Source organism: Lacticaseibacillus boliensis (genome assembly GCF_054784775.1).
In genome coordinates this window covers 1-57,671 of sequence record NZ_BAAIHN010000008.1, presented here as the reverse complement: position 1 = coordinate 57,671, position 57,671 = coordinate 1, and the positions used below count along the sequence as shown (strand labels likewise).

The 57,671-nt window shown below is 53.9% G+C and carries 54 protein-coding genes (1 of these 54 running past the window's edge); 14 read left to right on the top strand and 40 right to left on the bottom strand.

Features of this window, described 5'->3' with window-relative positions:
* The 3 genes from ACYVRB_RS05285 to ACYVRB_RS05275 all read left to right on the top strand — a co-directional run.
* Positions 1 to 227: the 3' portion of a DUF2264 domain-containing protein gene (locus tag ACYVRB_RS05285; RefSeq protein WP_461214018.1), read on the top strand. It extends 1,648 nt beyond the left edge of the window; only the last 227 of its 1,875 coding nucleotides appear in the window; the start codon falls outside the window, past its left edge; its stop codon occupies positions 225 to 227.
* A 79-nt stretch (positions 228 to 306) separates the two neighbouring features.
* Positions 307 to 1,197, top strand: coding sequence for an ROK family protein (locus ACYVRB_RS05280; RefSeq protein ID WP_461214016.1), 891 nt, complete (start codon positions 307 to 309; stop codon positions 1,195 to 1,197).
* 14 nt (positions 1,198 to 1,211) lie between these two features.
* Positions 1,212 to 2,003: a hypothetical protein gene (locus tag ACYVRB_RS05275; RefSeq protein WP_461214015.1), complete on the top strand. Its 792-nt coding sequence runs from the start codon at positions 1,212 to 1,214 to the stop codon at positions 2,001 to 2,003.
* Between the two features lie 53 nt (positions 2,004 to 2,056).
* On the opposite strand, the gene guaB is transcribed toward ACYVRB_RS05275, so the two are convergent.
* The 8 genes from guaB to rsmG form a co-directional block, all read right to left on the bottom strand.
* Positions 2,057 to 3,544, bottom strand: coding sequence for an IMP dehydrogenase (gene guaB / locus ACYVRB_RS05270; RefSeq protein ID WP_461214013.1), 1,488 nt, complete (start codon positions 3,542 to 3,544; stop codon positions 2,057 to 2,059).
* Between the two features lie 236 nt (positions 3,545 to 3,780).
* Positions 3,781 to 4,461 carry a DUF1129 domain-containing protein gene (locus tag ACYVRB_RS05265; protein ID WP_461214012.1) on the bottom strand — a complete coding sequence of 227 codons (681 nt, stop codon included), beginning with the start codon at positions 4,459 to 4,461 and terminating at the stop codon, positions 3,781 to 3,783.
* A 57-nt stretch (positions 4,462 to 4,518) separates the two neighbouring features.
* The gene (ychF, locus tag ACYVRB_RS05260) at positions 4,519 to 5,619 is read right to left on the bottom strand and encodes a redox-regulated ATPase YchF (protein WP_461214011.1); all 1,101 of its coding nucleotides are present in this window, start codon (positions 5,617 to 5,619) and stop codon (positions 4,519 to 4,521) included.
* Between the two features lie 39 nt (positions 5,620 to 5,658).
* Positions 5,659 to 5,838 (bottom strand): DUF951 domain-containing protein, encoded by a 180-nt coding sequence (locus tag ACYVRB_RS05255; RefSeq protein WP_461214010.1) that lies wholly within the window; start codon positions 5,836 to 5,838, stop codon positions 5,659 to 5,661.
* 12 nt (positions 5,839 to 5,850) lie between these two features.
* The gene (locus ACYVRB_RS05250) at positions 5,851 to 6,720 is read right to left on the bottom strand and encodes a ParB/RepB/Spo0J family partition protein (protein WP_461214009.1); all 870 of its coding nucleotides are present in this window, start codon (positions 6,718 to 6,720) and stop codon (positions 5,851 to 5,853) included.
* Positions 6,710 to 7,477 carry a ParA family protein gene (locus tag ACYVRB_RS05245; RefSeq protein WP_461214008.1) on the bottom strand — a complete coding sequence of 256 codons (768 nt, stop codon included), beginning with the start codon at positions 7,475 to 7,477 and terminating at the stop codon, positions 6,710 to 6,712. The genes ACYVRB_RS05250 and ACYVRB_RS05245 overlap by 11 nt, the downstream gene beginning before the upstream one ends.
* Before the next feature lie 38 nt (positions 7,478 to 7,515).
* Positions 7,516 to 8,373 carry a nucleoid occlusion protein gene (gene noc, locus ACYVRB_RS05240; protein WP_461214007.1) on the bottom strand — a complete coding sequence of 286 codons (858 nt, stop codon included), beginning with the start codon at positions 8,371 to 8,373 and terminating at the stop codon, positions 7,516 to 7,518.
* Position 8,374: 1 nt separating this feature from the next.
* The gene (gene rsmG / locus ACYVRB_RS05235; RefSeq protein ID WP_461214005.1) at positions 8,375 to 9,106 is read right to left on the bottom strand and encodes a 16S rRNA (guanine(527)-N(7))-methyltransferase RsmG; all 732 of its coding nucleotides are present in this window, start codon (positions 9,104 to 9,106) and stop codon (positions 8,375 to 8,377) included.
* Positions 9,107 to 9,341: 235 nt separating this feature from the next.
* On the opposite strand from rsmG, the gene ACYVRB_RS05230 reads away from it, so the two are divergent.
* The gene (locus tag ACYVRB_RS05230; protein WP_461214003.1) at positions 9,342 to 10,013 is read left to right on the top strand and encodes a type 1 glutamine amidotransferase; all 672 of its coding nucleotides are present in this window, start codon (positions 9,342 to 9,344) and stop codon (positions 10,011 to 10,013) included.
* A 149-nt stretch (positions 10,014 to 10,162) separates the two neighbouring features.
* Here the strand turns inward: ACYVRB_RS05230 and ACYVRB_RS05225 are convergent, their stop codons facing one another.
* From ACYVRB_RS05225 to ACYVRB_RS05200, 6 genes are all read right to left on the bottom strand, one after another.
* Entirely contained in the window at positions 10,163 to 10,573 is a 411-nt protein-coding gene (locus ACYVRB_RS05225; RefSeq protein ID WP_461214002.1) for a pyridoxamine 5'-phosphate oxidase family protein, read from the bottom strand.
* A gap of 21 nt (positions 10,574 to 10,594) precedes the next feature.
* Positions 10,595 to 10,765 (bottom strand): hypothetical protein, encoded by a 171-nt coding sequence (locus ACYVRB_RS05220; RefSeq protein ID WP_461214001.1) that lies wholly within the window; start codon positions 10,763 to 10,765, stop codon positions 10,595 to 10,597.
* Positions 10,766 to 11,056: 291 nt separating this feature from the next.
* The gene (locus tag ACYVRB_RS05215; RefSeq protein ID WP_461214000.1) at positions 11,057 to 11,275 is read right to left on the bottom strand and encodes a hypothetical protein; all 219 of its coding nucleotides are present in this window, start codon (positions 11,273 to 11,275) and stop codon (positions 11,057 to 11,059) included.
* A gap of 36 nt (positions 11,276 to 11,311) precedes the next feature.
* Positions 11,312 to 11,776 (bottom strand): flavodoxin domain-containing protein, encoded by a 465-nt coding sequence (locus ACYVRB_RS05210; RefSeq protein ID WP_461213999.1) that lies wholly within the window; start codon positions 11,774 to 11,776, stop codon positions 11,312 to 11,314.
* A gap of 79 nt (positions 11,777 to 11,855) precedes the next feature.
* Positions 11,856 to 12,971: a lactate oxidase gene (locus tag ACYVRB_RS05205; protein WP_461213997.1), complete on the bottom strand. Its 1,116-nt coding sequence runs from the start codon at positions 12,969 to 12,971 to the stop codon at positions 11,856 to 11,858.
* 141 nt (positions 12,972 to 13,112) lie between these two features.
* The gene (locus ACYVRB_RS05200) at positions 13,113 to 13,418 is read right to left on the bottom strand and encodes a hypothetical protein (protein WP_461213995.1); all 306 of its coding nucleotides are present in this window, start codon (positions 13,416 to 13,418) and stop codon (positions 13,113 to 13,115) included.
* 142 nt (positions 13,419 to 13,560) lie between these two features.
* On the opposite strand from ACYVRB_RS05200, the gene ACYVRB_RS05195 reads away from it, so the two are divergent.
* On the top strand, positions 13,561 to 13,767 hold the full coding sequence (locus ACYVRB_RS05195) for an LBP_cg2779 family protein (protein WP_461213993.1): 207 nt from the start codon (positions 13,561 to 13,563) through the stop codon (positions 13,765 to 13,767).
* A 69-nt stretch (positions 13,768 to 13,836) separates the two neighbouring features.
* On the opposite strand, the gene ACYVRB_RS05190 is transcribed toward ACYVRB_RS05195, so the two are convergent.
* Both ACYVRB_RS05190 and ACYVRB_RS05185 read right to left on the bottom strand, forming a co-directional pair.
* Positions 13,837 to 14,463: an LVIS_2131 family protein gene (locus ACYVRB_RS05190; protein WP_461213992.1), complete on the bottom strand. Its 627-nt coding sequence runs from the start codon at positions 14,461 to 14,463 to the stop codon at positions 13,837 to 13,839.
* Between the two features lie 12 nt (positions 14,464 to 14,475).
* On the bottom strand, positions 14,476 to 15,834 hold the full coding sequence (locus tag ACYVRB_RS05185; RefSeq protein ID WP_461213990.1) for an FAD-dependent oxidoreductase: 1,359 nt from the start codon (positions 15,832 to 15,834) through the stop codon (positions 14,476 to 14,478).
* 148 nt (positions 15,835 to 15,982) lie between these two features.
* On the opposite strand from ACYVRB_RS05185, the gene ACYVRB_RS05180 reads away from it, so the two are divergent.
* Complete coding sequence (locus ACYVRB_RS05180; RefSeq protein ID WP_461213989.1) at positions 15,983 to 17,794, top strand: FAD/NAD(P)-binding protein; 1,812 nt, start codon at positions 15,983 to 15,985, stop codon at positions 17,792 to 17,794.
* 48 nt (positions 17,795 to 17,842) lie between these two features.
* On the opposite strand, the gene ACYVRB_RS05175 is transcribed toward ACYVRB_RS05180, so the two are convergent.
* From ACYVRB_RS05175 to ACYVRB_RS05160, 4 genes are all read right to left on the bottom strand, one after another.
* Entirely contained in the window at positions 17,843 to 18,970 is a 1,128-nt protein-coding gene (locus ACYVRB_RS05175) for a baeRF6 domain-containing protein (RefSeq protein ID WP_461213987.1), read from the bottom strand.
* A 118-nt stretch (positions 18,971 to 19,088) separates the two neighbouring features.
* A complete protein-coding gene (gene leuD / locus ACYVRB_RS05170) occupies positions 19,089 to 19,661 on the bottom strand; it encodes a 3-isopropylmalate dehydratase small subunit (protein WP_461213986.1) in 573 nt (190 codons plus the stop codon).
* Positions 19,661 to 21,034 (bottom strand): 3-isopropylmalate dehydratase large subunit, encoded by a 1,374-nt coding sequence (gene leuC / locus ACYVRB_RS05165; protein ID WP_461213984.1) that lies wholly within the window; start codon positions 21,032 to 21,034, stop codon positions 19,661 to 19,663. The genes leuD and leuC overlap by 1 nt, the downstream gene beginning before the upstream one ends.
* Before the next feature lie 236 nt (positions 21,035 to 21,270).
* A complete protein-coding gene (locus tag ACYVRB_RS05160; RefSeq protein WP_461213983.1) occupies positions 21,271 to 23,640 on the bottom strand; it encodes a phosphoketolase family protein in 2,370 nt (789 codons plus the stop codon).
* Between the two features lie 235 nt (positions 23,641 to 23,875).
* Here ACYVRB_RS05160 and ACYVRB_RS05155 point away from each other — a divergent pair, with 235 nt between their 5' ends.
* Positions 23,876 to 24,043, top strand: a complete 168-nt coding sequence (locus ACYVRB_RS05155; protein WP_461213982.1) for a hypothetical protein — start codon at positions 23,876 to 23,878, stop codon at positions 24,041 to 24,043.
* 638 nt (positions 24,044 to 24,681) lie between these two features.
* Here ACYVRB_RS05155 and ACYVRB_RS05150 read toward each other — a convergent pair.
* Positions 24,682 to 25,875, bottom strand: coding sequence for an acetate kinase (locus ACYVRB_RS05150; protein WP_461213981.1), 1,194 nt, complete (start codon positions 25,873 to 25,875; stop codon positions 24,682 to 24,684).
* Between the two features lie 73 nt (positions 25,876 to 25,948).
* Positions 25,949 to 27,271, bottom strand: a complete 1,323-nt coding sequence (locus ACYVRB_RS05145; protein WP_461213979.1) for a replication-associated recombination protein A — start codon at positions 27,269 to 27,271, stop codon at positions 25,949 to 25,951.
* Positions 27,272 to 27,472: 201 nt separating this feature from the next.
* Between ACYVRB_RS05145 and ACYVRB_RS05140 the strand changes: the two genes are divergently transcribed.
* Entirely contained in the window at positions 27,473 to 27,778 is a 306-nt protein-coding gene (locus tag ACYVRB_RS05140) for a hypothetical protein (protein WP_461213977.1), read from the top strand.
* Entirely contained in the window at positions 27,738 to 28,337 is a 600-nt protein-coding gene (locus ACYVRB_RS05135; protein WP_461213976.1) for a GNAT family N-acetyltransferase, read from the top strand. The genes ACYVRB_RS05140 and ACYVRB_RS05135 overlap by 41 nt, the downstream gene beginning before the upstream one ends.
* Before the next feature lie 635 nt (positions 28,338 to 28,972).
* Here the strand turns inward: ACYVRB_RS05135 and ACYVRB_RS05130 are convergent.
* Positions 28,973 to 30,424, bottom strand: a complete 1,452-nt coding sequence (locus tag ACYVRB_RS05130) for an NCS2 family permease (protein WP_461213975.1) — start codon at positions 30,422 to 30,424, stop codon at positions 28,973 to 28,975.
* A gap of 205 nt (positions 30,425 to 30,629) precedes the next feature.
* Here ACYVRB_RS05130 and ACYVRB_RS05125 point away from each other — a divergent pair, with 205 nt between their 5' ends.
* Together ACYVRB_RS05125 and ACYVRB_RS05120 are read left to right on the top strand one after the other, a co-directional pair.
* Positions 30,630 to 31,094 carry a NanQ anomerase/TabA/YiaL family protein gene (locus ACYVRB_RS05125; RefSeq protein ID WP_461213974.1) on the top strand — a complete coding sequence of 155 codons (465 nt, stop codon included), beginning with the start codon at positions 30,630 to 30,632 and terminating at the stop codon, positions 31,092 to 31,094.
* Between the two features lie 549 nt (positions 31,095 to 31,643).
* Complete coding sequence (locus ACYVRB_RS05120) at positions 31,644 to 32,450, top strand: AraC family transcriptional regulator (RefSeq protein WP_461213973.1); 807 nt, start codon at positions 31,644 to 31,646, stop codon at positions 32,448 to 32,450.
* Positions 32,451 to 32,502: 52 nt separating this feature from the next.
* Here ACYVRB_RS05120 and ACYVRB_RS05115 read toward each other — a convergent pair whose 3' ends face one another.
* Entirely contained in the window at positions 32,503 to 33,960 is a 1,458-nt protein-coding gene (locus tag ACYVRB_RS05115) for an NCS2 family permease (protein WP_461213972.1), read from the bottom strand.
* Between the two features lie 108 nt (positions 33,961 to 34,068).
* Positions 34,069 to 35,055 (bottom strand): D-2-hydroxyacid dehydrogenase, encoded by a 987-nt coding sequence (locus ACYVRB_RS05110; RefSeq protein ID WP_461213971.1) that lies wholly within the window; start codon positions 35,053 to 35,055, stop codon positions 34,069 to 34,071.
* Positions 35,056 to 35,252: 197 nt separating this feature from the next.
* Between ACYVRB_RS05110 and ACYVRB_RS05105 the strand changes: the two genes are divergently transcribed.
* Positions 35,253 to 36,311, top strand: coding sequence for a D-alanine--D-alanine ligase family protein (locus ACYVRB_RS05105; protein ID WP_461213970.1), 1,059 nt, complete (start codon positions 35,253 to 35,255; stop codon positions 36,309 to 36,311).
* Positions 36,312 to 36,668: 357 nt separating this feature from the next.
* Here the strand turns inward: ACYVRB_RS05105 and ACYVRB_RS05100 are convergent, their stop codons facing one another.
* The 6 genes from ACYVRB_RS05100 to ACYVRB_RS05075 form a co-directional block, all read right to left on the bottom strand.
* The gene (locus ACYVRB_RS05100) at positions 36,669 to 38,834 is read right to left on the bottom strand and encodes a hypothetical protein (protein ID WP_461213969.1); all 2,166 of its coding nucleotides are present in this window, start codon (positions 38,832 to 38,834) and stop codon (positions 36,669 to 36,671) included.
* Entirely contained in the window at positions 38,821 to 39,111 is a 291-nt protein-coding gene (locus ACYVRB_RS05095; protein WP_461213968.1) for a hypothetical protein, read from the bottom strand. The genes ACYVRB_RS05100 and ACYVRB_RS05095 overlap by 14 nt, the downstream gene beginning before the upstream one ends.
* Position 39,112: 1 nt before the next feature.
* A complete protein-coding gene (locus ACYVRB_RS05090; RefSeq protein ID WP_461213967.1) occupies positions 39,113 to 40,096 on the bottom strand; it encodes a DUF916 and DUF3324 domain-containing protein in 984 nt (327 codons plus the stop codon).
* 67 nt (positions 40,097 to 40,163) lie between these two features.
* The gene (locus ACYVRB_RS05085; protein ID WP_461213965.1) at positions 40,164 to 40,781 is read right to left on the bottom strand and encodes a WxL domain-containing protein; all 618 of its coding nucleotides are present in this window, start codon (positions 40,779 to 40,781) and stop codon (positions 40,164 to 40,166) included.
* Positions 40,782 to 40,809: 28 nt separating this feature from the next.
* Positions 40,810 to 41,532 (bottom strand): WxL domain-containing protein, encoded by a 723-nt coding sequence (locus ACYVRB_RS05080; protein WP_461213964.1) that lies wholly within the window; start codon positions 41,530 to 41,532, stop codon positions 40,810 to 40,812.
* Positions 41,533 to 41,541: 9 nt separating this feature from the next.
* On the bottom strand, positions 41,542 to 43,188 hold the full coding sequence (locus tag ACYVRB_RS05075) for a hypothetical protein (RefSeq protein WP_461213962.1): 1,647 nt from the start codon (positions 43,186 to 43,188) through the stop codon (positions 41,542 to 41,544).
* A 173-nt stretch (positions 43,189 to 43,361) separates the two neighbouring features.
* Here ACYVRB_RS05075 and ACYVRB_RS05070 point away from each other — a divergent pair, with 173 nt between their 5' ends.
* A complete protein-coding gene (locus ACYVRB_RS05070) occupies positions 43,362 to 43,913 on the top strand; it encodes a MarR family winged helix-turn-helix transcriptional regulator (protein WP_461213960.1) in 552 nt (183 codons plus the stop codon).
* Between the two features lie 18 nt (positions 43,914 to 43,931).
* Positions 43,932 to 45,659: an ABC transporter ATP-binding protein gene (locus ACYVRB_RS05065; protein ID WP_461213958.1), complete on the top strand. Its 1,728-nt coding sequence runs from the start codon at positions 43,932 to 43,934 to the stop codon at positions 45,657 to 45,659.
* A 482-nt stretch (positions 45,660 to 46,141) separates the two neighbouring features.
* Here the strand turns inward: ACYVRB_RS05065 and ACYVRB_RS05060 are convergent, their stop codons facing one another.
* The 9 genes from ACYVRB_RS05060 to ACYVRB_RS05020 all read right to left on the bottom strand — a co-directional run bounded on the left by ACYVRB_RS05060 (position 46,142) and on the right by ACYVRB_RS05020 (position 57,415).
* Positions 46,142 to 46,897, bottom strand: a complete 756-nt coding sequence (locus ACYVRB_RS05060; protein WP_461213957.1) for an epoxyqueuosine reductase QueH — start codon at positions 46,895 to 46,897, stop codon at positions 46,142 to 46,144.
* A gap of 118 nt (positions 46,898 to 47,015) precedes the next feature.
* Entirely contained in the window at positions 47,016 to 48,305 is a 1,290-nt protein-coding gene (locus ACYVRB_RS05055) for an adenylosuccinate synthase (RefSeq protein ID WP_461213956.1), read from the bottom strand.
* Positions 48,306 to 48,474: 169 nt separating this feature from the next.
* Positions 48,475 to 49,635, bottom strand: coding sequence for a hypothetical protein (locus tag ACYVRB_RS05050; RefSeq protein WP_461213955.1), 1,161 nt, complete (start codon positions 49,633 to 49,635; stop codon positions 48,475 to 48,477).
* 37 nt (positions 49,636 to 49,672) lie between these two features.
* Entirely contained in the window at positions 49,673 to 51,049 is a 1,377-nt protein-coding gene (gene dnaB, locus ACYVRB_RS05045; RefSeq protein ID WP_461213954.1) for a replicative DNA helicase, read from the bottom strand.
* Positions 51,050 to 51,171: 122 nt separating this feature from the next.
* Positions 51,172 to 51,627: a 50S ribosomal protein L9 gene (gene rplI / locus ACYVRB_RS05040; protein ID WP_461213953.1), complete on the bottom strand. Its 456-nt coding sequence runs from the start codon at positions 51,625 to 51,627 to the stop codon at positions 51,172 to 51,174.
* A gap of 31 nt (positions 51,628 to 51,658) precedes the next feature.
* The gene (locus ACYVRB_RS05035; protein WP_461213952.1) at positions 51,659 to 53,665 is read right to left on the bottom strand and encodes a DHH family phosphoesterase; all 2,007 of its coding nucleotides are present in this window, start codon (positions 53,663 to 53,665) and stop codon (positions 51,659 to 51,661) included.
* Positions 53,666 to 53,848: 183 nt separating this feature from the next.
* Entirely contained in the window at positions 53,849 to 54,913 is a 1,065-nt protein-coding gene (locus ACYVRB_RS05030; protein WP_461213951.1) for an aspartate-semialdehyde dehydrogenase, read from the bottom strand.
* Between the two features lie 125 nt (positions 54,914 to 55,038).
* The gene (gene dapF / locus ACYVRB_RS05025; RefSeq protein ID WP_461213950.1) at positions 55,039 to 56,037 is read right to left on the bottom strand and encodes a diaminopimelate epimerase; all 999 of its coding nucleotides are present in this window, start codon (positions 56,035 to 56,037) and stop codon (positions 55,039 to 55,041) included.
* Position 56,038: 1 nt separating this feature from the next.
* Entirely contained in the window at positions 56,039 to 57,415 is a 1,377-nt protein-coding gene (locus ACYVRB_RS05020) for an aspartate kinase (RefSeq protein ID WP_461213949.1), read from the bottom strand.
* Positions 57,416 to 57,671: the final 256 nt, after the last annotated feature.

The following is a 57,671-nucleotide window of genomic DNA, read 5'->3' as shown; positions in this document are numbered from 1 at the left end:
TCCCCAAGAGCGTGATCCCAACGCTCACCGGTTCCTTACCAGTTGGCGATCGTGTCATCATCGACGCCTTCATCGGTGCGGTGAATGCCGACGCACTCAAAGCACAACCAACTGTCACCTTGAAAGGCAACGTCTTGACGATTACCGCTGGCAGTGACGTGAAGACGATCGATCTCGGCCAAGCGCACAACGGTAAACTTCAAATTACCTCTGGCGATAACGCTTAGTTTTGCTTGCAAAGGAGTGTGACAAACGTCACGCTCCTTTGTTTGTTCTCAAGTCGCTAGTTCAAAGGAGGCACTTTTCATGGCAACATATGTTAGCTTCGACATCGGAGGGACAAGCATCAAATATGGTTTAGTCGCTGATAGCGGCCAGTTGCTTGCCCACGGTGCATTTGCAACTGTCAACGACCGTCAGGCCCTCACCGCGCATCTCAATCAGATCGTCGCCACCTACCAATACGATCACAAACTGACCGGGATCGGCGTGTCCGTGCCTGGCATTGTCGTCGCCACCACTGCTAAAACTGGTGGGGCGATCACCAGCCTTGCCGGTTACGACTTCAAGCAATGCTTTGATCGTTGGCATTTACCCATCCACGTCACCAACGACGCCAACGCCGCCGCATTGGCAGAATCATGGTGCGGCAACGCTCAAGGCTGCCGCAACTATGTGTGCTTCGTCCTCGGAACCGGCATTGGTGCCGGCATCATCGTCAACGGCCAGCTCGTCAACGGCGCTCATGGTTATGCTGGTGAGTTTGGCTGGCAGCTTTTGGCAGGTATCAGCCAGCCAGACGACCTAGAAGCAGACTCATTGACTTTTTCCGCTTCAGTCGTTAACGGCTTCGTCCGCCAATACAATGAAGCCCACCAGCCAGCAGCGCCTGAACAAGACGCTACTGCAATCATCACCGCGAAAGCTGTTGACCCAGTAGCTCGCCAGGCATGGCACGACTTCGTGCAAGCAGTGGCCTTAATGCTCATCAACACCATCGCGACCCTAGACCCAGAGCGCATCTTGATCGGCGGCGGGATCAGCGCCAATCCCGTCTTCATGCAGGCGCTCACTGCCAAAGTCACCACCTTGCTAACGCATCATCATAGCTTAGCCCACCAAGAGCCCCCGCGCATTATGCCTGCACTGTTAGGCAATGACGCCGGGTTACTCGGTGCGATCCAACCATTCATCTAAAAGGAGTCCATCACATGACTAAAATTAGTTTAACCCTTGCTGCCAAAGACCGCGTGCTTAAAGAAGCAAGCGCCGACAACAGCACCTACCTCGCATTCACGGAACGCTATGCTTCCGGCGATACCTATGTTGTCGCCGTCGACCATACCCCTTGTTACATCGTCGCACAACTTGATGCCGCGCTGGCACCAGCATTGATCTACCTCACCGAGTCGCCTTGGCGGTTCACGATCCCGGTCAATACCCAACGCGAATGGCCTTATCCTGATGCGGCGTTTGCCGGCGACCGCCACTACGCAACGGTGCGCTACGCCACCACTGCTGATTATTCTGGCCGTTTTAATTTAGCGGTCAACTCGCACGATCTTCGCGGACAAACCGGCGCTTTTCCTCATGCCAGTGCCAACGCCGAAACTCGCGGCGAGCTCGTTTTCTTCGCCCGCAACGCGATCGACGGCCTAGTCGCCAACGAGAAGCATGGCAACTATCCCTTCCAGTCTTGGGGAATCGATCAACGCGACGATGCTACCTTCTCGCTAGATTTTGGCCGTCCTGTTGTCATGGACACGCTGGCTTTGGTCTTGCGCGCTGATTATCCGCACGACAGCTACTGGACGCAACTGACCGTATCCTTTTCAGATGGTACCACCGAGGTACTCAAACCGCACAAGACAGCAGCTAAGCAACGCTTTACCATCAAACCGCGCACCGTCACATCTCTTCAGTTGACCCAGCTGGTCAAAGATCAAGACGCCTCCACCTTCCCAGCATTGACCGAGATCGAAGCATACGGCCACAACGCCTAAATACGCGCACGAAAAAAGTCCTGCGAAAAATTTTCGCAGGACTTTTTTGATTGTTATTCGACAGAATAGTTAGGGGCTTCTTTGGTGATCTGCACGTCATGCGGATGGCTTTCTTTCAAACCAGCGCCGGAGATCTGAATGAATTGGGCCTTGTCAGCCAGTTCTGGAATGGTGCCGGCACCGACATAACCCATGCCGGAACGCAGGCCACCGTCCATTTGGTAGATGACATCGGCTAAGCTGCCCTTGTAGGCGACACGGCCTTCGATGCCTTCTGGAACCAGCTTCTTGGATTCGTTGACGCCGGACTGGAAGTAGCGGTCGCTGGAGCCATGACCTTGGGCCATCGCCCCGATCGAACCCATGCCGCGATAAGTCTTGAAGCGGCGACCTTGATAGATTTCAAAACTACCTGGCGCTTCATCGGTACCGGCGAGCATGGAGCCCAGCATTACAGCGGACCCGCCGGCTGCCAAGGCCTTAACGATGTCACCGGAGTACTTGATCCCGCCATCAGCGATGATCGTCTTGCCACGCTTGCGGGCTTCGGTTGCGGCGTCGTAAACGGCGGTGAGTTGTGGCACCCCGACGCCGGCGACGATCCGCGTCGTGCAGATCGAGCCAGGACCGATGCCGACTTTGACAACATCGACGCCGGCATCATACAAGGCTGCAGCGCCTTCAGCCGTCGCCACGTTACCGGCGATCAAGGTGACGTTCGGGAAGTGGTCGCGGATCTCTTCGATCTTCCGCAACACGCCTGCAGAATGGCCGTGGGCGGTGTCGATGACCAAGGCGTCTGCACCGGCGTCTAACAGCGCCTGGGCACGTTCGAAGGTGTCACTGGTAACACCAACAGCAGCGGCGACCAGCAGGCGACCATGGTCGTCTTTGGCGGCGTTCGGAAATTCGACGACTTTTTCGATGTCCTTGATCGTGATCAAGCCGCTGAGACGGCCTTCTTTATCGACCAACGGCAGCTTTTCGATCTTGTGTTGTTGCAAGATCGCTTCGGCCTCTTCGAGGCTGGTGCCGCTTGGGGCGGTAACGAGATGATCTTTGGTCATCACCGTACCGATGGCAACTGTGTGATCAGAGACATAGCGCAGATCACGGTTGGTGATGATGCCTGTCAGCTTACGCGAATCCTTAGAATCAACGATCGGTACCCCGGAGATACGATATTTGTGCATCAAGGCATTGGCTTCGGAAACCGGATCGTTGGCAGTCAAGAAGAACGGGTTAATGATGACCCCGTTTTCGGAACGCTTAACCGTCAGCACTTCGTCTGCCTGTGCGGCGATACTCATATTCTTATGGATGACACCTAATCCGCCTTGGCGTGCCATGGCGATCGCCATGTTGCTTTCGGTGACGGTGTCCATCCCAGCGGAGAGAATTGGAATGTTCAGCTTTAAGTTGTCGGCGAGTTGGATAGAAAGATCAACATCCTGTGGTAGAACATGACTTTCTGCAGGTATCAACAATACATCATCAAACGTAAATCCGCGGCGCGCAAACTTTGTCTCCCAATTACTCAAGTGGACAGCCCTCTTTCGTTTTTTGTTGTTGACCAGAATAGCATTGCTGGCGACAATCGTCAATTACAACTTGTTGAACAATCAAAAAAGCCCGTCATAGCGGGCTTTTTAAATGAGAATTGGCTCATTTTTCAACGAAATTAGGCCGAACATTCACCAAGTTTTGACGAATTTAACCAGCAAAACCTCTATTCGCCTCGAATAAGGAGGTGAAATATCGACCGATCATTCGGAAATTAGGCGCCCATCAAACCAGGCAACTTGAAGTAGCGCTTCATCAGCCAGTGGGCAGCGTAGCAAACCACAGCCATGATGCCGTAAACCGGCCAGATGGTGGGGCTAGTCAGTGGTGACTTGATGACTGACAGCGTGCTGGAGGCAAAGGAACCGATCAAAATCGCCGCGATGAATCCGATCATCATCAGCCAGGTCTTGCCCCGCTCTTTCTTGTCGCGACGGGTCCAGACATTGTAATAGGAGAAGATGAAGCCCGCCATCAGCGACATGATCAACAGCGATGCGACCCCGGATCCTGCCGCCATCGTCTTAGGCTTGATGTAAGCCAAGACCGCATACATCAGCCCGAAGATGCTGGCAAAAAACAGACTTAAGTCGATCCCGCTCAGCCAAAACGGCACCACTTTTTTCGGCTTAGGTGCGTTGATCAAACTGTCAGCCTTCACCGTCACCGGTCCGTAAAGTTGTGTTGCCGGCTTGCCTTGGCGCTGGGCTTCGATCATCTCTGGCAACAAGCTCGCCAATACGTTGCGCTCTTGGGCGTCGGTGTATTGGTGTTCCTTCAAGATCCGCCGAAGCTTGAAGACATACTCATCGTTTTTCTTGGTTAATTCTCCCAGTAAGGCGTCGACATCGACGACTGGCTGGACTTCTTCTGGTGTGTTTTTTGTTTTTGCCACTCCATTATCCCCCTTGATGGCTGATCCGCTAAAATTGCGCGAATCTCGCTCGGTTACTTAGACGTTGAACCGGAATTCGATAATGTCCCCGTCTTGAACCAGGTATTCCTTCCCTTCAGAACGTAATCGGCCGGCTTCACGCACAGCGGTAACACTCCCGTACTGGTCAAGATCAGCAAAGCTCATCGTTTCTGCACGAATGAAGCCACGCTCGAAATCAGAATGGATGATCCCGGCGACTTGCGGCGCCTTCATCCCTTGCTTGAAGGTCCAAGCGCGGGTTTCCTTGCCACCGGCGGTGAAGAATGTTGCCAACCCCAGCAAGTGATAACTGGCCTTGATCAGCTTGTCCAGACCAGACTCGCTGACCCCTTCTGCTTCGAGAAAGTCGGCTTTGTCTGCATCGTCGAGCTCAGCGATTTCTTCTTCAGTCCGTGCAGAAACCGCGACCACGCCTGCACCTTCTTTGGCGGCGTAGTCTTCGATCACCTTCACGTATTCGCAGCTGTCCGGATCGGCCATGTCGTCTTCGGCGATGTTAGCCACATACAGCACCGGTTTGGTCGTCAACAGGAACAAGCCCTTGACAATCTTTTGCTCATCCTCGGTGAAATCAAGCGAGCGCACCGGGGTGCCTTCTTCAAGCGCCGGTTTGATCTTCTTGAGCACGTCGAATTCAGCGACCGCTTCTTTGTCTCGGGTCCGCGCGATCTTTTCAACCTTGGCGTAGCGCTTGTTGACGCTATCCAGATCCGCAAGAGCAAGCTCCAAGTTGATGGTCTCAATATCATCAAGTGGATCGACCTTGCCGGTGACACTGGTGATCTCGTCGTCATCAAACGCCCGCACCACATGCACGATAGCATCGACTTGGCGGATGTTTTCGAGAAACTTATTGCCCAGCCCTTCACCTTTGGAGGCGCCTTTGACGATACCGGCGATGTCGGTAAATTCGAAGGTCGTGTGAATGATCTTCTTGGCTGGGATCAGTTCATCGATCCGGGCCAAGCGTGCGTCTGGCACTTCGACCATGCCAACGTTAGGGTCGATTGTTGCAAATGGGTAGTTCGCCATTTCGGCGCCTGCCTTGGTGATCGCGTTGAATAAGGTGGACTTGCCGACGTTTGGTAGCCCGACGATACCTGCTGTTAAAGCCATTGTTGTTCTTCTCTCTTTCTTATTATCACGGGGTGTCAACTAATGTTCAGTCAGCACTTTTTTCATCTTCCGGTCAAAATCGTGCCGGGACATCATCACGATGTGGCCGCAACCTGTGCAGCGGATCTTGATGTCCATCCCCATACGGATGATCTCCCAGTCGTTAACGCCGCAAGCATGCGGCTTTTTCATGAGCACATGATCGTGTAAATCGTACATGAACGTGCCTCCTTAGTCCAGATTAACATCGAGTAAGGCCAGGATCCGGTTCAAATCGTTGGGATTGGCAAAATCGATTTCAATCTTGCCTTTGCCTTTTTGACTCTGCGCGATGTTGACCTTGGTGCCAAAACGATCTCCGAGCTGATTTTCACTGGCCCGCAGATACGGCGACTTGGCCACCGGCTTGCGCTTGGGCTTGACCGGTCCGGCATTGATCTCGGCAATCAGATGTTCCAGCTGCCGCACCGTCAACCCTTCGGCGAGCACGCGCTTGGCCACCGTTGGAATCTTGTTTTTGTCTTTGAGGCTCAACAGCGTCCGCGCTTGACCCATCGACAGTTGCTGGGCGTTAAGCATCTGTTTGACGCTGGCCGGTAGTGTCAACAAGCGCAGGTAGTTGGCGATATACGGTCGACTCTTGCCCAGCCGCTTGGAAACCTCGGCCTGGGTGAGATTGAGCTTTTTAATCAATGTGTCGTAAGCCTGAGCCTCATCAAGCGGCGTCAGGTCTTCGCGTTGCAGATTCTCTAATACCGCGATCTCCATCATCGCCGGATCATCAAACGTTCGCACGATGGCTGGGATGCTGTCTTTGCCGGCGAGCTTCGACGCCCGGAAGCGCCGCTCACCGGTGATGATCTCGTAGCCCGAGACACTTTTGCGCACGATGATTGGCTGGAAGACGCCGGTGTTGCGGATCGACGCCGCCAGTTCTTCGAGCGCGGCCTCGTCAAACAACTTGCGCGGCTGATAAGGATTGGGCCGGATGTCAGCAAGCGGCAGTTCAACCACTTCACTCAGGTTGGTGTCTGGGCTTTCGAATTCTTGAAAAATGGCGTCAATTCCTCGCCCTAAGCCTTTGTTGTTCTTATTCACCATGAGCGTTTAAGACCTCCTGTGCTAATTGGGTGTAGACTTCAGTACCTTTAGACTTGGGATCGTAATCAACAATCGGCATGCCGTAGCTTGGGGCCTCAGCCAGCCGCGTAATCCGCGGAATGATCGTTTCGTAGACCTTATCGCCAAAATACTTGCGCACCTCTTCAATCACCTGGGCCCCGAGATTGGTGCGGCGATCATACATCGTCAACAACACCCCTTCGATGCTCAGCGTCGGGTTGAAGTGTTTCTGCACCAGCCGCACCGTGTTCAACAGCTGACTCAAGCCTTCCAAAGCATAATATTCACTTTGCACCGGGATCAGGATCGAATGTGCCGCGGTGAAGGCATTGATCGACAGCTGACCAAGTGAAGGCGGACAATCGATCAAGATATAATCATAGTCGTTTTCGACCGCCGCCAGCCCCAGCTTCAGCCGCATCTCGCGTGCCATCTGGCTGGTCAGTTCGATCTCGGCGCCGGCCAGCTGAATCGTCGCCGGCACGATCCATAAGTTATCATGTTTGGTTTTCAACAAGGCCTCTGAAATCGGATCCTCGTTGACCAAAACGTCATAGATATCCTTGCCAACGTCTGGCTTTTGAATCCCCACCCCACTGGTGGCATTGCCTTGAGCGTCGGCATCGATGATCAGCACCTTCTTGCCGGCGTTGGCGAGACACGCCCCTAAATTGATGGTCGTGGTGGTTTTACCCACGCCGCCTTTTTGATTCGCGACCGCAATGATGTGTGCCATTACTCTATCTCCTTTAGTCAAACTTCACGCGACCCCTGCTATTTAGCCTGCTTAGGAATCTCGATGACGATGCGGTAAACGCCATCGGCTTCTTCTTCGTGCATGGTGACCGGCATCCCGGCATCTTCGATCAGGTGCACTGATTTTTTTAGCGTGTTGACCGCCATGCGGGCGTCGTGACTTTGCGGGGTGCGCCGTCTCTTCTTGGCCTTTGCCGGTTGTGCCGACTTCGCTTTTGTTGGCGTATCCGCCAGCTCCGGATGCAACACCGCTTCGACTGCGGCTTGCGTCTCCTTGACGGTCAAGCCGTCATTGAGGATCTGGTGCACCAGCAGTTGTTGGTGATAGTCGTCGACCCGCAACAGCTCGCGGCCGTGGCGTTCGGTGATTTCACCGTTCATGATCGCTTGTTGCACGGGCTCCGACAGCTTCAACAGGCGCAGCTTGTTGGCCACAAACGACTGGCTTTTGCCCAGCTGGCTAGCCAGCTGCGCCTGGGTCAAGTCGTTGAGTTCCATCAAAGCGGTATAGGCTTGTGCCTCTTCGATCGCCGACAGGCCTTCGCGTTGCAGGTTTTCGATCAGCGCCATCGCCGCCGACTCTTCGTCGCTCATCTTCTGAACGATTGCTGGGGCCTTGGCCATATGTAGGTGTTGCATCGCCCGATAGCGCCGCTCGCCGGCAATGATCTCGTATTGATGGGAAGCGTATTCACGTAAAATAATCGGTTGCAATAACCCGTGTTCTTGAATCGTTTCCGCCAATTCGTTAATGGCCTGCTCGGTGAACACCTTCCGCGGCTGGAACCGGTTGGGAACGATCTGATCTAGCGGGATCTCTTGCACGCTCAATCCAGGCGTGAGGTCTTTCTTCTTTCCGAAAAATGGTAACGCCATGTTACTTGCCTCCCAACGGTAACTTGCTTGGGGTCCCCGGCTTGCGCGGATATTTCTTCGGGGTCGGCTGATGCTTCGTGATCACGACCAAGTTACGCTGGCCGCCTTCTTCCGGCAGTTCCAGCTCGACGACGTTGGTGATCGTACCGCCGAGGATCGCGACGGCACTTTTGGCCGCCTGCAACTCGGCTTCTGCAGAAGTCGCCTTCATCGCCACAAATACGCCGCCTACTTTGACCAGCGGCAAGCACAGCTCCGCCAGCACGTTCAACGGTGCTACGGCCCGCGCTGTCACCACGTCAAACGCCTCGCGCTGCGGTGAGTTTTTGCCGCCAAACGTCTCGGCCCGATCGTGATAGAGATGGACGTTGTCGAGGCCGAGCTTGGCGCTTAAGCGTTCAAGAAAGCCGATCCGCTTGTTCAGCGAATCGACGATCGAAATATCGAGCTGTGGCAAGGCAATTTTGACCGGCAGCGAAGGAAACCCTGCGCCGGCACCGACATCGCACAGGCTCAGCGCTTGGGTCTTCAGCTGCGGTAAGGCCTGCACCAGCGTCAGCGAATCATAAAAATGTTTCAGATACACCCCGGGTTCGTCGGTAATGCCGGTAAGGTTCATCTTCTGATTCTCAGCGACTAAATAGTCGTAATAGGCCGCGTACTGTGCCAGCTGACTGGCGGTATGGGGCAAGCCCAGATCGGCCAGCGCTGAAGCAAATGTTTCACGGTTCATGAATTACACCATCCCTTTGTGGCATCCGGTTTAAGCGCCTGTTCTCATTGAAATCAGGCGCGTTTCACGTCATGTTCTAGTTTAACGTAATTGGCCGACAACGACAACCGCCCGCCACCAACTCGAAGCCCAAACCCTTGCGTTTCACATGGAACACGCAACCCGCACTTTGCTTTTATTTACTGGCCAATTATGCTATCATTCCGGTAATTGATAGAAGAAAGGACGACCGCTTGTGGCTGAACCGATTACCATTGCATACCTGTACGAAGATCTGATGAACACTTATGGTGATTCTGGTGACGTAAAGATCTTACGCTACTGGTTGAACCAGGAAGGCTATGACGTCCGCGTCGACAACATCAGCCTCGATGCCCCGTTCAACGCCAACGATTATGATTTTGTCTTCTTCGGTGGCGGCCAAGATTACGAGCAAACCGTTGTTGCCCGTGACCTCAAACGCCACAAGGCAACGTTGACCGACTATATCGAAGCTGGCAAACCCATGCTTGCCATCTGCGGAGGCTACCAACTGCTCGGTGCCTATTATGAGACTAGTGAAGGCACGACGATCCCAGGGTTGGGCATCTTGCCATTGCACACGATCTTCAAGGCTGACGCTCGGATGATTGGCGACACCGAGTTCGAAACCGACTTCGGTACCGTGCGCGCCTTTGAAAATCACAGCGGTCGCACCTACTTCGATGATCCCAAAAAGCTGAAGCCGCTGGGCAAGATGGTCCAAGGCTATGGCAACAATCCCGAAGATGGCGTCGAAGGCATGCGGTACAAAAATACCTTTGGTAGCTATGCGCATGGCCCAATTCTCCGTAACGAAGGCATCGCCAAAGGCATTGCCAAGCTGATCGTCGAAAATCATCAACAACGCGTCGGCCAGCCAGCATAACTAAGAAGAAAAGCCCCACAATCATTAGACTTCTTGTCTAATGATTGTGGGGCACTTCACGTTTGCGGCTCGTCTTTTTTGATCGTCTAACAATGCAACTTAACAGCTCAACAAAGGCGTTAGGTCTGTGGCCTAACGCCTTTGTGTACTTATTCTGGATCGGCTTCGATCAAATCCCCTGCAACCTTGCCAACATCGAGCTTGTAGATGCGGTGAACGTTGATCACAACCGCAGAGATTGCCGGCGGCAGGTGCCGCGCTTCCGCAAATGCCTTGGCATCGGCATAAATCTGGTCATCGTTGTGGAACTCAGCGGTGCCCTCAAACCGGAAGCCCTTGAGCGCTGCACGGTCGACAACCGCCACGGCGGCTTTATGGTTGTCGTTGAGATTGTGCCATGCCTGCTTGCCGGTTTCTTCATTATAGATCAGACGATGATCGTCGAGGACCCGCATCGTCCCTTTAGGGCCCACCTGCGGATTGCCGTTTTCATCTGCAGTTGCCAAAAAGTTGAGCTGTGCTGCCACCATATCTTGCATTGCTTGCGTCAATGTTGCCATTTTGCCACGTCCTTTACTTTTTCACTTATGCCAAAAACTAGCAATGAATACTGCGATCACAATGCCTAACCCCAGCGCGGCAAAGCCGCCGATCACAGGATCAGGTAATGGTGCTTGCAATACCCACCATAACAAACCAATCAAACCCACTGCGAGCACGAAAAGCCCACAGCGATACCACCAAGTTTTCAAATCGTCCTCGAATATTCGCTGAATCCTGCGCACATCAATAAACCTGCATCGTCGAGCTGCGCAGGACAACGGCATTGCGTATAAGTCATCCCAGTCACGCACGGGCTTGCCCGCACGCGCCTAGGCTGACTTATACACATGCCTAAACCCGTCCTGCTCCGCTCTGGTTTCCTCGAGCTGCGCTGAGCAACGCAGGTGCGGCTAGCTACACACCAGCACTCGGGGCAAGACCCGCCCCAAGCACTAGTGCTGGGCTACCCGACCTGCTAAAGACGCTCAGTTCCGCTCTGGTTATAGATGTGCGAGGATCGTGTACTTGTCGCCGGCATCTTGGTCGACGCCAGAAGCTTCATAGAACACGGCAAACTTGCCATCTTGGTCTTGGGCGACGACCAGACCCTTGTCGGCGACATGTGCCGCCTTGTAGATCTGGGCAGAACGCCGCGCCGCCGCATAATCATAGTCGTTAGCGATCGCATCACCGGGGTTAAAGAATACGGCCTCATCCATCGCAATCCCCTCCTTAAAGCGTCGCGACCTAGCCGCTTACGCTTTGACTGACTGAACCTTCGCAACGATTGCCTTGGTGAACGCCGCAAATGCCGGCATGTCCGCTTGGGTCGCCCCTTGCTCGATCTTAATCGGGTCTGCACCTTGAATGGCGCCACTGCCGGTCAATGCTGCCGCAAAATGATCAGGCGCTGTATTGTAGCGATCTTGCCCATAAAAGCGATCCCCTGTCCCGGCGATACCAAACACCAAAGGCTTCTTGGAAAAATCGATCTGTTCCAGATCCGCATAGAAGTCTTGTGTCTCTTCCGGAATCACGCCGCCGGACCAGGTATAGGTCGACAAGATCACAGCGTCGTAATCCAGAAGCTTGGCCGCATCGGTTTGCTGCATCTCACCCAGTGTGACTTCGGCTTTCGCGTGTTCAAAAAACTGCACCAGAATCCGCGCCATACCTTTAGCGTTACCTGTGATCGATGCATATAGAATCAATACCTTCATGTGCGTTCACCTCTGGCTCCATTATACCATGATGGCGCTTTATAGACGAAAAAAGGCGGCGACACCGCCTTTTCGCTAATTAATCTTGGTAGTTAAAATGCGTTAACGGTGCGTTCTTCACATCTGCGATGGTCTTGGTGCCGGCCAGTTGCATGACGATCTCAAGCTCGTGGTCGATCTGCTCGAAGACGCTTTGTACGCCTGAAGCCCCGCCAAGTGCAAGCCCGTAAAGTACCGGACGGGCAAAGGCGACCAAATCAGCACCACTCGCCAGCGCCTTGAAGACATGGCTCCCGCGGCGAACACCGGAGTCGAAAATGATCGGCACTTGATGGTTGACTGCCTTAGCGACACTGGCCAGCATGTCAAACGCGGCAGGCCCGCCGTTGAGTTCACGGCCACCGTGGTTGGACACGTAGATCCCGGAAGCACCGGCACCAATCGCCCGCAGTGCGTCTTCAGGAGATTCGATTCCCTTAACGATTACCGGCAGCTTAGTGTATTCAGCGATCCGCCGCAGATCGGCTTCGCTGATCTTTTGCGCCGCGGCCGCATAGATCTCGCCGATGCCCTTGCCTTTGCCGTCGCCTTCAGAGAACTTCTCCAGGTTTGCCATCGGGATCGGAAATTGGAAGTTATTGATGATGTCTTGTTCCCGATAGCCATCGACCGTCGCATCAACCGTCAAGATGATCCCTTTGACGCCGGCCTTCATCGCCTCATCCAGCAGGCTGTAGTTGAAAGCCCAGTCTTTGGACATGTACAGCTGGAAGAATTGGGGCGCACCAGGAGCCGCAGCCGCGGTGTCAGCGATCGATGTTGATGAATAAGTACTCTGGCTCATCAACCCACCGACTGCCGCGACGCCCTTGGCCGTCGCCTTTTCCCCTTGGCTATGCGCAAGGCCTTGGGCGGCGGCAGGAGACATCATGACTGGGGTCTTCAGGTCGATGCCAAACACGCGCGTTGACAAGTCAGGATTTTCGATGTTGGATAACGCCTTAGGCACGATCTGGGCGTGCTCGAACGCCTTGGTGTTCTGCCGCAACGTCCAATCGTCTTCCGAACCGCCGACGATGTAACCAAAGCCACCGGTCGGGATGATCTTTTTAGCCTCGGCTTCCAACGATGGTAAATTCAAAATATCAAGCTTCTGTTCTCTGTCGCTTTGTTCGTACCCATTCATTACTGTCATAATAAACCCTCCCGTTAATTGATTACGAGATTAACTATATCACTTACTTTTTGTAAATAAAAGGGAAACTGCTAATTTTTTGTTAGTAAAATTTCTCGCAAAAAAAGAAGCAAGTCCAAGTTAAGATTTGCTTCAGACGTATCATGATATGGTTGGCATCAATTGTTGATCAACATGCAGCAGATAATGGACGGCGGCCGCCAACTGATTCTCGGCAAAAAAACGAATATCCGGTTGCGGACCGAAGACATCGATTTCGATCAGCGGTTCAAAGCCACCAAACGGGCGCAAAACCTTGCGCAACCACGCATCCCAGACCTGTGTCACGAGACCGTTGTTATTATCAAGGTTGCGGCGGATGATGATGTTCTTGTTTTCCCAGATCCGCACCCGAATTGGGGTCGTTTGCTTGGCGGCAAGTTCCTGGAGGTAAGCATAAGGTTCCATGATTGACCCACTCCCTTCAACACGAAGGCAACTTCCACTTACTTTTATTATACAAACAAAAGTTCGCTTTTGCAACTTATTAACGCATTTGTCGCAAAATTAGGTATACTAGGGTTAAGCGCATTCGAGGAGGATCTATGCAATGAACGAAAAAGATCAAGTTAACGCATTTTCCCGAGAGATCATCGAGTTTCAACGTAAGAATAATCTTACTGACACTGAGATGGCTCTCAACAGCCACGTTTCTGTAGAACACATTCACAACATCAAAGCGATGCGTGAAGCCCCAGAACCATCCGTGGTGGCTAGCCTCCGCGACTACATGGAACACAAACCCAAAGGCAAATAATCATCCTGCGTTTAAAAATAGCGGTGCGACATACCCAAGCTATGGGTACGCGGCACCGCTATTTTAATTTTATCTGGCGGCAACCTTCTGGAAGGTGTCGTTTGGAATACGAATCAAAGAAAAGCGTTGCGCGGTGTGGCCGACATGCATGCCCAAACCGTTGATAAGCGTCGGCTTGTACGTCCCAATATATGTGGCCACATAAGCTTTTTCATCTTGCTTTTCGAGTGCTTCAAGCTTCTTGTTCTGCCATGGGTAAGCAGAGGCGCGCACGGTCAGCGCATCAGTGGCAGACGACACGTCAGCGTTGCGGCTGGAGATCTCGTATTTGGTGCCTTCCGTCCAATAGGTGTAGTAGTGTACCGGATGGGTACCGTTTCCCGAGGTGACGCTGACGAAATATGACCGATCAGCATCAGTCCGCAACATCAACTTGTCATAGGTGTATTTCACACTAATGCTGTGGGTATCCGCGTAATCGATCGGACGCAGCCAAGTCACCCAAGACATGCCACACACTGCCACCACGAAAACCACCACTTCGAGCAAATCGATCAGCCATGTCCGACCGGCGTGTTGATTGCGAAACACGACCACCATTTTCAAATGGCGATTGCGAATGTTCCAAATGATGAAGACGAGGTAAGCCACAATGACTAACCAAGCGACCAGTCCTATCAGATTCCAAACGTTCATATAATCTCCTTATTACTCCGCTCTCAACTTGTCCGCCTGCGTGACGGCAGCTTGACCGAGGATGTTGAGGTAGTTCCAAGGCTTATCATACCAAGGGTTGAACAACATGTCGACATAAGCCAAGTCGTCGATGGTGTTGTGGTTTTGGATCATGACCGACACCAAGTTTGCAGACTGAGTGATCTCATGCTTGCTTAAAAACTGCGCCCCAAGGATCTCCCGGTTATCTTCATTATAAACTAAGACCATGTGCAACGGGTAGGCATCCGGCATGAACTCTGGCCGGTAGCTGTCGGAGACGGTCACCGATCGCGCGTGAAAGCCTTCCGTAAGCGCCCGATGCAGGGTCATCCCCGTGCACGCCAGCGTCTTGTCATACAGCCGCATCGCGCTGGTCGATTGGGTCCCCATGTAACGGATCGTGTTGCCAAAAACGTTGCGGCCCGCCAGCTTGCCTTGGCGCACAGCGTTAGTCGCCAACGGCGCGTAGGCATCATGACCAGTCGGATTGAAGTGCACCGCTGCAGCATCTCCGGCGGCGTAGATGTCCGAATCGCTGGTTTGCATGTAATCATTCACACGGATCGCACCGTCAGGCATCGTGTCGATCTGCCCTTCCAGCAACTCGGTCATCGCCCGAAAGCCCACGCAGACAACCGCCAAGTCAGCGGTATGTTCGCCTTTATCCGTGCGCACATACGCCTTTTTGCCGTCACTGTCGAATTGCAACGCCGTTTCGCTGAAGAAGGTCGTCACGCCATGCGCGCGGAGTTCATCGGCCACCATCTGGCGCAGTTCTTCGTCGACATAGTGGCTAAGCAACCCATGCACGCCGTTGATGAAGATCACCTTGCGGCCGATCCGGCTGTAAGCTTCCGCCAACTCGACACCGATATAGCCACCGCCGATGATGGCAATCGATTCTGCAGTTTCCGCGCTACGCTTGATTTTTTCAGCGTCGTCGGCGTTTTTGCACATCAAGACCCGTGGCAGACTGATACCTTGCAGTGGTGGGACGACCGGATAGCTACCAGTCGTCATGATCAGTTTGTCGTAAGTCTGGGTGAACTTGGCCGTGGTGACCATGTTCTGCACGTGAAGCTGATGGGCTTTGGCGTCGATCGCCACCACCTCATGGCGCAAGTGGACATGAATATTCGGACCCATCGCTTCGAGCCCTTCTGCGTCTGCATAAAACATATCTTGTAGGCGAGGGACTGTGCCTTCGAGATATAAGGCGATCCCACAAGACAGGAAAGAAATATCCGCCCGCCGTTCAAAAACATCAACGGTGGTGTCAGGATGTCGCGTTAAGATTTCTTGAACCGCTGCTGTCCCTGCGTGGGTACAACCGACGACTGCAATTCTCATTACTTGCGCCTCTCTTTTTGCGTCATTTAATCATGACTAACTGATGCTATTATCGCACGAATTCGAGTAAAGCAAAACGCTTTATTTCTGTATTCACAGCCAACCAGCTATAATTAAGTTATGTTCCCACAATAAGGAGGAGTCGCTGATGAAGATCGCTCTGATTGGAGCCGGACCTCGCGGATTACTGCTACTAAACCGCTTACTGGCCTGGCAACCCCACACTAACCGAGAACAGATGACCATCACCATTTATGACCCTTATCCCATCGGTGGCCGGGTTTGGCGCACCGACCAAGACCCTCATCTGCTGATGAACACCGCCGCTAACCAGATCACGTTATTTTATGACCAAACCGTTGTCGGTGCCGTCACCTTTACTCCAGGCCCCGACCTCGCCAGCTGGAGCCGCCAAGACGCCGCGGCTTTTCTCAAGCAACACCACGCCCCCACCAGCCTACAGCAAACTGCCGCCAGCCTCGAACCCAACGACTACGCGCCGCGTGCCTTATACGGTTACTATCAGCGCTGGTATTATCAACAACTCACTCATGCCCTTTCTGAAGAGGTGCGTGTCTTTTATCGCCAAACGACCGTCTCAGCCATCGAACACCGAGACGATGATTTTACCGTTGCGACCGCTTCTGAAAGTCAGCGCTACGACGGGATCGTGTTGGCCTTGGGCAACAGTGAAAACACCTTGACGCGCGAACAAGAGCGCCTCGCCGCCTTCGCTAAGCGCCATCGTTACCTCTATCTACCACCAAATTTTCCAGCAGAAGGCGACTTGTCTAGCCTCAGCCCCAAAGACGTCGTCATCATTCGCGGACTGGGGTTGAGCGCCCATGACTTTCTCAACCGGCTGACGACCGGCCGCGGCGGGCGTTTCACGATTTCTGACAACGGCTTAGTCTACCACCCCAGCGGACGCGAACCACATCTCGTAGCCGGATCTCGCCGAGGCTTTCCTTATCACGCCAAAGGCCGCAATCAAAAGGCTCCCGGCCAGCAAACCACCGCCCGTTTCACCACTACCGCCCAGCTCGACACATGGCAGGCGACTGGTAAAATCACCGGTTCGACGTTCATGACGGCAATGCGCCACGATGTTGAATTCACCTACTACAGTCGCCTGTTAGCCTCACGACACCAAGATCCCACCTGGTTTCAACTCGCCTTCACCACCGATCCGGACAAGGCGTTGGCGGCCTTGGAGCTGCCTGAAGCAGACCGCCTTAACTGGCAGGCCCTGATCGACCCGCCTGGCGATACTGATTGGCAGCAGACGATCCAAGCTTTTCTCGAACGCGACATCGCTGACGCCCAGCTCGGCACGCTTACCGGCCCGCTAACGTCAGCACTGGAGGTCTTGCGCGACCTACGCGACCAAGTCCGCCAGCTACTCGAGCGGGAGTTATTGAGCGACGATGAGTATCTCGATTGGTTCTTGCGCAAGTTCAATGGGCTCAACAACTTTTTATCGATCGGTCCGCCGCGCCAGCGTAACGCTGAGCTCCTTGCGCTGATCCAAGCTGGCATCGTTACGTTACTGCCACCAGGCATGCAGGTGCAAGGCGCCCACGGCCACTTCATCGCCACGAGCAGCACTGATGCCACCGTCGCTTATCGCGGCACCGCATTAATCGAAGCCCGCGTCCCTGCCGTCAACGCCCCAACCGCCAAAAATCCGTTGATCCAACAGTTGCTACACGCCGGTTACGCGACGCCATACGAGTTACAGCTCGATGGCGAACGGCGCTTCCAGTCTGGCGCCTTGCTCGTCGACCGCCAGACCCACCAGCTACTTGATGCCGCGCACAAACCGCAAGGCCAGCTTTACTGCTGGGGTGTCCCGACTGAAGGTGTGCATTGGCTGACCAACGCCAGCCCCCGGCCGCTGGTCAACGACATCAGTTTACGCAACGCCAACGAGATCGCCAAAGCCTTACTCAACTTATGAGGCCAGCAAAAGAGGTTAAGCCAGTGATTGGCTTAACCTCTTTTCGTGTTATTTCGTATAGCGCAAGATCGCGACCACTGGCGCCGAGAGCTGCGTCGGTGGCAACAGGCTAACGCGGCCGCCTTGAATCACGGCGAGCTCAGCCAGATCGTTGAGCAGATTATTGTGTTGCGCCTGTGGGCTCTTTTGATCCAAACTGCTGTCTTGAAGTTGGCCATTGACCCGTGCACCTTCTTGCAACAAGAGGTGGGCGACGGCGTGCGTGTTGATCGCATCAACGACACCATCGAGAGTCTCGACGATCCGCCCGCCGCTCCGCGCGGCATCCAGCTCTGCCAACAAGGCGTGCCGTGCCTGCGCATCGAAGTCCCCGATCAAGGTATTGGCCGCACGTGCCAGGTCTGTCGCCTTCGGGTTTGCCGGGCTAACTTCCAAGGCGATCGTCGTCAACAACGGATTCCGGCTGACTTCACGGAATACCGCCAGCGTCTGCGGCAGTCCCCACAAGACCAGCGGCCGCTGACTAGGCTTGGAGTAGTGATCGCCGATATACTCGTCGACCGCCTGGAAAAAGCGCTTGGTGTCGTTTGCCTCTTCCGTCGACTTGTCGGTGTGGCCGTGATAACTCACGGTACCAGGGCCTTGGCTAACCGAGTTCAAATTGCCGCCGCGCAACTCGCCGCCCAGCGTTCCCACCAGCGTCTGCGGGGCGTCTTCTGGCAACGCGACCGGCGCCAGCGTGTCATGATCGTTGCGATATAGCGCAATGCGGTCACGTTGCAAGACCAAGACATCAAAGTCGTGTTGTTTTTGCGCGTCGGCCAACAATGGTAAGATCTGCGGATACGTCGTCACCATCGCACTGCTAACCACCGGCGTGTCCAAGGCAAAAGCCTGCAGGCGGGTGCTGTCACACACTACGCCGAGCCCGCGGGTGGTGTTGCCGGTGATCCGTTGCGGCGTATCGAACAACTGTGTCAACTGGTCGTCGTAAGGTGCCCATGCTTGCTCGGGAAAAGTTTCTGTCATCACGTCTTTGGCGTGTGCGATCAGATGCCGCAGTTGCAAGTGGACTGCCGCCACATCTTGATGTGGTTCGCGAGGGAGGTAAATGGAAACGAAGGGTCCACTGGGCGTCTGCGCTAGGAAGTCTTGTAAGGTCGTCATATCGATCATGTCGCATTCCCCTTTCTATTCTTCTTCCAGCATATCAAGCCACGGGTCATCAATGCAAAGAATTGCGCCGCCGATTTCACTGCCCAAAAGCCGCCAGACAACGTCACCCAACTACCGGTTACCGTTGCGCCTCAAACCGCTTGATTTCGTCTTCGAAGCGCTGAGTCAACGCGATCCGGTCTTCACCTGCAAGCAACTGTCCTCGCCATACCGATTCGATGGCAAACGGCATCGTCGTTGCGCCACTGGTCACCGTTTGGGCCTCAAGATCTACCGTCACCAGTTGATCTGCCGCCAACGCCGCCAACTCAGCGCATTGCGCGCCGGTCAAGACGATCGGCACCAGCCCGTTGTGTAAGGCATTGGCATAGAAAGTTTCGTTGAAGCTCGACGCAATGATGACTTTGATGCCGTAATCACGCAACGCCCAGGCCGCATGTTCCCAAGCCGACCCGCAACCAAAATTGGCCCCTGTCACCAAGATCTGAGCGGCTTTGCGTGCCGGGTCATTCAGCACAAAATCTGGGTTGGGCGCGCCTGAAGCCAGGTACCGTTCACCATAAAACAATTGGTCAGCATAATTTTCCCGATCGGAATCTTTCAACGCCTCGCGCGAGATCAACTGGCCGGTATCGATGCTGTCTTGCATGACCGCAACAACGGGGCTGGTCACTGTTTGAAAACCACTCATCAGCGTTCCTCCTTACGAATATCGACAAAATGTCCGTTCAGCGCCGCGTAGGCCACCATCGCAGGGCTTGCTAGGTGTGTCCGCGCGCCGGCACCTTGGCGGCCTTCGAAATTCCGGTTGGTCGTCGAGGCACAATGCGCACCTGCCGGGATCTTATCGGGATTCATCGCCAAACACGCCGAGCAGCCGGGCTCCCGCCATGAACAGCCGGCGTCTTTGAAGATCTGGTCTAAGCCCAATGCCTCGGCCGCGTTTTTCACTTGGCGCGACCCAGGCACCACCCACACCGTTACGCGCGGATCGACGTGTTTTCCTTTCAAAATATGGGCGGCCACTTTCAGATCAGACAGCCGGCCGTTCGTGCACGAGCCGAAGAATGCGTAAGTAATGGGGATTTCAGCAGCGGTTTGGCCTGGATGCAGGCCGATATAGGCATAGGCTTTATGGGTGTTTTCGTCGGTGTCTGCCGGAAACGGCGCATCGACAGCGCCGGTCATCCCCGGGTTGGTTCCCCAAGAAACCTGTGGCGCTAAGTCGTTGACATCAAAATCGATGATTTTATCGTAATCGGCTTCACTATCGGTGTACAGTTGCGACCAGCGGGCAACCGCCGCGTCCATGTCTTTAGGTGCATATTGCCGCCCGCGCACATAATCGAAGGTCGTCTGGTCGGGGCGGATCATCCCGTACTTGGCGCCGCCTTCGATCGACATGTTGCAGATGCTCATCCGCTCTTCCATGCTTAAACCGTCGATGGTGTCCCCGTAATATTCGACGGCATAGCCATTACCAAAAGCCACGCCTTCGCGTCCGATCAGCCCTAAGATAATGTCTTTAGCATAGACGCCATGCGGTAATTGCCCATGAACGCGCACGCCCATGCTCTTAGGCTTGGTCTGCCAGATAGTTTGGGTCGCCATTACATGCTCGACTTCACTGGTCCCGATCCCAAACCCGATCGACCCAAACGCCCCGTGCGTCGCTGTGTGCGAATCGCCGCACACCACGACCATCCCCGGTTGCGACAGCCCTAATTCAGGCCCGATCACGTGGACGATGCCTTGTTCGCGCTGCCCGATATCGGCCAAGCGGATCCCAAATTCCTTACAATTGGCTTCCAGCGTCTCGATCTGTTTACGCGAGATCACGTCTTTGATATTAAAAATATCTTCCGTCGGCACGTTGTGGTCAACGGTGGCAAACGTCAGCTCCGGATGCCGCACCCGCCGGCCGTTTTGCCGCAATCCTTCGAAAGCTTGTGGCGAGGTGACTTCATGTAGCAATTGCAGGTCAACAAAAATCAACTGCGGCTGCCCAGGCTCACCGGCCACAACGTGCTGTTCCCACAACTTATCAAACAATGTTTTTCCCAAAGTTTCAAACCTCCTACCCTCTTCGCGACGGTCATCATCTAAAGTATAATATTCTTTATATTTTCATTTCAAGCAAAAAAATTATCTAGATGTTGACCAGTTCGATATGGTTGAAGCGTTTTCGGGATTTACCGGCCAACCACCGTTTTTTCCCGACTTATCATTCGAAACTTTCCAACCACAAAAAGGCGCCGCACACCAACCTACAGGTTGCCGTGCGGCGCCTTAACGCGTGTTTACTTAATGGCTTTCCAAGTCCAGTCGAGGACTTCCTGAATATCCTCGCCGGTTTGGCGAATATAGTCATGATGATACTGCAAGGTGTCGTCCATCTTCTGAATAAAGCCGGCCGCCTTTTGTTCGTAACCTGGCACATGGGCGATGATGTCCTTAGCCAAGTGGAAACGGTCGAGCTCGTTGACGACCCGCATGTCGAACGGCGTGGTGATTGCGCCTTCTTCACGGTAGCCGTGCACATGCAAGTTGTGGTTGTGGCGATCGAAGAAAATGTCGCGGATCAAGTCTTCAAAGCCGTGGAAGCCAAAGAATACTGGCTTGTCGGTAGTGAAGTAGCGATCGAATTCTTCGTCAGATAGGCCCCGCGGATCGCGGTCTGGACTCTTCAGCTTCAAGAGGTCGACTACATTGATGAAGCGGAACTTCAAGTCTGGGAAGTTATCGTGCAACAAGTTGATTGCAGCGAGACTTTCCATGTTTGGTTCCGTGCCGGCCGCTGCGATCACGACGTCTGGTTCAACGCCATCATCATTAGACGCCCAATCGATGCGCTTCAAGCCGTTGTTGGCGAGCACTTGCGCTTCTTCGATGGAGTAGAACTGCGGCCGTGGCTGCTTGGATGTGATCAGCAAGTTGATCGTGTTTTGACTTTGGAAGACCTTCGGGGAGATCGCCAGCAAGGAGTTGGCGTCAGCCGGCAGGTATTCGCGGATGAACTCGCCTTTCTTCTCGGCCAAGTGCGTCAAAATACCTGGATCTTGATGGGTGTAGCCGTTGTGGTCTTGCTGGAAGGAAGTCGATGTCGACACCACATTCAAGGAAGGATATGGCTTGTGCCATTGTTCCTTGGCCGCTTCGCGCATCCACTTGAAGTGCTGGGTGAGCATCGAATCCACGACGCGCAAGAAGGCTTCGTAGCTGGTGAACAAGCCGTGGCGGCCGGTTAACGTATAACCTTCCGCAAAGCCTTCTGCCTGGTGTTCTGACAGCTGCGAGTCGATGATCCGGCCAGACGGGGCCATTTTTTCATCGCAACCCTTGCCATCGATCGGTTCCAGCCACTGGCGGTTGGTTGCTTCAAACAACCCATAAAGCCGGTTGGACATGGTCTCGTCAGGCCCGAACACCCGGAAGTTTTCGGGATTGAGCTTAATGAGATCGCGCAGATAATCCGACCAGATGATCATATCTTGCTTGACGTTTTGGCCGTGCTTGCTGTTATCCAGCGCATAGTCTTTGAAGTCAGGCAAGATCAACGGCTTGGCATGGTAGCCGACGTTGGTGATTGGGTTGGCCGCCATGCGCTTGTCCCCTTTTGGCGTCAAGGCCTTGAGTTCAGGGATCAAGGTGCCATTGTCGTCAAACAACTCTTCTGGCTTATAAGAACGCAGCCAGTCTTCCAACGATTCCTTGTGCGTCATGTCGTCACGCTTGACTGGAATCGGGATCTGATGGGCACGGAAGGAGCCTTCGATCGGTTCGCCGTTCCAAGTCTTCGGGCCGGTCCAGCCTTTTGGTGTGCGCACGATCAGCACTGGCCAGTGCGGCATCGTGGTGTCGCCGGTTTCGCGGGCGTGCTTTTGAATCGCCTTGATGCTTTCGATGGCTTTGTCCATCGCCGCAGCCATGATCGGGTTGAGCTTGTTGACGTCGTCGCCTTCGACAAAAATTGGGGTCCAACCCATGCCTTCGAAGTATTTCGTCAAGTCTTCATCAGACTTGCGCGACAAGATCGTCGGGTTGGAGATCTTGAAGCCGTTCATGTGCACGATCGGCAACACGGCACCGTCTGTGATCGGGTTGATGAAGGTGTTGGAGAACCAAGAAGCCGCCAGCGGCCCGGTTTCGGTTTCGCCATCGCCGGTAACCGCCGCTGCGATCACGTCAGGATTGTCCAAAACCGCGCCGGTAGCATGGCTCAAAGTGTAACCGAGCTCGCCGCCTTCATGGATGGACCCTGGGATCTGCGCGTTGGCATGGCTTGCCGCGCCGCCTGGGAAGGAGAAGCGCTTGAACAAGATCTGCATGCCCTTCTCGTCTTGGGAAATATAAGGATACTTTTCGGTATAGGTACCGTCGAGGTAAGCGTTAGACAGCATCACCTGACCACCGTGACCGGGACCTTCCAGATAAAACATATTGAGATCGTATTTGTTGATGACCCGATTGAGATGCGTATAGATGAAGTTTTGCCCCGAGATCGTGCCCCAGTGGCCAATTGGATAGAACTTGACGTCGCCGGATTCCAGCGGCCGTTTGAGTAACGGATTGTCAGCGAGGTACAGCTGCCCTACAGAAATGTAATTGGCTGCCCGCCAATACGCGGTCATTTTGTCAAAGTAAGCTTGAGATGAATAATCTGTCGCCATGACGAATACCTACCTTTTTGGATTTGATAGCTTCAGTATAACACGTTTAATGCAGAAATCACTTACTATCGCTTAAAAATACTTAAAATCTTGTTTGTTTCGCGGACATTATCTCATGAATACAAGAAAAAAACCAAGAAAATGTTTGTCAGGCTGTGAAACGTGTTACAATGTTCACAAGAAGATGTGTCCAAATTTAATTGAACCTAGTCGTCCAACAGAGGGGCTGAGAAAAATGCGATTAACGTTATTTGACTGGTTGATATTGGGGTTTGCTGTTCTGGCTGGAATTGCATTGTTCGCGATCCACGCGGTTGTCGAAGCAATCATCGTAATCGTTTTGATGGTCGTCGCGGTATTCTTGCACCGCTCGATCAACAATCGCCCAGGCAGGTTATCATAGCTGATATTCGTGATTAATTTCACGGTAATTCTCCACATTACAACAAAACTGGCACGTTCTTGCAAGAACGTGCCAGTTTTTGTTTGTTCTGGACGACAACAAATTGCCGGGTGTGGCCAAAAGCGACTCCAGCAGGCTTCAATCTGTCGTAGTGGTGGTGCTTTCACCCACACCCTAGATTCGACGTATCAGGATAGTTCAGAGCGCTGGTAAATCAAATTCTTAGTTGATCAGAGTTCTGTTAAAGAATGGTTTACGTGCCAATGAGCAGTTAGCTTCGAGAATTTGCAGTATGGTTAGCACATTGGTCATCTATGTGCAGTTAACCGGAAGGAGGAGGTGGGCCAGCGGCGCGAAGGCGGAAATGGCAGTATGCAGTGACAACGCCAACGCCTGTGAGACAGCTTTGCTGGCTTACCGGTGATGGCGTCGGCAATTTTGGAGATACGAAGTAGCTTCAAAATTAGTCGGAAGACTGCGAAGCAGGCTGCAGACGGCCGCACAGCATACTGTCATTTCCGCAGCAGCAGAGCTGGCCTACTTCCTCCTGGAGGACGGCCAGACCACGATACTTCCAACCAAAAACCCCAGACCAGCGACACGTGATGTGTGGTTGATCTGGGGTTTTGGTAAAGCGATTAGTCTAGGCGTTCAAAGACATCGCGGACGATCATCAGCTCTTCGTTGGTTGGGATCAAGAGGGTCTTGATCTTGGCATCTGCGCTGGACAGATCGACTTCGACGCCGTGCGAGGCGACGTTGACCTTTGGATCGATGCCAGCACCCAAGAAGTGCAGGCGATCGATGATTTGGCCACGCATTTCATCGGAGTTTTCACCGACACCACCGGTGAAGACCAGCACGTCGATGCCATCCATCACAGAAGCGTAGCTAGCAACATATTTGGCCGCGCGGTTGGCGTAGATGTCCAACGCCAGCTTGGCTTGCGGGTTCGTGAATTCGACTTCCTTAAGGTCACGCTGGTCTTGTGACAGCTCGGAGATGCCAAGGACCCCGGATTCATGGTTCAAAATATGCAGGATCTCGTCGACATCGGTGATGTCGAGCTTCTTCATCAGATAAGCGACCAACGACACATCAATATCCCCGGAGCGGGTACTCATCGTCACACCAGCCAATGGCGTGAAGCCCATGGACGTGTCGACAGACTTGCCGCCTTGCACCGCGGTGATACTGGAGCCAGAACCCAAGTGCATGACCACGATCTTCAAGTCTTTGGGATCTTTGCCTAAGAACTCAGCAGTCCGCGCGGAAACGTAGCGCACACTGGTCCCGTGGGCACCATACTTGCGGGCCCCAAATTCCTTGTAGTATTTGTAAGGAATACTGTATAGGTAGTTTTCTGGACTCATGGTTTGGTGGAAAGAGGTATCAAACACAGCCACTTCGGTCGCCCAAGGCATCATCTTGGTGAATACTTCGATGTATTTCGCTTCGACTGGGTTATGCAAAGGCGCGTAGTCACGGAGGTTTTGAATCTTCAACAAGACCTCTGGGGTCACCACGGTGGATTCTTTGAACTCTTCACCACCGGCAACCACCCGGTGCCCAACGCCGACGATTTCGTGCAATTCATCGACCAGCCCGAGCGACTTGAGGTTGTCCATCACAGACGCGACCGCTTCCCCGAAGTTGGCCACCGGCTTGTCATCACGATAAACCTGATGATCGCCATATTTGACCTTGATGTTAGACTTCGGTTGTCCAAGACGATCGACTAGACCTTCCCCTAACTCTTTTTCAGAAGGCATTTCGAACAACTTCCACTTCAAAGTAGAACTACCTGCGTTGACTGCTAAAATTTTGACCATTTCTCTCACTCCTCAACTGCGATCGTCGACCAAGTGTCGCTCACGCTTTTTAACGCACCGACTGCGGGCGCGTTTACTTTTTAGATTGATGACGCTGGTGCCAGGCGGCGATTTGGGCCAATCTGGCTTTGACTCGCGCTTCTGAGCCCGAGTCGGTCGGGTGGTAATAGTGATGATCGACAAGATTGTCTGGCATGGTTTGCATGTCGGTGAGTTTATCTGCGCTGTCGTGGGCGTATTGATAATCATGCCCGTAGCCGAGGTCTTTCATTAAATCGGTGACGCCGTTGCGGATCACCAATGGCACCGGATCCGCACGCGTCGTTTCCGCATCGTGTTTGGCCGCTTCATACGCCGTGTAGACGGCGTTAGACTTCGGGGCGAGGCTGAGGTAGATCACGGCATGGGCGAGATGCACGGAACATTCCGGCATCCCAATGAACTGGCACGCCTGAAAAACGCTGGTGGTGATCTCTAACGCCCTAGAATCCGCCATTCCGACGTCTTCTGAGGCGAATCTGACCAGCCGCCGCGCGACATACAGTGGATCTTCACCACCGTCGAGCATCCGACTCAACCAATACAACGCCGCATCGACATCGGAATTGCGCATCGATTTATGCAACGCAGAAATCAGATTGTAGTGTTCTTCACCATTCTTGTCATAAAGTAGCTGCTTTTTGGATAACAGCTGGTGGACTGCATCTCCCTCGACAACGATCTTGCCGTCGCTTTGTTCCTGGGCGTTAGTAACCGCCATCTCCAACGTGTTCAACGCCACCCGCGCATCCCCATTGGCAAAATCAGCGATCTGCGTTAACAGCGCTGGCTTGATTGCCACTTGTGAGGACCCGTAGCCGCGCGGGTCGGTGATCGCACGTTGTAGTAACACGACCACATCATCTGTTGTCAAAGGCTTCAGTACAAACACCCGAGTACGTGATAAAAGCGCGGCATTCACCTCGAAGCTGGGGTTTTCTGTCGTCGCGCCGATCAACGTGATGCTCCCACGTTCGACGTAAGGCAAGAACGCATCTTGTTGCGCCTTGTTGAAGCGGTGAATTTCGTCGACAAAGACGATCGTCCGCTGGCCTAACTCACGATTGCGGGTTGCTTCTTGCATCACCTTTTTGATTTCATTGATTCCACTGGTCACCGCCGAGAACGTGACGAACTCGGCTTGCGTCTGCTTGGCGATAATCCGCGCCAGCGTGGTCTTACCAACACCTGGTGGCCCCCAAAAAATCATTGAAGGCACCTTGTCAGCTTCGATCAGCTGCCGTAGCACGCGGTTTTCTCCCAGCAAGTGTGGTTGACCTACCATCTCGTCAAGCGTCTGCGGACGCAAGCGGTTGGCGAGGGGCTGGAAACGTTGGGAATCAAAAAGACTACTCACTTTGCCACCTTCCTATTCAAACTTAGGATTTGAATATGTGTCTACTATAACATGAAACCGTTCTCTTGGAACCGCCGTAATTGATATTCTGTACATTGTTTCACATATACTGTACACGTGTTCCACTTGCCGATGACAGCGACCATCTGCTTGTGATAGCATGAGGATGTAATAACAACTGTATTGAAAGGTGGCTATCCCATGTCAGAACAGCTCTTGAACGACTTCCCTGAAGGCGCTTTTTCTGCCTTTTCTACTGCGAAAATGTCCCATTTTCTCCCCGTTCGCAAGACTCTCGATGAACACTCCCTCCAATCCTTCTTCGGTGCCGATGCCAGCAACGTTCGACGGACGGATGAGGGCTTGTCCCTGCGGCTTCCAGATGCACCACCAGTGCGTGCCAAATACGGGGAGATCATCGTGCACTCGGCCAACGGCAAGTACAAGGTGATCGATGAAGAATATTATGCCAACAACTTCAACGATCCCTTACCAGATCCGTATTGAGCGAGGTGCAAATGTGGTCGCTTTTGAAAAATATCATCCCTTGCTCTCGGCTCATTACACTTTCGATTGGCTGACGGCCAGCAAGCTCAAAGAGCTACATGCCTTACGAGCCGATGCCACCCAAGCAACACTATCTGATCGTACAACCGATGCAGCGTTCACGCAAACCGCGCGCTACGTCAACCACGCAATGCGGCTGGTGATGGCCAACCAGGCCTTGATCTACGGCGTCACCGACCGCCAAACTCAGGCGCTGGTGGCCAGCGTCGCGTTGCTCGCGATTGATCCACAGCTCACCCAGGCGCAACTCCAGGTTGAAAGCACGCTAGGCGACGATTCCGTGGCGTTATATGATGAAATCATCCCCCGCATCGTCGGCTTCGGCTTCTTCGAATTGGGCCTCGCCACCCTCACCGCCTCCCTGCCGCAAGTCGCCACACCATTAGGTACTTGGCTACTTGCCCACCATTTTGAACCGACTGCTTCGCCCCAACTCGGCCGCCAGTTCTTAACGTTGGCCAAATCAGCAGTTGCAGACAACCCTCAATATCATTTCTAAAAAAACACCCCAAGCCAGACGTTCGCGTCTAACTTGGGGTGTTTTTGTGCTGTCGTTGTCCGGCAGCGTAAGTCCTCTTGAGGATGTGTTGGGGATAGTGGTATAGGTCCGGACGAGGTGCACTCCAGACAGATATGGCTGGAACGGTGCGCGGCGCTCGGGAGCTAACTCTCCGCTACGCTACGAGTGGATCTTCCTCGACGCCTTTGTTGTAAGCGGCAAGCCGCTAACAACAATGCCGCGCCTGAGCCATCTCGGGCCTCCACACCCCAAACCCTGACGTTAGCGTCGCTCGTCACCAAAAGTGGCAATTTCCAAGAGAGTAGAAATGAATTAGTGGTGACCAACGAGTTGACCCGTTTGTCCATGACATCAAACTATCCTGATACGCAGAATCCAGGGTGTGGGTGAAAGTGACGGAAGCAGGTCAATCTGACGTGGTGAGATTGCTGTTAGCGACTTGTCGCTTACAGCAATGCACAGGTGGAGATCCACTTCGTCGCAGACGAAGTTAGCTCCGCCGAGCACCCTCTCCACGACAGATTGAAACCTGCTGGAGTCGCTTTTGCCTACACCCGACAGCTTACTGGCCTACCACACCCCAAATGCTTACGCTGCCGGACAGCAAACGTCAATCACATGAGTGCCATAAAGACGAAATCGAGGACGAAGCCGAACGTCACGACCCACAAAACGGGATGGACTTCTTTGGCCTTGCCGGTGATCAGCTTGATCAGGCAATAGAAGATGAAACCAGCGGCGATCCCGTAAGAAATGTTGTAGATCAAGCCCATGACGATCGATGCCATGAACGCCGGGATGGCTTCTTCCAGATTGCTCCAGTCGATTTCCTTGAAACTGGACATCATCATCACCCCGACCATGATCAAGGCCGGCGCCACCGCCTGCGTTGGCACGATCGCGATAATCGGCGACAGCAGTGAACTGATGGCAAAGCAAACCGCAACCGTCACTGCGGTCAACCCTGTGCGTCCGCCGGCACCGATGCCGGCAGCTGATTCGACGAACACGGTGATGTTACTGGTCCCGAAGATCGACCCCACGCCGGTCGCAATCGCGTCGGAAAACAGTGCCTTGTCCATCTTCGAAGAAAAGCCGTGCCCTTTTTCCATCGCCTGCATATCGTGCTTGGTGAAGATTCCAGTGCGGCGGCCGGTCCCGATGAAGGTGCCCAGCGTGTCGAAGATATCCGAGAACGAAAAGGCGAAGATCGTCATGATCGATAGCAAGATGTGATGCCCGTCGATAAACAGGCTACCGAAGCCCTTGCTGGAAAAGGCAGCGCCAAACGTGGTGCCAAGTTGGCTGATGGCATTACCGATCGAATTGGCAGACGAAATGTGCAGATTCGTCACCCCGAACGGAATCCCAATGAGCGTGGTACCAACGATCCCGATCAAAACCGCACCGGGAACCTTTTTGACCACCAGCACCGCCATCAACAACAAACCCAGCAGCGCGACGATCGCGCCTGGCTGAGTGAAGTTGACCAGCGCCGGCACGATACCGCCACCAGAAACGACACTTTGCACACCGCCTTTGATGGTGTGTGCCGCCGCGCTGCCACCGTTAACACTCAAGATGCTGCTGGCATCTGACGTAAATTGCAAGAAACCGGCGTTTTTCAATCCGATGTAGGCGACGAAAACCCCGATCCCACCGCCGATCGCGTGTTGCATGACGTCTGGGATCGCCACGATGATGAGCTTACGAATCTTGGTCACCGTGATCAAGATGTTGATCACCCCGCACAAGAACACCAAGGCGAGCGCTTCTTGCCAAGAAAATCCCAGTGCCGCAACCACTGTATATGTAAAGAACGCGTTCAACCCCAACCCTGGCGCCAAGGCGTAAGGTACGTTGGCGAACAGACCCATGATCAAGGTCCCGGTCGCGCTGGCAATGATCGTCGCCAAGAACACCGCTTGTGATGGCATCCCTGTCAGCGCAAGGGTCTGCGGCGCAACGAACAGGATATACGACATTGCAAAAAAGGTGGTCAACCCAGCGACAATTTCACGCCGACGGGTCGTATGGTTCGCTTCTAGTTGGAAAAACTGGTCCATGATAGGCTCCTTCAATTTGAATGTTAAGAAAAAGCCTACGCGTATTTTCAGAAAGAATCAAGTCGAAATGCGTTCAATTTTGATGAAAATATTTTTAATGTTCGGATTATAGAAAGTAAGCGTTTCATTTTTCGAACACTTGGCGTACACTACGGTAGGGTAACCGGTTTACTGGCTATCATCATTCTCGAAAGAAGGTTTCTATATGTTTGTTTTTAATCTGAACGCGCCTCATCTGAACCTGATTCACTCAACTGGTCTGGGCAAGGTCCTCAGCTACCTCCAAACCACCGACCTCGTGGCACTAAAGCCTGGCCGCGGTAGCGTGGCCCCGGATATCCCAGTCACCATCCAGGAATATACCACCCGTACAGAAGCAGAAGGCAAGTATGAAAACCACCGTGACGAAGTCGACATTCAGCTGATCGTCGAAGGTGAAGAGCTGGTTCAAGTTACTAACACCGCCGGCCTGACCCAAAAAGAAGACGACTTTGCCGCCCACGACATCGCCTTTTACGCTGACCCGACAACGACGCCGCAGAACCTGATCTTGCGCGCCGGTGATATCGTCGTCTTATTCCCAGAAGACGCCCACAAGCCTTGCCTCGACACCGATGGCAAGCACGACGTCAAGAAGCTGATTTTCAAGGTGCCGTTAGCCCAGTTCTAACACCTCAAAGTCAGCGATTCCTTCTAAAAATTATTCAAGCACACGCTTTGCCGCCGCTTACAACACATGAGATTATGGCATCAGGAGTTGGGAAAGGGCATGCGTTAGCCGGCTCCTTGCATGTCTAAAGAGACTTGCACACTGACAGTTGCAGACAGCCACGATCAATTTTGAAAGCAAATCTGTCAAAATTGACCAAACTAGGATGCTTTGTTAAGTGCGTGTTTCCGCAAAATTCACCCAGGCAAAAAATTGAACTCAAAACAGCTTATTTGAGTTACCCATAAAACTCAGGCCACGCTACGAAGTCGTTGCGTGGTTTTGGTGTGTCTTCGATATCATAGCTGCTCGGTTATGAGTAACGCCAGTCTGCTAAATGTCTCGCAAGTAACATCATGACATCCTATAATAATTGAAACGAGAACCGGTCACCTTAATTATAGCGTATTACCAACAATTAGCGAATGCGGCGATCGATCCCGATTAATGAGTTACGTTTATTTAAAGTGACCATCTTAATTATTCGTAGCGTTGAAATGAGGGTTCACTATGCGCTTATTATTCAACTCACCAGATTTTTCCTTACCGCTGTTTGTCGATAGCATTGGCTATGACTGGGACCAATACCGCGTCGACCGGCCCAACGGCTACCCTTATTACCACTGGTTACAATCTAACGACGGCCAAGGCGCCGTCACGATCGGTAGCACCTGCTTCACCTTGCAACCAGGCGAAGGCTTTTTGATCGCGGCCAACATCCCCCACGCCTATGCGCCGGTCACACCAAAATGGAATACCAGCTACTTCACCTTTGGCGGCGCGCTGGTCAACGAACTGACCAGCGCGATCGGGCTCCACGAATTCGCCCACATCACCCAGCCCAGTCGCGAGGTCCTGCAATTCACCCGCATCAGTTACCAAACGATCAGCAAACAAGCAGACAACATCGACCTCAACGCATCGCCTGCCGTTTACGAATTCTTGCTGGCGCTGCGGCCATACCTGCAGGCCGATTCGCCGACCAACACCAACACCCACCGCATCGCAGAGGCCGTCTTGAGCCTGATCCAGAATCACTACGCTGATAACCTCAACAACCAGGCCTTCGCCACGGCCACCAACTACAGCATCCAATATGTCTTGCAATGCTTCCAGAGCACTTATCACCAGACACCTAAGCAATACCTCAACACCTACCGCATCAAAAAGGCCAAGGAGCTACTCATCAGCCAGCCGACCCTGCCGCTGGCCGCCGTCGCCACCAACGTTGGCTTCAGCACCGAAAATTATTTGATCCAGGTCTTCAAACATCAAGAAAACCTCACGCCCGGCCAGTTCAGAACGATGTTTCAATGACAAAAAAATCCTCTCGATCATAACGACCGAGAGGATTTTTTTGACGCTGTGCTTAAAGTACCGCCAGCACGATGAAGTTGATAATAAAGCCGATCGAAACGATGGCCAGGATCGGATGGATCTCTTTGGCCTTGCCCATGATCAGCTTGATCAGGCAATAGAAGATGAAGCCGGCGGCGATGCCGTAAGAGATGTTGTAGATCAACCCCATGACGACCGATGCCATGAAGGCCGGCACGGCTTCTTCCAGATTCGTCCAGTCGATTTCTTTGAGGCTGGAAACCATCATCACCCCGACGAGGATCAAGGCAGGCGCCACGGCTTGCGTTGGCACAATGGAGATGATCGGTGCAAACACCGCAGAGATCAAGAAGCAGATCGCAACGGTCACAGAGGTCAAGCCTGTCCGACCACCGGCACCGATCCCGGCTGCAGATTCCACGTACGTCGTGGTGTTAGACGTCCCGAAGATCGACCCGATCGATGTCGCGATGGAATCGGCGAACAGCGCCTTGTCCATCTTGGACGAGAAGCCATGGCCGTTTTCCATCGCCTTTTCGTCGGCATCGGAGAAAATGCCTGTCCGGCGCCCAGTACCAATGAACGTGCCCAGCGTATCGAACGTGTCTGAGAAGGAAAAGGCGAAGATCGTCATGATCGACATCACGATGTGCCCCGGCGTGTTGAACAGTGAGCTCATGCCTTGGCTAGAAAAGGCGGCCCCGAACGTGGTTCCGAGTTGGTGGAAGGAACTGCCAAAGCTGTTGGCGTTAGACATCGAGACGTCGGTGACGCCCATCGGGATCCCGATCAAGGTCGTCGCAACAATCCCGATCAGCACCGCCCCTGGCACCTTCTTCACGACTAAGATCGTCATCAAGAACAGCCCAATCAGTGCCAACAGCGCCCCGGATTGGGTGAAGTTGACCAGCGCCGGCACGATGCCGCCGCCAGAAACCACGCCGGTAACGCCGCCTTTGAAGTGGGTCGTCGCGGCGTTATACGCGGTGTTGTTGATGCTCAAGATGTTGGAAGAATCGGATGTGAATTGTAAGAAGCCGGCGTTTTTCAACCCGATGTAACCAACGAAGATCCCGATCCCACCACCAATGGCATGTTGCATAACTTCAGGAATCGCCATGATGATCATTTTCCGAACTTTCGTCACGGTGATCAAGATGTTGATCACCCCACAGATGAAGACCAGCGCCAGCGCCTGTTGCCACTTATACCCGAGGGCAAAAACCACGGTGTAAGTGAAGAAGGCGTTGAGTCCCATCCCCGGTGCCAACGCGTATGGCACGTTGGCGAACAGCCCCATCACCAGCGTCCCGACGGCACTGGCGATGATTGTCGCCAAGAAAACGCCTTGTGACGGCATGCCGGTGAGTGACAGGATCTGCGGATTAACGAAAAGGATGTACGACATCGCAAAGAATGTCGTTAATCCAGCCATAATTTCGGTAGATGTCTTGGTATTATTCGCACGTAGTTGAAAGAAATTCTCCATGATTGCTCCCTCGTTCGTTATTGATGGGTAAAGCGTACCTCATCCGGCAGAGAAGTTCAAGGAAAAATGCGTTCGTTTTCTATTTATTTAGTTATAACGTTCGTGTTTTTACACCTCATGCTCGGTATTGCCTGTTGTCAGCAAGTCCGTCAACGCCGCCAACGAGTAAAAGACCATGTTGTGCACCGCGGTTTGGGTGTAATAAGCCACGTGTGGCGTGAGCACCACGTTGTCCAGCGCCAACAAGGCATCCCATAACGGATCATGGAAATGGCCGCTTTCGTTCAAGGTCACCAGCGCCTGCGACTCGTTTTCAAAAGTATCAATCCCCGCCCCCGCGATGCGCCGTTGTTGCAACGCGACAAGCAGCGCCTGCGTGTCGATCAGGTTTCCTCTGGCGGTGTTGATGAGCACGGCATCCGGCTTCATTTTCGCGAGCGCGACTTCATCGATAATGTGCGTATTTTCCGGCGTGCCAGGGATATGCAAATCGATCACGTCGCTTTGCGCCAGTAGCGTTTCCCAATCGACGTAGGTGCAGGTTAAGTTCGGGTTTTGCACCGGATGTGGATCGTAAACCAACACCCGCGCCCCGAATCCCGCAAAAAGTCGGATCGCCGCCTGGCCAATGCGGCCGGCGCCGATCACCCCGACGGTTTGCTGGGCCAGCTCCCGGCCGATGAAGGTGGTCGCCTTGGCGTAATCGTCAGCATGCAGGTGTGCTTCGACCTCCCCTAAACGCCGCAACAACGTGAGCGTCAAGGTCACCGCAAATTCGGCGATGGCGTTGGGCGAATATGCCGGTGTGTTAGCGATCCGCACGCCGGCTTGCCGGGCGGCTACCAGATCAATGTTGTCGGTCCCGACGTTGCGGATCGTCAAAAACCGGATCCCGTATGCCGCCATCGCCTTGAAGACGCCGGCTTCATAAGGTGTCGTCTGCAAACAGTTGATCCCGTCATAGCCTTGGGCATAATGCACCGTCGCTTCCGTCAACAATTCCGGGCGCATCGTCAGCTCGTTGCCGGTTTCTTCTTGCCACTGTTGGAAATAAGCCACCTCGTCGACACGCACACCATAGGCGATGATTTTCATTAGTTGCATCCTCCTCATAACGAATCGTAACCATTAATTTAAGCATACTGGAAGCATCGATGAGATGCACGGCAGACGCATGAGCGTTTGCTGAGAGGAAAAGGTTAAGAATGGTTGAAAGCGGTTCCTTAAATTTTAACCCGTCACGTTTTTGTGGTACACTTAAGGTTCTAAAAAAACACGGAGGGTTTATACCTATGAAGATTGTCGTTTTGGCTGGCGGCCGTAGTACCGAGCGAAACGTCTCTATCTCAAGTGGCTACCGGCTTACCAACGCATTGCGTGATAAGGGCCACGAAGCAACCTTTATCGATCTATTTTTGGGCTATGACCTTAAGGGCCAGGCTCCGATCAGCGCCTTCAACGACGCCAACACCAGTGACAACTTACTGATCTCAGATGCGGTGTTGACCGATGAAGACATCAACAAGCTCCGCACCGATGGCAGTACGCAACTGTTTGGCCCCAATGTCTTGGCAATCTGCAAGGAAGCCGACATCGTCTTCCTTGGCCTACATGGTGGCGACGGTGAAAACGGCAAGGTCCAAGCCGTTCTCGATCTGAACAACATCAAATATACCGGTAGCGGCTCGACCGCAAGCGGCATCACGATGAACAAGGTCTACAGCAAAGAGATCATGTTGTATCACAACATCAAAACCGCTGCGTTCCTTGAGATCACTCGCGATCAAGGCACCACCGGCCACACCTTGCCGTTTTCTTACCCAGTTGTGCTGAAGCCAACCAGCGGCGGCTCTTCAGTCGGCACCCATATCGTACACGACGATGCAGAACTGCAAAGTGGCCTCGAAGACGTGTTCCGCTTCGATAACTCCGCCATCGTTGAAGCCTTCGTCCAAGGACGCGAATTCTCCTTGGGCGTCGTCAACGGCCACGCTTTGCCGGCGATTGAGATCAAGGTCCACGACGGTTGGTACGACTTCGAACATAAATTCATCGAAGGCCACACCACTTTCGTCACCCCACCAGAAGACCTCGACGAGGCCGTTCATGACGAGATGAAGCGTGTCGCGGTGCAGACCATGAACGTCTTGGGCATGCAAAATTACGGACGCGTCGACTTCTTCGCCAACGACGATGGCGTCTGGGTGATCGAAGCCAACAACCTGCCTGGCATGACCCCACTGTCACTCATGCCACAAGAAGCAGAAGCTGACGGCATCCAGTATCCAGACTTAGTCGAAAGCATCGTCAAGGGCAAGCTGAAGCTGTACGAAGAAGGCTTGAACAACTAAACCAGAGCGAAGCAAAGCGGTTTTAGCTGGAAGTCTAAGACAGGTTGACAGTGCGATGCAACGCATCGTGCTGGCGACATGGCTTAGACAGTCCAGCGGTGCTTTGCGTAGCTCGACGAAACCAGAGCGAAGCGGCGTGCTTTTAGCAGGTCGGATAGCCTAGCCACCAAAAACCGTCTCATCTTTTACAGCTGAGACGGTTTTTGTTGACGCCAGCGTTTTGCTATGCGATACTACTCGCGGTGCCAAACCACGGTGGCGGTACGCGATCGGCGCGCAAGCGTTCAGAAGGTTGCCGCACGTCACCACAAAGACAGACCTATGGCGGAACTGTAGGCCTGTTTTTTTTGCACTTTTTTAAGGAGCTGTTGCTGCCGGTCCTGAAGTCAGCGTCCAGTGGAGCTGTGCGCCGTAGCCGCCAACTTCAGGTGCAGTGACCGGCTTCAGATCCAATGTCCCCACAACATTCCAAACCGCAACGCTTGTGGTGTTGTCTGCACTCACGATCACGCTGTCACCGCCAGCTTGTACCGGCGGCACGGCAATCGACGACGCACCACTGAGTTGCAGACGCAACGCCGCATAATCAGGCGTCGTGCTCAAAGGTTTCAGACTGCGGATCGACACGAAGTCGCTCATGCTGACGGCCAACTGCCAGGGACTCCCAGCATCGCCATTGCTGACGATCAGCTGTCTGACCCCTGTAGCATTCGTCAACACACCGGCACCTGTGATCATCTGCCCGACCGTCGGCGACTGGTAATTGGCGCCAGCAAAGTTGAAATTCGGTACCACTTGCAACGCCAACCCCAGCGGTGGCGTCACCTCGATCTCAGCAACATTAGACACCACTGTCTGCGTCTGCCCGTTGATGGTTGCACGCATCACCAGCTGATAGGCACTGTTGTTTTGAGCACTAGAAACACTGGCGAGGCTGTATGTCGCCGCCGGGCTGACCGCCGTCGGGGTGCCCGGAATCGCGGTCCCGCTACCGGCAACATACCACGAATAGCTGACTTGTGTCCCCGGTGGCCACAGGTTTGCAACTATTGGCGCACTTAAGCTCACACCGCTACCGGCTTGCACTTGCACGCCAGCCAACTGGATGATCGTTAACTGCTTTGCCGCGCGTTGCAAAACGCCGTTGATCGTAAACTCTGCGACCACATCGACGTTACCGGTGACGGTCGTCGCCGACACCACCCCACCGGAAGTGACGCTGGCGATATCGGTGGCTTGGTCGCTATCTGGTAACGTCACCCGCCAACTCACCGTGGTCTGAGCTGGTAAGTTCACAACGTTGGCCTGCAGTTGATCTGTGCGCCCGAGCGACGAAGTAGCGCCGACCGCCGCAAACAAGAACGGGCGGTCAAAAGTTAACTGATAGTCTGTTCGCGGTGGTAACACCGTCAGCTTGGCGGTGTTGCTTTGGACGTTGGTGGCGATCACCTGGCCACCGCTACGATAATCAGCGATCGCATAGACATCCGCACTCGTTTCAGCATCAGCCAACGTCAGCGTTCCCGTGTTGCTGAGACTTTGAAGCTTACCGGCCACATACCACCGCACATTTTCCGCAGATACACCTGGCGGTAATTGCAGCTGAAATGTCGCTTGCTGGCCTTCATACACTTGTTGATCCGCCAACGCACCGGAGTATACCTGCAACGGCGGCGGCTGGCTGACAACTGGGGCTTCGCCGTTAAACATCGGAGCAAACTGCATCATGCTTTGAATGGTCGTGGTCCCCACTGCATTGTTGCTGGTAACACGCAATTGGTTGCCAACAATGCTGCTCTGCAAAAACTGCGTCGAGTTCAACATATAATTAGGCACAATCGACGCGACCAGATTCGGCACCCCGACCGTTGCGCTTTGACCCGGAAAAAGCACTTGCGGTGAAGCCGTCAATTGCGGCGCATACGCGCGCGGTAAAACCAGTAGCCTGGCAAGCTTTGCGTAAATCACCCTGTAGTTGCCACTCCATGTCAACGTCACCCGCAACTGGAACGTGAACCATGTTGGCGTGGTGACATCTGGCGCAACCACGCCGTAACGGATATCGTCGTTATCAACGATTAGATGTAACAGATCCTTATAGTCCGTCTGGTATGTCAATCCATACTGATTGGCGATATTGACACCATTCAGATTGCTCGTCCAATCCCCATACAGTGTTTGCACTGCTCCGTTGCCCTTTTGCGCACTGATACCCAGCGTCGCGGTAGTGGTCCAATCCCAAAAGCCTTTGTTGAACACTGCCCGCAACTGCACACTATCGCCGGCGTGCACGATCGTCCAGCCTGGTGTCGGCGCAGTGCCGTCCGGCTTAGTCCATGTCGGTTGCGTTTTGAAAAACGAATTGACGCCTGCGGTAGCAGACGGCGCGTTGAATCCTGGCACGATGTCGTTATCTACTGGCGGGATGACACTGGGCGTCGCGGCGTGAACCACCGCCGTGTGCCCCAACCCCGCTATCACTACAATGACGATCAGACACAGAACCCATCTAAGCGCGCGCATGTCGCCCTCCTTGTCGAGTCACCATTCCCACGCCAACTAACATCGCCAATCCTAGCCCAGCCAAGTACGACTGCTGCCGCTCACTCACCTGAGGAAAATGTGTTTGCGTTGGCGGCTTAGGCGGGGCAGACGACTGGCTTGTTGCTGGTGCTTTTTGACTGGGCAACAACTCAAAACTCGCGATACTGCGCTTATCACCGGAAACCACCGCCTCGCCAGAAAGCCCGATACCAACTGCCACCAACACGCCTAACAACAAGGTCTTGCGTCGCAACATTTCACTCACGCCCTTTCTTGTGTCGCCGTCCCAACCAGATCCCCAGCAACAAAACGCCTAGTAGCACTAGTGGACTGAGCAACCACCAGTTGAATGGTTGTGGCTGTTGCGTTGCCGGTGGGGTGATTTTGGCCGCCGCTTGTGCCGTCAGCTGAAAGTCTTGCGTCAGCGTCCAGCGATATTTGCCTGCCGTCGCCACGATTATCGCGGTGTATTTGCCCGCGGCCAAAGGTTTCTTAGGAAGCATATGATAATTCAGATAGGAGTTAGGCGCCATCTGGTAGTTCATGTTCTTCTGCGTCAGGACAGTTTGTTTAGTGGCCTTGTTCACCACCTTGGTCGTTAAGGTCATTTTGCCAAACAAACGCGCCTGTGTGTTTTCGATCCGTGCCACCACGCTGGTTGCGTCTGGTTTGACGGAATTTAACTTCAACACTGGGGCGACGACTTTATTGCTTGTTTGCAGTTGGACCGCGACCACCATCGCGAACTCGTTGGCGATGGCGAACCCATCACTGGATGACGTTTTGTCTTGCGTGCGGTCTTGAACATAGATAGCGCCGAGGAGCTGGCCGGGAAAACCACTGGCAGGCGGGGTCACCCGAAACGTTACCTGCTTGCCAGTGTGCGCCGCTAAGTCAACATCGACCGGTTTAGAGCCAATCGCCGTCAGTTGCGTCACCGCGGAAGGATCGTGCCGTGAATTTGGCGCGTAGCCAACCTGCCCGTTGTCTTGCGTATAGGCATTCGTCAACGTGAGATGTAACTGCTTAGCAGACGCTGATTGATTCGCCACAGTCACCGTCAACGCCTGTTGTTGACCGGGCACGACCAACAGATTGAACCAACCGGTGTTGCCACCTATTTGGTTCTTAGGCAACACCGGCGTCACCGTGAAACCTGCGCCTTCTGCATGTACAGGCCGGATCGGTCCGCCAAGCCACATGCCGATCACCAACAACAGCCACCACCAACGTCTGATCATGAAGACCACCTCCATTTATGTACGCCGGCACCTTCCCCACAAGGTACCAGCGAAAATCAATCTCGGTCTAACTCGTTGGCTCTGGCTGTGCGGACAAAGTCCACGTCAGCTTGGCCTGATAATCACCTGCTTGCACATTGATCGTTTTTGGCAACGAGAGCTCAGCCCCTGTTACCACGATCGTGGTCGTCCCACTACCACGATCGGCTGACGCATTCACCAGCGTCGCAGAACTACCACTGAAGTTGGTACCTCGCAGTTCGACCCCATCGACGTTCGTGCCAGTTGCTGTGACGGGATCAAACGTTGCCGCTGTTGCCGTCAGTGTTTTCGTAGTGTCACCAGCATAGTCAAACGCGGCCAGTTCACCACTCAACGACCAGCCGGTGTTGGTCCCACGGAAGTCTTGTACAACAATCGTTCTATCTTGTTCAGAATCTGCCAGCGTCAGCGTCTCCGGACCCTTGACCAACGCGCTCACGCTCGCTTTACTAAAGACCAGATTAGGCATTTCCAGCAGCGCCAACGTGCCTGCTTCGATGTTGAACTGCGCATTGCTGGTAGTGGTGACGGCAGTCTCACCGGCGGTCAGTTCAGCACCATCTGCCGCATGGACCGTCACTGGCGTTAACCCCGCGAGCAGCCCAGCAATTCCCGCAAGCAACAAGCTCCTCGCTTTATTCATCAGCAGTCTCCCTTAGCGTTTAGTTGAATTAGGCGCCAGTGTCCCCAGCGTTAGTAGACGAATCCGGATCAGGCGTTGCCGCCAGCGTCCAGTCAATCGCCGCCTTATACGTGCCAGCTACTGCAGCTGTTTTCTGCGGGATAGTCACTGTGGCGCCAGTAAATTTCGCATTCGTGCTCCCGGCACCCTTGCCCGTTGTCGCATCAAGCATTGTCGTCGGTGACTCAGCAGCAAAATTATCCGTACTTAATGTCACACCGGTCACGTTATCACCAGTTACGTCACCACCGGACAACGCCGCCGTATCTGCGGTTAACTTCTCATCAGTAGCTTTCGTGTTCGTAAATTCACCCAACTGTGCCGTCAACGTCCAACCAGCATTATTGCCACGGTAATCTGCCACCGTGATGGTTTTAGTATTGTTCCCATCATAAGGATCATCATTGCTGATTGCGACACCATCTGCCGTCAGCGTCAGATTACCTGTAATCAGAGCGGTCACGTTTTGATTTGCAAAATGCAGATTTGGTACGGCAACCAGCGAAAGAGTACCTGAATCGATCTGAAACTGGGCAATCGTACTCCCAAGTGCGGGCGTTCCATCATCACCAACTGCAAAACCGCCAGTAGTAGTCGTCAAGTTATCACTAGCACTTTCACCTGGTCCAGCGGCAAAAACGGTCGTTCCGCCAGCACCAGCGATGCCTAGCCCGATCAAGCCAACTAATGCTCCCAAATAACGTTTGCGCATTGTTTCCTCCTATGGCGTGGGTACCGCCGCAACCTCCCAAGTGACAGTCGCGCGGTAAGTCCCCGCTTGCACATCCTTGATCGCGTTTATTTTCAACAATCCTTGTACATCTGCTTGCCATTCTCTCGTCGCGTCTGTCGCCACGATTTCCGCCGAGCCAGTCGGTGTGATCTGCGGCGACGTCTGCACCACCCCCTTAACGGTTGTTATCAGAAACATCCCAGCGTCAGTGATCGTTTTGCTGGCACCGGAAAACGCGCCTAGTTTAACGCTTAGTTGCCAAGGCGTGTTCGCATCCACCCGCCCATCGACCAGCCGTAACTCACCAGTCGTTGGCGTCACCAACCACGAACTGCCCGTGTTGGGTGCTGGCAGAACCGGCGGCGAGTTGCCGCTAAAAGTCCCTGCGATCAGCTCCGCCACCGTCGGATCTCGGGCGCCGGTGGTGCTTTGTGCCATGAATTGCAACTGGGGCACAGCTTGCAAGATCAGCGCGTCTGGATACTGCACAGTTAATTGGGCGGTGGCGGTTGCTGGCACGCGCTGGCCGCCGGTCTCCGTCAAGGTCGCCTGCCACTGTACTGCCGCCGAATCCATGACGTCCGGCACCACCAGTTGCGACTGCGGACTCGCGCGTGCCTCCCCGTCGACCAGCCACTGCGCCGACGTGATCGTTAAACCCGGCGGTAAAACGACATCAAACGTCGCATCATCCCCAAAGGCCACGCTTTGGTCAGCTAACCGCGCCTGATAAATGTGCAATGGCGCCGTTTGAAAAGTCATCACCGGTTGCCAGCTGATTGTCGGCAACTGCGTATAGTCCGGGCGCTGAGGAATCGTCAGACTCGCTTGCAAGGTGGAATCCGCGATCTGCCCGTCAGTGTTCGTCACTTGCAGTTGATTGCCGCTTGGCTGCCAAATTGCATGTGCTTGCTCCCACGTGTATTGGGGCTGAATCGTATTTTCCATACCGGCGATACCGACAGTTGTCGACTGCCCTGCGAACAACACCTGTGATGTCGCCGTGAGTTGTGCCTGCCAGTTGTCTGGCACGACCAATACTGGAAAGATATCAGAGTGGAACTCTCGGTTGTCGCTCTTCATCACAACATCGATCTGATAGCGAAACCAGGTCGGTACTGAGACCTTGGGAAACGTCAGCTCGTAATCGATATAGTCATATTCTTCACCGATCCAAACCGCATCAAAGTTGTTATGAATCCCAATACTAGGATCGGCACCAAAATCGCCTCCGGTTTTGATGACCGGTCCTGTGCCTTCTTCCATCTTGGTGTGGATCTGAACGTCAGAATTATAGTAATCGCCATATTTATCAAACGAAGCTCGCATTGGCACCGTCTCATTATTAGTCGCAATCGCATAGTAGTAGAACGCGCCAACTGGTGAACCGTAGCTCTCACTACCGCCATCTTCAGCGCCGTCCACCGCAGCCTCATAGGAAACGATATAGCCGTGTGCATACCAGTTCGGTTGCGTCCGGAAGTGCGACGGTGCAGAACTACTCGTGTCTGACGGTGTATCAAAACCAACAGGAACGTTGGTCGGCACCGTCACGTCAGCGGCCTGAACCGTTTTGGTTGGCAACGTCACAAGCACCCACACCAACCCGACCATCAGCCACCACAGATGCTTCATGCCTTCATCCCCTTCACTGCTTACGGCCTATAAATTCGCAGGAATTCATAAAAGTGAACTTCCTTCAAAAAATAATTAAGTTAGTGTTTACTTAGCGATCCTAACTAACTATACTGATCCATGCTAAACGTTAGCTTCATCAAAACCATCCTAACAATTACGGAGGGATTACCATGACCTATGATTCTCAAGAACTACTCGCCTTATTTGGCCGCCTATTCCAGCACCGCACTTTCACCGCGGCCGCCATGCGCGCCAACCTGCCTGACGACAATCCGCGTGGCCAACGTGGCCAGTTGCGTTTACTGCACCTGCTTGGTGATCAAGACGGTCTCACCAACGCAGAAATTGCAGAAGCCCTCGACATTCGCCCGAGCTCGGTTTCCGCGCTGGTCAAAAAACTTGAAGAAGCCAGCTTCATTGAACGCCACGATGACCCGCAAGACAAACGTGTCAGCCGCATCTTCGTCACCGAAGCCGGCCGCAATTTTCTCAAGGGTTCGCGCCAGTTCAAAGACGACTTTTCAGAAGCTTGCTTCACGACACTTTCCGCAGACGAACAAAATCAACTTCGCGACCTCTTACGCAAGTTACTCGACGGTCTGAACGACACCGATGACCCCCAATGGCAAGACCTTTCCCGGCGGGCCCAGAATCTCCACCGGAACTTCGATCATTTTCATGGGCATCCCTACGGCGGCGACCCTTTTCGGCAGTACCGCTAATTGAAAGCAGGTGAACGCATGCAACAACCACAACCTTTCGATCGGCATTCGTTCATGAAACTGATCGCCAGTATTAAACCAAAATACTGGCAGCTTGTCGTCGGAGTCGCGCTTGGCGCCTTGGCAACAGTCGGTAACCTGATCGTGCCGCAATTCGCCCAAGGGTTGATCAATCAACTGGGTAAATCACTCAACGTCGGCCTGTTAGCCGCTGTGATCGGCGTATTTTTCATCAGCGCGCTGATCTCAGCCGCGTCTGGCACGATCTTGGGCTTCTTCGGGGAAAACGTCGTCGCCAGTCTGCGCGGCGTCTTGTGGAACAAACTCTTGCGCCTGCCCGTCAAATACTTCGATGAGCGCAAATCTGGTGAGGTTGCTTCGCGGCTGGTGAATGATTCCACGCAGGTCAAAAATCTCTTGGCCTCCTCGTTTCCCGATCTCGTCACCGCCATTTTGCAACTTGTCGGGGCATTGGCGCTGATGGTCATCATGGACTGGCGGATGACAGCGATCATGGTGCTCGTCGTGCCGCTGTTCACGGCAGTCATGATGCCCCTTTCCCGACGGTCTCGGCGCATCGGTCGGAATCGCGAAGACGCCTTGGCGGCTTTTAACGGCGAAGCAGGCGAGATCCTCGGCGAAGTCCGGCTGATGAAAGCCTCCAACGCTGAAAACCAAGAAGAAAACGCCGGCCACGCCCAGATCGACAAGCTTTATCATATCGGTCTGAAAGAAGCAATCTACGACTCGATTGCCGGGCCCTTGATGCAAGGCGCCATGATGGCAGTCGTCATCGGGATATTGGCTTACGGCGCACACCGCGTCTTGAACGGCACGATGACAATGGGCGTCATGGTCAGCTTCTTGATGTACCTTTTCCAGCTATTCGGGCCCACGATGACCCTCGGGCGCTTCTTCACGACGCTCGCCAAAACGTCCGGCTCCACAGAACGCATTCAAGAATTGCTGGCGGAACCGACCGAAGCCCTCGACGCCGGCGTCGAACAGCCGCTTGACGGCCAAACATTGACCATGCAACACGTTGACTTTGCTTATGAAGATGAACCCGTGTTGCACGACATGAATTTTGAAGCCAAGCCTAACTCGGTCGTCGCCTTCGTCGGCCCTTCCGGTGGTGGTAAGTCAACGATTTTCAGCATGCTGGAACGCTACTATCAACCCAAGAGTGGCCAGATCTTGATCGGCCACCACAACGCCGGCGAGATTACCTTGCGAGACTGGCGTCGACAGATCGGTCTTGTTTCGCAAGACTCCGCGATCATGGCCGGTACCATTCGTTATAACCTGACGTATGGCCTGGACGGCAACTACACCGACGACCAGCTCTGGCACGTCCTTCAATTGGCCTATGCTGAAGACTTCGTGCGCAAGATGCCCCAAGGCCTCGACACCCAAGTCGGAGAACGCGGCGTCAAAGTCTCCGGCGGCCAGCGTCAACGGATCGCGATTGCCCGCGCTTTCCTGCGCGATCCGAAGATCCTGATGCTCGATGAAGCGACCGCCAGCCTGGATTCAGAGTCCGAGATGATGGTGCAAAAAGCCCTCACTCAGCTGATGAAAGGCCGCACGACCCTTGTCATCGCCCACCGGCTTTCTACTATCGTGGGCGCCGATGACATCTACTTTATCGAAAACGGCCACGTGTCCGGCCACGGGCCACACGACCAACTCGTCGCCAACCACGCACTCTACCGCGAATACGTCGAAAACCAATTCGCTGCTTAAGCCATAACGAAAACCGCCAACCACTTTCGAATCAAGTGATTGGCGGTTTTCGTTGTCCTAACGCTTTCGTCGTCCGGCAACGTAAGTCCTCTTTGAGATGTGTTTTGGAAAGCGGTATAGGTCGGGTTTGGTGTGTTCCGGCCCTAGAGATGGACTAGCGGCTGACAGTCCATCTAACTGAGAACTGATTAGTCACAATCAACGAGTTAACTCGTTTGTCCATGACATCAAACTATCCTGATACGCAGAATCTAGGGTGTGGGCGAAAGTGACGGAAGCCGGTCAATCTGACGTGGTGAGATTGCTGTTAGCGACTTGTCGCTTACAGCAAGGCGCAGGTGGAGATCCACTTCGTCGCAGACGAAGTTAGCTCCGCCGAGCACCCTCTCCACGACAGATTGAAGCCTGCTGGAGTCACTTTTACCCGCGCCCGACAGTTTACTGGTCTACCCAACGCTAAATGCTTACGCTGCCGGACAACGTTAGGCTTGCGGCTGGGCAATGTGGAATTGGATCTGGTCGAAGTTTTCGTGTTGATGGGCCTTGACGAACGCGGTCGCTTCGCGGTTGACTTGTGCGAGATCGATGCCTTGTTGCTTGGCGGCAAAGAGACACCCGCAGTAACACTGGCGGTAAACATCATACTCCTTACACATGGCAACGCTGCGTTGGTAGCCGCCGCGCTTCTTGAAGTCGCTGGGCAGATACGCCACATTATAAAAATGCTGGATCTCCAGGCCTTCCTCGTTGATTACCTGAGAATCTTTTTGCGGGCTGATCGTCAGCGCACTGCCAAAATAATCGAACCCGAGCTCCTGCGCCTTTTTAGCGACGCGATCGAGCCGGAATTGATAACAAACATGGCACCGCGCGCCACCTTCAGGCTCGTCTTTAAGCGACTTGGTGACCGCCAGCCACTCGCTGGGCTTGTAATCAGACGCCATGAAAGAAACGTGGTTGCCGGTGCGCGCGTTGAAATCACTGACAAAACGCTGTTGCACCAGCTTGCGCCGCTCGTATTCCATCCGCGGGTGAATGTTGGGGTTGTCGTAATAGACGGTTACGTCGGCATGTTGCGTGAGATATTCCAACGTGTAGGTGCTGCACGGCGCACAACACGAATGCAACAAAATCTTTGGCCGCTTGTCCCAACCGCCGATCACCTGTTGGAGGATCTTGTCGAAGTTGATCTTCTGGCCGACCTCGAATTGGGCTTTGATGTCATCATACTCTAGCACAACACTCACTCCTTTTTTGCTGCTTATAGTGTACCACACACAATTATTCGGTACACTAGCCACAATTTTCGCGAACAAAAAACCCGCGGGGGCTTGCCCACGGGTCAATACGCTATGCTTAGAATTTATCCCAGATGTTTTCGAGGATGTTAGTCTGATCGCGATCGGGACCGACGGAGAACGTCAACAGGTCCACACCGATCAGCTCAGCAACCCGGCGGATATAGTTGCGGGCCGCTTCTGGTAGATCTGACAGCGTCTTGGCACCGGTGATGTCTTCATCCCAGCCTGGCATCTCTTCGTACACCGGCTTGCACTCAGCGAGTTGCTTGAGGCTTGCTGGGTAGTGATAGATGGTTTCCCCATTGCGTTCGTAGGCCGTGCAGATCTTGACCGTCTTCAGGCCTGTCAGTACATCGACGGAGTTCAGGCACAAGTCAGTGATCCCGGCGACCCGGCGTGCGTGACGCACGACGACGGCATCGAACCAGCCAATCCGGCGCGGACGGCCGGTGACGGTTCCATATTCATGCCCGGCTTCGCGAATGAAGTCGCCGTCAGCATCGTGAAGTTCGGTCGGGAACGGGCCGTCACCAACACGCGAGGTGTAGGCTTTGGCAACGCCGACGACCCGGTCGATCTTGCTGGCCCCGACACCGGCGCCGATGGTGACCCCACCGGCGGGATTAGACGAGGTCACGAATGGATACGTGCCTTGGTCGATGTCGAGCATCACGCCTTGCGCGCCTTCAAACAGCACGTTGTCGCCTTTATCGATCGCATCATTCAAGACCACTGAGGTGTCACAGACATATTGTTTGATCTGTTGGCCATAGCCGTAATATTCTTCAAAAATGTCATCGAACTGCATCGGTTCTGCACCGTACAGCTTGGTGAATTCGCGGTTTTTCTCTTCAAGGTTGGCCTGCAGCCGCTCAGCAAAGATCTCTTTGTCTAACAGGTCTGCGATCCGGATCCCGACCCGGCTGGCCTTGTCCATATAGGCAGGCCCGATGCCGCGGTTGGTGGTTCCGATCTTGTTGTCGCCTTTAGCTTCTTCTTGTAACTTGTCTAACGCGATATGGTAAGGCAAGATCACATGTGCGCGATCAGAGACGCGCAGGTTGTCACCGGCGACGCCAAGATTTTTGAGATAAGCGAGTTCTTCAACCAGACTCTTCGGGTTGACGACCACGCCGTTGCCGATTACCGACAGCTGATGAGGGTAGAGGATACCACTCGGAATCAGACGCAACTTGTAGACTTGACCTTCACTGTGAATGGTGTGGCCGGCGTTGTCGCCGCCTTGATAACGGCTAATGACCTTGGCGCCTTGGCTCAGGAAATCTGTGATCTTCCCCTTACCTTCATCACCCCATTGTGTCCCAACAACTACGACTGTTCCCATGATATCGCTCCCTGCATCTTTGTACGGCATCTGCCGCCACTGGCTATTCTACCAAGTTGGGTGACAAGGCACAAGGTTAAACCCGAATAATATTTCTATAATTGAAAAAAGATAAATAAAAACCCGAACAAAAATCGTCCGAGTCTCATTTTTAACTTATATTACCGAATCACTCGTGGCCGTGATCCAAGGTTTCTTGAAGGTAAGCATAGATGTGTCCAAACGCCATCTCCAGCACCTGCGCAAAGCGCACCGGCACCTGTACCCCGGCGTCTTCATTGACCAGATTCATCATGAAACCGGTAGCCGTCAGCTGTGTCGGGTACCCCAGTAGGTGCTCGTCACTATCCGCCACCCGGATGCGGATCACCCGCGAAAAGGCTGCGGCCGACTCGACCAGATTCTGGATGAGATCGTCGGAAGCGTCGAATTCGCGATCGGCGTTCAACACCGGCTGCTGGGTGAAGTCGTGCTCGCGGTCCCACTGGTCGTAATACGCCACCGTCTGCAGGTAGTCGCTGGCGGTGGTGACACTTTGGATCGCCGGCAACCGCATCGCCACATAGCCGCCAAACTGGGCCGCCATGTCTTTGAGACTCAACACCACCGCCTCTTCGTTGACGGCCTTGACGCTCCCGACGAAGAACTGGTCTTCATTGCCTTTGGGCATCACCGCCAGCAAGTCGCCGCTGGTCATCGCGTCTTGAAAAATCGCAGCGAGCTGTCCGTCGTTGGGAACCAGCGCTGATTTGACGTGTTGCAAAGCGTCGCGATGTGCGACGAGATCGGTTTCTTGGCTCAAGTCGAGCCCTTGGAACTCGACCACCAAGACATCCGAATAGTCGACTTGTAGCGACCGGACGTCGGTGTAGTTGAACTTGTTGAAGACGTTCAATGTGAAGCGGTCATCGGCCACTGCGGTGACTTGGCCTTCGAGATAGGCTTCATCATCGGCCAAGATCACCATCACGACTTGTTGCGTCTTGTTCACCTGGGTGACGAGTTGGGTCAACAGGTCTTGGGTCGCATCGAAGCTTAGCTTGTCTTCTTTGCCTGCCACCGACAGGAAGTGTTCCGCCTTGGCGATCGCGATGCGCTGTTGCATGTCGTCGAGATCTGCGCCTGCGAATTCGACCTGCGCAATCGCCGCGAAGTTGATCCACACGGACCCATCCGCGATACCGGCGTCGTTATAAGTCGCAATGATCACGGCATTATTACCTAACGCCTGGACATAACCAGTGTAAAAATCGTCGGTGTCACGCTGATAGACATTGATCATCAGCTGTTCGTTCAACGCCGTCATGAGACTCATTAAAATCGCATCCAAATAGACTTGCCACCCTTCTTTGCTGCTCTGATCGCGCTCACTGCCCTGGCGTGTAAGCGATCGAGCTAAATTTATTATATGACTTCACAAACAACAACTTCACCGTTCCACGCGCACCGGAACGGTTTTTTTCGATGATGACTTCAACTTCACCGACGTCATTGTCTTGATCTTCTTGGCCGTCATCGTCATCGTCGCCGTCTTCACCGTCACGATAATAATCTTCCCGGTATAAGAACGCCACGATATCCGCATCTTGTTCGATCGATCCGGATTCACGGATGTCTGACAGCACCGGCCGCTTGTCTTGGCGCTGCTCGACGCCACGCGACAGCTGTGACAGCGCGATGACCGGGCAACCCAGTTCTTTGGCAAGCTTCTTCAAGCCACGCGATACCGCTGAAACTTCCTGCTGACGGTTTTCTTGGCCGGAACCTTCAATCAGCTGCAGGTAATCGATGATGACCAGCCCAAGGTCTTGTTCCTGAGCGAGCTTCATGCACTGCGAGCGGATCTGCGCCAACCGGATCCCCGGCGTGTCGTCAATAAAAATGCTGGCTTCGCTCAGGCTACCCATCGCCACCACCAGGTTTTGCCATTCTTCTTCGTTGAGCTGGCCGGTTCTGAGATGGTTGGCATCGATGCTGCCTTCTGAGCACAGCATCCGGTTGACCAGCTGTTCGGCGCCCATTTCGAGGCTGAAGATCGCGACGGTTTTCTTGGTTTTGGTCCCCACGTTTTGGGCGATGTTCAACACGAACGCCGTTTTCCCGACGGCAGGCCGCGCCGCCAAGATCACCAGTTCCCCATCGTGCAGGCCAGTGGTGATTTTGTCGAGGTCTTTGAAACCAGTCGGCAGACCCGTGATCTCTTGGTCGTTTTGATACAGCTGATCGATTTCTTCCATCGCCTGCGTCAACACGTCTTGGATCGGCCGGAAGCCCGTCCGCTTGGTGGTGTCGGCCACCTGCAAGATCTCGTCTGACGCGGTTTCCAACAACCCTTGGACATCCGACTGGTCGTCGTAGCCGCGTGCAGCGATGCTTTCAGCCGTGTCGATCAGGTTGCGTAACTGAGCCTTTTCAGCGACGATTTTGGCATAATACACCATGTTCGCAGCTGATGGCACCATATCAGCGAGCTCGACCAGATAGCCGATCCCACCGACGTCTTCCAGCTGGTTGTGGCTTTGCAGATAGTCTTGCACCGTCACCAGATCGATGACTTCTTCGTGATCTGAAAGCTCCGCCATCGCCGCGTACACCAGCCGGTGAGCGCGCATATAAAAGTCATCTGCAGTCACGTATTCAGCCGCGTCGATATACTTTTTTGGATTCAAAAAAATCCCGCCAATAACGGCTTGTTCAGCTTCTTTGCTGAATGGCGGGTTGCGCCGAATCTGCTGGTTATCCATGCTACGCTCCTTTGGGTAAGAATCTCCTACTCAGTTTACTTGATACGCATCCTTTTTTCAAAGCGCGACAAACGGCTATCCACCAGGATATGCCTGGCAGATAGCCGTTTGCGGACGCGTGATTATTTTTGCGCGGTGACGTGGACGCGAATCGTCGCTTCGACGCCTGGGTACAGATTGATCTTCACATTGCGATAGCCAAGCGACTTGATCGGCTCTGGCAGATCCATCTTCCGCTTGTCGACCTTGATCTGATATTGCCGATCGAGTGCTTGGGCGATCTGCTTGGAAGGGATCGACCCAAACAAGCGGGAATCATCGCCGGCTTTGGATTGGATCTCAACGACGTGCTTGTCGTCTTCCAGCAAGGCCTTGACGGCTTCGGCTTCGGCCTTATGTTCGGCCTCTTTCTTCTCTTCAAGCCGTTGTTGGCCGCGCAAAGCGCTCATCGCCTGAGGGGTTGCCGCTTTGGCCTTACCGTTTTTGATCAAGTAGTTCTGTGCGTATCCGTCAGGAACTTCCTTGACCTCACCGCGATTACCTTTGCCACGCACATCTTGTGTAAAAATTACCTTCATAACTGAGCCCTTCTTTCTTGTCTATCCACCACTACTCGTTGGCTTGCACCTTGGTGATCGTCTCTTGCAGTAGCGCACGCACCTCTGCGACATTCTTGTCGTCGATTTGCGTGGCGGCATTGCTGAGATGCCCGCCGCCACCGAGCGCTTCCATGATTACCTGGACATTGATGTCTCCGAGGCTGCGCGCCGAGATGCCGACACGCCCGTCTGGCCGCCGAGTCACCACGAAACTGGCATCGATCCCGCTAAGCGACAGCAGGGTGTCTGCGGCCTGCGCAGCAATCACAGGATCATAGGGGGTGTTCTCTTCACCTGTACATAATGCCATATTGTCGTTGATCATTTCAACGCTATCGATGAGATGATTCTTCTGAATGTAGCTATCGACGCTTTCTTTCAACAGATTCTGCGCCAACAAGCCATCAGCCCCCACTGACCGCAGATAGCTGGCCGCGTCGAACGTCCGTGTCCCGGTACGCAGGGAAAACGACTTGGTGTCCACGGTGATGCCGGCAAGCATCGCGGTCGCTTCAAGCTTAGACACCCCACCGGCAGTTGTCGGCTGGTATTCAAACATCTCCGTGATCAGCTCACACGTCGAGCTGGCATAAGGTTCGATATAGACCAGCATCGGATTTTCCGGAAATTCTTCGCCACGCCGGTGATGATCGATAATCACCGTGCGGGCCGCTAAGCGATCGTACAGTTGCGGCGCGGTCGTGATCGACGGTTTGGAATGATCGACCATCACCAGCAAACTCTGGCTGGTCGCCATCGTCAAAGCGGCTTCCGGTGTGACGATGGCATTAGCGATTTCTGGATCCTTGCCGACTCGTCCCATCAAACGCTCAACGTCAGAATGCAGGTGCTCGGGATCGATGACGACATAACACTCCTTGCCGTTCATCTGCGCAATGCGCCGGATCCCTAACGCCGCCCCGACGGCATCCATGTCCGGTCGCTCGTGCCCGACCACAAACAGCTTATCAGTTTGCTTGAACAGTTCTTGCAAGGCCTGCGCGATCATGCGCGCCCGGACCCGCGTACGCTTGGCCATCGGGTTGGTCTTGCCCCCGTAAAAGCGAGCCTGTTCACCTTTTGCCCGCACGACGACCTGGTCGCCGCCACGTCCTAAGGCTAAGTCGAGGTTCGACTGCGACGTGACAGCCAGCCGAGAGAGGTCCGAATCACCATACGCGATCCCGATCGACAGCGTCAGCGGATAGTTCTGCTTCGACGTCTCTTCACGGATCGTGTCGAGGATCCTGAACTTGTCGTCTTCGGCGGCCTGCAAAGCCTGCATGTAAGCCACCAACAAGAAGCGGTCGTTAGAGATCCGCCGCACGTACATACCGTAGTGGTTGGCCCAGTCGGTCAGGTGGTTGGTAACATATGAATTCAGGTTGGTAACCGTTTGATCGTCAAGCGTCTGCGTGATCTCATCGTAGTTGTCCAAGAACAGTTGGCCAATAACGACCCGCTCGTTTTCCGCCTGGGCTTCGATCTTCGCGTACCGGGTGATATCCATCAAGTAGACGACACCGATACTTTTTTGGATGATCATCTCAAAAACATGCTCACCCCAGTGCACTGTCTTCAGTTCATTGACGTCTTGGTTCTGTTCGACCAACTTGCCCAGCTCGCCATCGATATCATTCAGCGTTCTGCCCAACAAGTCGGCATCGCCGAAATACTGCTGCAGATAGGGATTCGCCCATTCCACCACCAACTTCTTGTCGTACAACAAGATCCCGACAGGCATCTTGATCAACGCCTCTTGCTCACCGCGTTTGATGCGGTAAGCGAGGTTGGAGATGTACCGATTCGTATTCTCGCTGATCGTCGCCAAGGCATAGATGATCGCAACGACCAACCCGATCAAGAACAAGAACATCAAGACGGCGACCCACGGCCGGATGAATCCCGCGACAACGACATCCAACACTGCCAAGATGACCATCCCAAAAACGGTGTACCGCAAGCGGACATCTTCGAGGAACGCTGGAAGTTTGATTTTGGCTAGTAGATCCTTCATCACACGTTTACTCGCTTTCACAAAACCGGATTCTGGTTAACTATTTCTTAAGCTATTTTACCACACCGTCACCTTTACCGCTGATAACGCCACCAACCACTAAGTCAAGACGCAAACGGCTCTGGCACGCAACTCGAATCCGAGTTACGTGCCAGAGCCGCTCGCAAGGTGCCTTTAATTAGCTTACTTTGGCTGAATCAAGCCCATGGCATCCATGGTCTCAGCGATCTGCATCGAGTTCCATGCCGCGCCCTTCAGCAGGTTGTCGGAAACGTTCCACATGTGGAAGAAGCCTTCGTTTTCTTCGTCAGGACGGATCCGGCCGACATAAACTTCACGCGTGCCTTCAGCGTTGGCTGGTTGAGGATAGATTTGATGATCCGGGTCGTCTTGCACGACGACACCAGGGGCGCCAGTCAAAGCCGCACGGATCTGATCGGCCGTTGCACTCTTGTCTTCAACTTCGAAGTAAACTTCTTCAGAATGAGAAACCGGTACTGGGACCCGCGCGCAGGTCGCGGTGACCTTGAGCTCAGGGTCGTCCATGTCGCCCTTCATGATCTTCTTGGTTTCATGGATCATCTTCCATTCTTCGTGGGAGTAACCATCGTCTTCGAAGACGTCAATTTGCGGCAACACGTTGAACGCCATCTGGTAATGCTTCTTGTCGCCAGCAGTTGGCAAGATCTGCGGCGTTACCTTGGACACGTCGCCGTCTAAATATGCTTGCGATTCTGCAGCAAGCTCGTTAAGCGCGCGCTGGCCGGCACCACCGACAGCTTGATAAGTCGAGACCATCACGCGACGCAGGCCAAACGCCTTGCGGATCGGCTCCAGTGCCACCACCATCTGAATCGTCGAGCAGTTCGGGTTGGCGATGATACCATGGTGTGTGCGCAGCGCTTCTGGGTTGACTTCTGGTACGACCAGCGGGATCTCTGGATCCATCCGGAACGCGCTGGTGTTATCGACAACGATCGCACCGGCCTTAACAGCACTCGGGGCAAACCGCTTGGAAACTGAACCGCCGGCAGAAAACAGCGCGATGTCGATTCCTTCGAAGGAGTCGTCAGTCGTTTCTTCAACGGTCAGTTCTGTGTCCGCGTAAGGCACCTTTTTGCCAGCAGAGCGCTTCGAAGCCAGCGCCTTAACGCTCGCGATCGGAAGCGGAGATTCCGCCACCATCTTCAACATCCGGGTCCCAACGGCGCCAGTTGCGCCAACGACTGCTACATGATATCCACTCATAATGATCTTCCTCCTACGGAAACTAATGCTGCTATTTTTGATTGATTGAAGTTGCTGCTTACGATTTCGGGGTTTCTTCGCCTTATGCACATGCCTAAAACCGGCTTGCTCCGCTCTGGTCTTGGTTAAACCGTGGCGACCAGTCCTCGGTATGGCAGGTCTGAGACGAAACTGGCGTATTGGGCCTGTTCACCCGTGTCGGTGACGGTCGCGCCGGTGAAGTCGCCTGTTGCCAGCGTGCTTTCTGGCACGGTGATCTTGGCGATGACCGACGCGTTGCCGATCAGCTCGATCCAGTAACGCCCAGAGGCTTCCTGATGAACGATCGTCTGGACCATGCCACCTGGATTATAAACCGTAATCGGCACGTCGCGGCTGGCGACTTCCGGATGGGTCAGCACCAGCGCGAGGCTGGTCGCAGACATCCCTGTGCCGCAGGCGTTGGTGAAGCCGACCCCACGTTCGTATGTCCGGGCAAAAATGGTATTTTCCCGCATGATCGTCGCGAAAGTGACGTTCACCCCTTCTGGGAAATACGGGTTAGGCGCGTTTAGTCGCTTCCCGATTGCTTCGATCGCGTCGCCGTTCAACTCAGCGGCATCGACAAACGCGATCAGATGCGGATTCGGCACCGCGATCGCGGTGAAGCGCAAGCTCGGGTGGATCTCCGGCAGCACCTGATCGATGATCTCGTCGTGTCCCAGCTGGGCAAACGGCAAAGCGTCAGCGGCGAAGCTGACAGGTGAGATCTCGACACCGTAAGCCGGCACGCCTTCAGCAAGCTGGGCTGCACGGTGGACCTTCAGGCTGGCTTCTGCGGTTTGGACGCTAAATTCATCTTGGCCGGTTTTTTCACTCAGATAGCGACTGACGGTACGCAAGCCGTTGCCACACATTTTGGCATAGGTCCCGTCGGCGTTGATTACTGTCATCCGCCCGGCGGCTTGGGCGCCAGCAGACACCACCAAAAGCCCGTCAGCACCGCCCGTCAAGCCCTCTTGGCGATCACACAGCCGCTTGGCCAACGCGATCAGTGTCGCGTCTGGTAGCGGCGTCGTCAGCGTCGTTTGATCCAGCAGGAAAAAGTGGTTCTCAGAGCCATGGACCTTCAACAATTCTGCCATGTTATCCCTCCATCTGTTGGTTGACCGGAATGAAAAATGCGTTGTAGATCGCCCGCACGGCGGTGTTCGCCTGCGTCTTACTGGTGCCGAGCATCAGACTGATCTGGCTGGCGCCTTCGTTGATCATCGTGACGTGTACGCCAGCGGTCACGAGCGGTGACAACACGCGTTGGATGAGGCCGATCCGTTTGGCCATGCCTTCGCCGACGACCATCGTGATTGCATAGTCGTCGATCCACTGCAAGACATCTGGATGCATTTTGTCTTGGATTTCTTGGCACAACGTCGTCCGCAACTCAGGCGTCAGCTGCCGGTTGTCGATAATCACCGTCAGATCATCGATCCCACTCGGCATATGTTCGTAGTTGATGCCGTGATCGTAGAAAATCTGCAACAGCCGCAAGGTGAAACCGACTTCCTTGTTCAGCAAGTAGCGGTGCAGGTAGATCGCGCTGAAGTGATCGGACGAGACGATGCCGGTGACGGCATGCTGCGGGGTGAAGCCGGCTTCCGGCACGATCATCGTACCGGCGTGATCGGGTTCGTTGGTGTTTTTGAGGTTGATTGGGATCTGCCCTTCGATCGCCGGCAAGATCGCTTCGTCATGGAAAACGCCAAAGCCGCCATAAGACAGCTCCCGCATCTCCCGGTAAGTCATCTTCTGGATCGCCGCGGGATGGTTGACCACCCGTGGGTCAGCGGCGTAGACGCCATCGACGTCGGTGAAGTTCTCATACAGATCAGCACCAAAGCCGCGCGCCAAGATCGCACCGGTGATATCACTGCCGCCGCGAGAAAACGTCGCGATCTGGCCGTCTTCCGTGTACCCGTAAAACCCTGGTACCACTAAGACCCCTTCTGGCCGGGCATAGGCTTCCAGGTTGGCATACGTTGTTGCCAACACCTCAGCGTCGTTAGGCTGATCGGTGACGACCAGCCCGATCGTCTTTGGTTCGCCGTAAAAAGCCGGCGTGCCGCTAGCGTTGAGCACCGCCGTCAACAAGTAGCCGTTGAGCTTTTCGCCGTGAGCCTTGAAGGCCGCCATCTGATAATCAGCGTTGGCGAAAGTCTCATGTTGTAGTTGCTCGATCTCGGCTTGGATGTGTGCCATCACGGTCGCGTCCAGCTCATAGGCCGTCGCGATCTCACGATAACGTTCGCAGATCGCCGCGATCGTCGCCGCCGGGTCGATTCGATTTTGCACCTGAGTGGCATAGGTGATTAAAAGGTCGGTCACCTTGGTGTCGTCGTGATGACGTTTACCTGGCGCACTCGTCACCACCACCTGCCGGCTGGGATCCGCCTGCATGATTGCGACGACCTTTTCAAATTGCTTACTATCGGCCAGACTTGAGCCACCAAACTTAACGACACGCATGTTCCTACGCCCTTTCATGATAAAACAATGTGAACTGCTGTGATTTGAGATGAAGTCTAACACACATTTCTCTTAAAGCCTAGCACTAGATCGCGAATTTTTCGCGGATTTTCCGCGCATCATTAGTACGACGGATTTACAATTCAAGTGCAACAAATTAGTCAAATAGAAAAGACTCATAGCCTGAGTCCTTGTAAAATGGAATCACCACAAGACCAACTACAAGGAGAACTCGACTATGAGTCCGTACACCCAT

Bases quoted from the DNA above. Each gene is read 5' to 3' on its own strand.
- ACYVRB_RS05065 (WP_461213958.1), top strand. From the start codon at position 43,932: ATGCAACAACCACAACCTTTCGATCGGCATTCGTTCATGAAACTGATC.
- ACYVRB_RS05020 (WP_461213949.1), bottom strand. From the start codon at position 57,415: ATGCGTGTCGTTAAGTTTGGTGGCTCAAGTCTGGCCGATAGTAAGCAA.
- ACYVRB_RS05205 (WP_461213997.1), bottom strand. From the start codon at position 12,971: ATGACAGTAATGAATGGGTACGAACAAAGCGACAGAGAACAGAAGCTT.
- ACYVRB_RS05085 (WP_461213965.1), bottom strand. From the start codon at position 40,781: ATGAATAAAGCGAGGAGCTTGTTGCTTGCGGGAATTGCTGGGCTGCTC.
- ACYVRB_RS05075 (WP_461213962.1), bottom strand. From the start codon at position 43,188: ATGAAGCATCTGTGGTGGCTGATGGTCGGGTTGGTGTGGGTGCTTGTG.
- ACYVRB_RS05055 (WP_461213956.1), bottom strand. From the start codon at position 48,305: ATGGGAACAGTCGTAGTTGTTGGGACACAATGGGGTGATGAAGGTAAG.
- ACYVRB_RS05135 (WP_461213976.1), top strand. From the start codon at position 27,738: ATGCCAACAACTTCAACGATCCCTTACCAGATCCGTATTGAGCGAGGT.
- dnaB (WP_461213954.1), bottom strand. From the start codon at position 51,049: ATGGATAACCAGCAGATTCGGCGCAACCCGCCATTCAGCAAAGAAGCT.
- rplI (WP_461213953.1), bottom strand. From the start codon at position 51,627: ATGAAGGTAATTTTTACACAAGATGTGCGTGGCAAAGGTAATCGCGGT.
- ACYVRB_RS05280 (WP_461214016.1), top strand. From the start codon at position 307: ATGGCAACATATGTTAGCTTCGACATCGGAGGGACAAGCATCAAATAT.
- ACYVRB_RS05210 (WP_461213999.1), bottom strand. From the start codon at position 11,776: ATGAAGGTATTGATTCTATATGCATCGATCACAGGTAACGCTAAAGGT.
- ACYVRB_RS05120 (WP_461213973.1), top strand. From the start codon at position 31,644: ATGCGCTTATTATTCAACTCACCAGATTTTTCCTTACCGCTGTTTGTC.
- ACYVRB_RS05110 (WP_461213971.1), bottom strand. From the start codon at position 35,055: ATGAAAATCATCGCCTATGGTGTGCGTGTCGACGAGGTGGCTTATTTC.
- ACYVRB_RS05070 (WP_461213960.1), top strand. From the start codon at position 43,362: ATGACCTATGATTCTCAAGAACTACTCGCCTTATTTGGCCGCCTATTC.
- ACYVRB_RS05095 (WP_461213968.1), bottom strand. From the start codon at position 39,111: ATGTTGCGACGCAAGACCTTGTTGTTAGGCGTGTTGGTGGCAGTTGGT.
- ACYVRB_RS05130 (WP_461213975.1), bottom strand. From the start codon at position 30,424: ATGGACCAGTTTTTCCAACTAGAAGCGAACCATACGACCCGTCGGCGT.
- ACYVRB_RS05190 (WP_461213992.1), bottom strand. From the start codon at position 14,463: ATGAACGTTTGGAATCTGATAGGACTGGTCGCTTGGTTAGTCATTGTG.
- noc (WP_461214007.1), bottom strand. From the start codon at position 8,373: ATGGCGTTACCATTTTTCGGAAAGAAGAAAGACCTCACGCCTGGATTG.
- ACYVRB_RS05225 (WP_461214002.1), bottom strand. From the start codon at position 10,573: ATGGCAACATTGACGCAAGCAATGCAAGATATGGTGGCAGCACAGCTC.
- dapF (WP_461213950.1), bottom strand. From the start codon at position 56,037: ATGGCAGAATTGTTGAAGGTCCATGGCTCTGAGAACCACTTTTTCCTG.
- ACYVRB_RS05255 (WP_461214010.1), bottom strand. From the start codon at position 5,838: ATGTACGATTTACACGATCATGTGCTCATGAAAAAGCCGCATGCTTGC.
- ACYVRB_RS05215 (WP_461214000.1), bottom strand. From the start codon at position 11,275: ATGGATGAGGCCGTATTCTTTAACCCCGGTGATGCGATCGCTAACGAC.
- ACYVRB_RS05275 (WP_461214015.1), top strand. From the start codon at position 1,212: ATGACTAAAATTAGTTTAACCCTTGCTGCCAAAGACCGCGTGCTTAAA.
- ACYVRB_RS05175 (WP_461213987.1), bottom strand. From the start codon at position 18,970: ATGATCGATATGACGACCTTACAAGACTTCCTAGCGCAGACGCCCAGT.
- rsmG (WP_461214005.1), bottom strand. From the start codon at position 9,106: ATGAACCGTGAAACATTTGCTTCAGCGCTGGCCGATCTGGGCTTGCCC.
- ACYVRB_RS05030 (WP_461213951.1), bottom strand. From the start codon at position 54,913: ATGAGTGGATATCATGTAGCAGTCGTTGGCGCAACTGGCGCCGTTGGG.
- leuD (WP_461213986.1), bottom strand. From the start codon at position 19,661: ATGAGTGGTTTTCAAACAGTGACCAGCCCCGTTGTTGCGGTCATGCAA.
- ACYVRB_RS05140 (WP_461213977.1), top strand. From the start codon at position 27,473: ATGTCAGAACAGCTCTTGAACGACTTCCCTGAAGGCGCTTTTTCTGCC.
- ACYVRB_RS05200 (WP_461213995.1), bottom strand. From the start codon at position 13,418: ATGGAACCTTATGCTTACCTCCAGGAACTTGCCGCCAAGCAAACGACC.
- ACYVRB_RS05115 (WP_461213972.1), bottom strand. From the start codon at position 33,960: ATGGAGAATTTCTTTCAACTACGTGCGAATAATACCAAGACATCTACC.
- ACYVRB_RS05155 (WP_461213982.1), top strand. From the start codon at position 23,876: ATGCGATTAACGTTATTTGACTGGTTGATATTGGGGTTTGCTGTTCTG.
- ACYVRB_RS05195 (WP_461213993.1), top strand. From the start codon at position 13,561: ATGAACGAAAAAGATCAAGTTAACGCATTTTCCCGAGAGATCATCGAG.
- ACYVRB_RS05090 (WP_461213967.1), bottom strand. From the start codon at position 40,096: ATGATCAGACGTTGGTGGTGGCTGTTGTTGGTGATCGGCATGTGGCTT.
- ACYVRB_RS05080 (WP_461213964.1), bottom strand. From the start codon at position 41,532: ATGCGCAAACGTTATTTGGGAGCATTAGTTGGCTTGATCGGGCTAGGC.
- ACYVRB_RS05160 (WP_461213983.1), bottom strand. From the start codon at position 23,640: ATGGCGACAGATTATTCATCTCAAGCTTACTTTGACAAAATGACCGCG.
- ACYVRB_RS05100 (WP_461213969.1), bottom strand. From the start codon at position 38,834: ATGCGCGCGCTTAGATGGGTTCTGTGTCTGATCGTCATTGTAGTGATA.
- ACYVRB_RS05105 (WP_461213970.1), top strand. From the start codon at position 35,253: ATGAAGATTGTCGTTTTGGCTGGCGGCCGTAGTACCGAGCGAAACGTC.
- ACYVRB_RS05245 (WP_461214008.1), bottom strand. From the start codon at position 7,477: ATGGCACACATCATTGCGGTCGCGAATCAAAAAGGCGGCGTGGGTAAA.
- ACYVRB_RS05125 (WP_461213974.1), top strand. From the start codon at position 30,630: ATGTTTGTTTTTAATCTGAACGCGCCTCATCTGAACCTGATTCACTCA.
- ACYVRB_RS05150 (WP_461213981.1), bottom strand. From the start codon at position 25,875: ATGGTCAAAATTTTAGCAGTCAACGCAGGTAGTTCTACTTTGAAGTGG.
- ACYVRB_RS05250 (WP_461214009.1), bottom strand. From the start codon at position 6,720: ATGGTGAATAAGAACAACAAAGGCTTAGGGCGAGGAATTGACGCCATT.
- ACYVRB_RS05180 (WP_461213989.1), top strand. From the start codon at position 15,983: ATGAAGATCGCTCTGATTGGAGCCGGACCTCGCGGATTACTGCTACTA.
- ACYVRB_RS05185 (WP_461213990.1), bottom strand. From the start codon at position 15,834: ATGAGAATTGCAGTCGTCGGTTGTACCCACGCAGGGACAGCAGCGGTT.
- ACYVRB_RS05035 (WP_461213952.1), bottom strand. From the start codon at position 53,665: ATGAAGGATCTACTAGCCAAAATCAAACTTCCAGCGTTCCTCGAAGAT.
- ychF (WP_461214011.1), bottom strand. From the start codon at position 5,619: ATGGCTTTAACAGCAGGTATCGTCGGGCTACCAAACGTCGGCAAGTCC.